39 protein-coding genes and 4 pseudogenes (1 of these 43 running past the window's edge) are annotated in these 57,671 nt (G+C 73.3%); 18 read left to right on the top strand and 25 right to left on the bottom strand.

What is annotated here, in order from left to right; all coding sequences use genetic code 11:
* Window positions 1-545, bottom strand: partial view of a membrane protein YczE gene (gene yczE, locus ACZ7N4_RS32065; protein WP_471365380.1) — the 5' portion only. The gene continues 142 nt to the left of window position 1, outside the view; the window shows 545 of its 687 coding nt (coding positions 1-545); the start codon lies at window positions 543-545; its stop codon lies off the left edge, out of view.
* Between the two features lie 102 nt (window positions 546-647).
* Here yczE and ACZ7N4_RS32060 point away from each other — a divergent pair, with 102 nt between their 5' ends.
* Entirely contained in the window at window positions 648-2,156 is a 1,509-nt protein-coding gene (locus ACZ7N4_RS32060; RefSeq protein ID WP_471365378.1) for an SCO1417 family PLP biosynthesis transcription factor, read from the top strand.
* A 204-nt stretch (window positions 2,157-2,360) separates the two neighbouring features.
* On the opposite strand, the gene ACZ7N4_RS32055 is transcribed toward ACZ7N4_RS32060, so the two are convergent.
* Window positions 2,361-3,971 (bottom strand): ATP-binding cassette domain-containing protein, encoded by a 1,611-nt coding sequence (locus ACZ7N4_RS32055; RefSeq protein WP_471365374.1) that lies wholly within the window; start codon window positions 3,969-3,971, stop codon window positions 2,361-2,363.
* 34 nt (window positions 3,972-4,005) lie between these two features.
* Entirely contained in the window at window positions 4,006-4,200 is a 195-nt protein-coding gene (locus ACZ7N4_RS32050) for a hypothetical protein (RefSeq protein ID WP_030620070.1), read from the bottom strand.
* A 283-nt stretch (window positions 4,201-4,483) separates the two neighbouring features.
* On the opposite strand from ACZ7N4_RS32050, the gene ACZ7N4_RS32045 reads away from it, so the two are divergent.
* The 4 genes and pseudogenes from ACZ7N4_RS32045 to ACZ7N4_RS32030 all read left to right on the top strand — a co-directional run.
* Window positions 4,484-4,876, top strand: coding sequence for an ankyrin repeat domain-containing protein (locus ACZ7N4_RS32045; RefSeq protein WP_471365369.1), 393 nt, complete (start codon window positions 4,484-4,486; stop codon window positions 4,874-4,876).
* Window positions 4,877-5,176: 300 nt separating this feature from the next.
* On the top strand, window positions 5,177-6,595 hold the full coding sequence (locus tag ACZ7N4_RS32040; protein WP_471365365.1) for a HEAT repeat domain-containing protein: 1,419 nt from the start codon (window positions 5,177-5,179) through the stop codon (window positions 6,593-6,595).
* A gap of 199 nt (window positions 6,596-6,794) precedes the next feature.
* A pseudogene (locus ACZ7N4_RS32035) lies at window positions 6,795-7,613 on the top strand (glycosyltransferase); the annotation flags it as partial.
* 303 nt (window positions 7,614-7,916) lie between these two features.
* Window positions 7,917-8,506 (top strand): annotated as a pseudogene (locus ACZ7N4_RS32030) (glycosyltransferase); the annotation flags it as partial.
* Between the two features lie 325 nt (window positions 8,507-8,831).
* Here ACZ7N4_RS32030 and ACZ7N4_RS32025 read toward each other — a convergent pair.
* The 5 genes and pseudogenes from ACZ7N4_RS32025 to ACZ7N4_RS32005 all read right to left on the bottom strand — a co-directional run bounded on the left by ACZ7N4_RS32025 (window position 8,832) and on the right by ACZ7N4_RS32005 (window position 13,358).
* Complete coding sequence (locus tag ACZ7N4_RS32025; protein ID WP_471365361.1) at window positions 8,832-9,701, bottom strand: 5-oxoprolinase subunit C family protein; 870 nt, start codon at window positions 9,699-9,701, stop codon at window positions 8,832-8,834.
* A gap of 61 nt (window positions 9,702-9,762) precedes the next feature.
* Complete coding sequence (locus tag ACZ7N4_RS32020) at window positions 9,763-10,380, bottom strand: 5-oxoprolinase subunit B family protein (protein WP_471365358.1); 618 nt, start codon at window positions 10,378-10,380, stop codon at window positions 9,763-9,765.
* Window positions 10,377-11,135: a LamB/YcsF family protein gene (locus ACZ7N4_RS32015; protein ID WP_471365354.1), complete on the bottom strand. Its 759-nt coding sequence runs from the start codon at window positions 11,133-11,135 to the stop codon at window positions 10,377-10,379. Before ACZ7N4_RS32015 ends, ACZ7N4_RS32020 begins: the two co-directional genes overlap by 4 nt.
* A gap of 81 nt (window positions 11,136-11,216) precedes the next feature.
* Window positions 11,217-12,039: pseudogene (locus ACZ7N4_RS32010) on the bottom strand (D-glutamate cyclase family protein).
* Window positions 12,036-13,358, bottom strand: a complete 1,323-nt coding sequence (locus tag ACZ7N4_RS32005; protein ID WP_471365351.1) for an MFS transporter — start codon at window positions 13,356-13,358, stop codon at window positions 12,036-12,038. The pseudogene ACZ7N4_RS32010 and the gene ACZ7N4_RS32005 overlap by 4 nt, the downstream one beginning before the upstream one ends.
* A 127-nt stretch (window positions 13,359-13,485) precedes the next feature.
* On the opposite strand from ACZ7N4_RS32005, the gene ACZ7N4_RS32000 reads away from it, so the two are divergent.
* The 4 genes from ACZ7N4_RS32000 (at window position 13,486) to ACZ7N4_RS31985 (ending at window position 21,605) form a co-directional block, all read left to right on the top strand.
* Window positions 13,486-14,193, top strand: a complete 708-nt coding sequence (locus tag ACZ7N4_RS32000) for a GntR family transcriptional regulator (RefSeq protein WP_471365346.1) — start codon at window positions 13,486-13,488, stop codon at window positions 14,191-14,193.
* A gap of 216 nt (window positions 14,194-14,409) precedes the next feature.
* Entirely contained in the window at window positions 14,410-15,939 is a 1,530-nt protein-coding gene (locus ACZ7N4_RS31995; protein WP_471365341.1) for a hypothetical protein, read from the top strand.
* A 67-nt stretch (window positions 15,940-16,006) separates the two neighbouring features.
* Complete coding sequence (locus ACZ7N4_RS31990; protein ID WP_471365338.1) at window positions 16,007-16,885, top strand: hypothetical protein; 879 nt, start codon at window positions 16,007-16,009, stop codon at window positions 16,883-16,885.
* A gap of 73 nt (window positions 16,886-16,958) precedes the next feature.
* Entirely contained in the window at window positions 16,959-21,605 is a 4,647-nt protein-coding gene (locus ACZ7N4_RS31985) for a hypothetical protein (protein WP_471365335.1), read from the top strand.
* Between the two features lie 65 nt (window positions 21,606-21,670).
* Here the strand turns inward: ACZ7N4_RS31985 and ACZ7N4_RS31980 are convergent, their stop codons facing one another.
* The 9 genes from ACZ7N4_RS31980 to ACZ7N4_RS31940 form a co-directional block, all read right to left on the bottom strand.
* Complete coding sequence (locus ACZ7N4_RS31980) at window positions 21,671-23,221, bottom strand: GMC family oxidoreductase (protein ID WP_471365331.1); 1,551 nt, start codon at window positions 23,219-23,221, stop codon at window positions 21,671-21,673.
* A 128-nt stretch (window positions 23,222-23,349) separates the two neighbouring features.
* The gene (locus tag ACZ7N4_RS31975) at window positions 23,350-24,918 is read right to left on the bottom strand and encodes an APC family permease (RefSeq protein ID WP_471365328.1); all 1,569 of its coding nucleotides are present in this window, start codon (window positions 24,916-24,918) and stop codon (window positions 23,350-23,352) included.
* A gap of 17 nt (window positions 24,919-24,935) precedes the next feature.
* The gene (locus ACZ7N4_RS31970; protein ID WP_471365325.1) at window positions 24,936-26,402 is read right to left on the bottom strand and encodes an aldehyde dehydrogenase family protein; all 1,467 of its coding nucleotides are present in this window, start codon (window positions 26,400-26,402) and stop codon (window positions 24,936-24,938) included.
* Complete coding sequence (locus ACZ7N4_RS31965) at window positions 26,395-27,540, bottom strand: aromatic ring-hydroxylating oxygenase subunit alpha (protein ID WP_471365322.1); 1,146 nt, start codon at window positions 27,538-27,540, stop codon at window positions 26,395-26,397. Before ACZ7N4_RS31965 ends, ACZ7N4_RS31970 begins: the two co-directional genes overlap by 8 nt.
* On the bottom strand, window positions 27,537-28,706 hold the full coding sequence (gene solA / locus ACZ7N4_RS31960) for an N-methyl-L-tryptophan oxidase (RefSeq protein WP_471365318.1): 1,170 nt from the start codon (window positions 28,704-28,706) through the stop codon (window positions 27,537-27,539). Before solA ends, ACZ7N4_RS31965 begins: the two co-directional genes overlap by 4 nt.
* A gap of 9 nt (window positions 28,707-28,715) precedes the next feature.
* Window positions 28,716-31,178: a GcvT family protein gene (locus ACZ7N4_RS31955; protein WP_471365314.1), complete on the bottom strand. Its 2,463-nt coding sequence runs from the start codon at window positions 31,176-31,178 to the stop codon at window positions 28,716-28,718.
* Window positions 31,179-31,461: 283 nt separating this feature from the next.
* On the bottom strand, window positions 31,462-32,064 hold the full coding sequence (locus tag ACZ7N4_RS31950; RefSeq protein WP_471365310.1) for an MBL fold metallo-hydrolase: 603 nt from the start codon (window positions 32,062-32,064) through the stop codon (window positions 31,462-31,464).
* Window positions 32,061-33,146, bottom strand: a complete 1,086-nt coding sequence (locus ACZ7N4_RS31945; protein ID WP_471365305.1) for an S-(hydroxymethyl)mycothiol dehydrogenase — start codon at window positions 33,144-33,146, stop codon at window positions 32,061-32,063. Before ACZ7N4_RS31945 ends, ACZ7N4_RS31950 begins: the two co-directional genes overlap by 4 nt.
* A 307-nt stretch (window positions 33,147-33,453) precedes the next feature.
* A complete protein-coding gene (locus ACZ7N4_RS31940) occupies window positions 33,454-34,293 on the bottom strand; it encodes an IclR family transcriptional regulator (RefSeq protein WP_471365302.1) in 840 nt (279 codons plus the stop codon).
* 300 nt (window positions 34,294-34,593) lie between these two features.
* Here ACZ7N4_RS31940 and ACZ7N4_RS31935 point away from each other — a divergent pair, with 300 nt between their 5' ends.
* Window positions 34,594-34,917, top strand: coding sequence for a bifunctional 3-phenylpropionate/cinnamic acid dioxygenase ferredoxin subunit (locus ACZ7N4_RS31935; RefSeq protein ID WP_471365299.1), 324 nt, complete (start codon window positions 34,594-34,596; stop codon window positions 34,915-34,917).
* A gap of 975 nt (window positions 34,918-35,892) precedes the next feature.
* Here ACZ7N4_RS31935 and ACZ7N4_RS31930 read toward each other — a convergent pair.
* Window positions 35,893-36,423: a hypothetical protein gene (locus ACZ7N4_RS31930; RefSeq protein ID WP_471365296.1), complete on the bottom strand. Its 531-nt coding sequence runs from the start codon at window positions 36,421-36,423 to the stop codon at window positions 35,893-35,895.
* A 419-nt stretch (window positions 36,424-36,842) separates the two neighbouring features.
* Here ACZ7N4_RS31930 and ACZ7N4_RS31925 point away from each other — a divergent pair, with 419 nt between their 5' ends.
* From ACZ7N4_RS31925 to ACZ7N4_RS31905, 5 genes are read left to right on the top strand one after another with little or no spacing between them, the layout of a single operon-like run.
* Window positions 36,843-39,662: a sensor histidine kinase gene (locus ACZ7N4_RS31925; RefSeq protein ID WP_471365292.1), complete on the top strand. Its 2,820-nt coding sequence runs from the start codon at window positions 36,843-36,845 to the stop codon at window positions 39,660-39,662.
* Window positions 39,659-40,093: a roadblock/LC7 domain-containing protein gene (locus tag ACZ7N4_RS31920; protein WP_471365289.1), complete on the top strand. Its 435-nt coding sequence runs from the start codon at window positions 39,659-39,661 to the stop codon at window positions 40,091-40,093. The genes ACZ7N4_RS31925 and ACZ7N4_RS31920 overlap by 4 nt, the downstream gene beginning before the upstream one ends.
* A 9-nt stretch (window positions 40,094-40,102) precedes the next feature.
* Window positions 40,103-40,498, top strand: a complete 396-nt coding sequence (locus ACZ7N4_RS31915) for a DUF742 domain-containing protein (RefSeq protein WP_471365286.1) — start codon at window positions 40,103-40,105, stop codon at window positions 40,496-40,498.
* Between the two features lie 24 nt (window positions 40,499-40,522).
* Complete coding sequence (locus ACZ7N4_RS31910; RefSeq protein ID WP_471365283.1) at window positions 40,523-44,161, top strand: hydantoinase B/oxoprolinase family protein; 3,639 nt, start codon at window positions 40,523-40,525, stop codon at window positions 44,159-44,161.
* Window positions 44,142-44,747, top strand: coding sequence for a GTP-binding protein (locus ACZ7N4_RS31905; RefSeq protein ID WP_471365280.1), 606 nt, complete (start codon window positions 44,142-44,144; stop codon window positions 44,745-44,747). The genes ACZ7N4_RS31910 and ACZ7N4_RS31905 overlap by 20 nt, the downstream gene beginning before the upstream one ends.
* Before the next feature lie 106 nt (window positions 44,748-44,853).
* Here ACZ7N4_RS31905 and ACZ7N4_RS31900 read toward each other — a convergent pair.
* The 4 genes and pseudogenes from ACZ7N4_RS31900 to ACZ7N4_RS31885 all read right to left on the bottom strand — a co-directional run.
* Window positions 44,854-45,062, bottom strand: a pseudogene (locus tag ACZ7N4_RS31900) (glycerol kinase); the annotation flags it as partial.
* A gap of 97 nt (window positions 45,063-45,159) precedes the next feature.
* The gene (locus ACZ7N4_RS31895; protein WP_471365277.1) at window positions 45,160-46,812 is read right to left on the bottom strand and encodes an EAL domain-containing protein; all 1,653 of its coding nucleotides are present in this window, start codon (window positions 46,810-46,812) and stop codon (window positions 45,160-45,162) included.
* A 134-nt stretch (window positions 46,813-46,946) separates the two neighbouring features.
* On the bottom strand, window positions 46,947-48,137 hold the full coding sequence (locus ACZ7N4_RS31890; RefSeq protein WP_471365274.1) for a lipid-transfer protein: 1,191 nt from the start codon (window positions 48,135-48,137) through the stop codon (window positions 46,947-46,949).
* Window positions 48,134-48,580 carry a Zn-ribbon domain-containing OB-fold protein gene (locus ACZ7N4_RS31885; protein WP_471365271.1) on the bottom strand — a complete coding sequence of 149 codons (447 nt, stop codon included), beginning with the start codon at window positions 48,578-48,580 and terminating at the stop codon, window positions 48,134-48,136. Before ACZ7N4_RS31885 ends, ACZ7N4_RS31890 begins: the two co-directional genes overlap by 4 nt.
* 223 nt (window positions 48,581-48,803) lie before the next feature.
* On the opposite strand from ACZ7N4_RS31885, the gene ACZ7N4_RS31880 reads away from it, so the two are divergent.
* A complete protein-coding gene (locus ACZ7N4_RS31880) occupies window positions 48,804-49,340 on the top strand; it encodes an NUDIX domain-containing protein (RefSeq protein WP_471365267.1) in 537 nt (178 codons plus the stop codon).
* Between the two features lie 10 nt (window positions 49,341-49,350).
* Here the strand turns inward: ACZ7N4_RS31880 and ACZ7N4_RS31875 are convergent, their stop codons facing one another.
* Entirely contained in the window at window positions 49,351-51,711 is a 2,361-nt protein-coding gene (locus tag ACZ7N4_RS31875) for a glycoside hydrolase family 31 protein (protein WP_471365265.1), read from the bottom strand.
* A 215-nt stretch (window positions 51,712-51,926) separates the two neighbouring features.
* Here ACZ7N4_RS31875 and ACZ7N4_RS31870 point away from each other — a divergent pair, with 215 nt between their 5' ends.
* Both ACZ7N4_RS31870 and ACZ7N4_RS31865 read left to right on the top strand, forming a co-directional pair.
* Window positions 51,927-53,903, top strand: coding sequence for an acetoacetate--CoA ligase (locus ACZ7N4_RS31870; RefSeq protein ID WP_471365262.1), 1,977 nt, complete (start codon window positions 51,927-51,929; stop codon window positions 53,901-53,903).
* A 166-nt stretch (window positions 53,904-54,069) separates the two neighbouring features.
* Window positions 54,070-54,963: a hypothetical protein gene (locus ACZ7N4_RS31865; protein WP_471365258.1), complete on the top strand. Its 894-nt coding sequence runs from the start codon at window positions 54,070-54,072 to the stop codon at window positions 54,961-54,963.
* Window positions 54,964-55,053: 90 nt separating this feature from the next.
* Here ACZ7N4_RS31865 and ptsP read toward each other — a convergent pair whose 3' ends face one another.
* A complete protein-coding gene (ptsP, locus tag ACZ7N4_RS31860) occupies window positions 55,054-56,724 on the bottom strand; it encodes a phosphoenolpyruvate--protein phosphotransferase (protein WP_471365255.1) in 1,671 nt (556 codons plus the stop codon).
* Window positions 56,725-56,802: 78 nt separating this feature from the next.
* The gene (locus ACZ7N4_RS31855) at window positions 56,803-57,252 is read right to left on the bottom strand and encodes a PTS sugar transporter subunit IIA (protein ID WP_471365252.1); all 450 of its coding nucleotides are present in this window, start codon (window positions 57,250-57,252) and stop codon (window positions 56,803-56,805) included.
* Window positions 57,253-57,671: the final 419 nt, after the last annotated feature.

The following is a 57,671-nucleotide window of genomic DNA, read 5'->3' as shown; positions in this document are numbered from 1 at the left end:
ATGGTGCCGCCCAGGAGGAACCCGGTGGCCACCACCGCCACCTCGACCGCCGTCCGCATCAGCCGGATCGACCGGCCGGTGCGCCGGTGCAGCCCCGTCATCAGCCCGTCCCGCGGACCCGGCCCGAACCGCGCCGCGATGTACAGACCCGTCGCCGCTCCGTTCAGCACGATGCCCGCCAGCAGCAGCGGGACCCGCACGGCGAGGGAACGGGCGTCCGGGAGCAGCGCGAGCGCGCCGTCCATGGCGAGACCGACCACGAAGACGTTGGAGACCGTGCCGAGCCCGGGCCGCTGGCGCAGCGGGACCCACAGCAGCAGCACCGCAGCCCCCACGATGATCGACACCACCCCGATGCTCAGCCCGGTCAGCTCCGCGAGCCCCTGGTGCAGCACGTTCCACGGCTCCAGCCCGAGCCCCGCCGCCACGAGCAGTGCGGAACTGGCGCCGTAGAGGGTGAGGCCGGCGTACAGCTGGACCAGCCGGCGGGGGAGACGGCGGCCGGGAGGGGAGGCGCCGGGGGTGGCGGGGTCGGGAGTGGACACGGGATTTCCCCCTGGGTGGTGAGGGTGGCCTGACACATGACACTCTGTGGCTTGGGATGAATCGTCATCCATGGCCAATTCGGGGAAGGTGGACTGATCTTCATGGCGCAGTGGACCTCGGCCGTGGGGGCCGCGCAGCTCGCCCGGCTCCTCAACTCCCAGCAGGACCGCCCGGCCGGCCCCGGCACCCGCCGTCCCCCCGCCTACCGCGCCCTCGCCGACGGCGTCCGGCTGCTCGTGCTGGAGGGCCGCGTCCCGGTGGCCGCGCGCCTGCCCGCGGAACGCGAGCTGGCCCTGGCCCTGTCCGTCAGCCGCACCACCGTCGCGGCGGCCTACGAGGCGCTGCGCGGCGAGGGGTTCCTGGAGTCCCGGCGCGGAGCCGGCAGCTGGACCGCCGTACCGGCCGGCAACCCGATCCCGGCACGCGGCCTGGAACCCCTGCCCCCGGAGGCCCTGGGCTCGGTGATCGACCTGGGCTGCGCCTCGCTCCCGGCGCCCGAGCCGTGGCTGACCCGGGCCGTGCAGGGCGCGCTGGAGGAACTGCCGCCGTACGCCCACACGCACGGTGACTACCCGGCCGGGCTGCCCGCCCTGCGCTCGATGATCGCCGAGCGCTACACCGCGCGCGGGATCCCCACCATGCCGGAGCAGATCATGGTGACGACCGGGGCGATGGGCGCCATCGACGCCATCTGTCACCTCTTCGCGGGTCGCGGCGAGCGGATCGCCGTGGAGTCCCCGTCCTACGCCAACATCCTCCAGCTGATGCGCGAGACGGGTGCCCGACTGATCCCGGTCGCGATGGCCGAGGGCCTGTCCGGCTGGGACATGGACCGCTGGCGCCAGGTGCTGCGCGAGGCCGCGCCGCGGCTCGCCTACGTCGTCGCCGACTTCCACAACCCCACGGGGGCGCTCGCCGGCGAGGACCAGCGGCGCCGGCTGGTGGACGCGGCCCGCTCGGCCGGGACGGTGCTCGTCGCCGACGAGACGATGACCGAGCTGTGGCTGGAGGAGGAGTTCCGGGACGGTGGCATGCCCCGGCCGGTGTGCGCCTTCGACCCGGCCGGCTCCACCGTGATCACCGTCGGCTCGGCCAGCAAGGCGTTCTGGGCCGGGATGCGGATCGGCTGGGTCCGGGCGGCGCCGGACGTCATCCGCAGCCTGGTCGCCGCGCGGGCCTACGCCGACCTGGGCACACCGGTGCTGGAGCAGCTGGCCGTGAACTGGCTCTTCAGCACCGGGGGCTGGGAGCAGGCGGTCGAGCTGCGCCGGGAGCAGGCGCTGGAGAACCGGGACGCGCTGGTGACCGCGATCCGGCGGGAGCTGCCGGACTGGGAGTTCGAGGTGCCGCAGGGGGGCCTGACCCTCTGGGTCCGCGCCGGCGGCCTCTCCGGCTCCCGCCTCGCGGAGGCGGGTGAGCGGACCGGCGTCCGCGTGCCGTCCGGCCCCCGCTTCGGCGTCGACGGTGCCTTCGAGGGCTACGTCCGCCTTCCGTTCACCGTCGGGGGAGCGGTGGCGGAGGAGGCCGCGGTACGGCTCGCCGCCGCGGCCCGGCTGGTGGAGTCGGGTGCGACGGGGGGTGCGGAGGCGCCGCGGACGTTCGTGGCGTAGGCGGGGCGGGGGCCGGGGGCTCGCGGTGTGGGCGGGGGCGTTCGTGGCCTGGGCGGGTGCGGGCTGCGGCGCGTCCGCGGCTGCGGGGTCGTCGTGGCTGGTCGCGCGGTTCCCGTGCCTCTCCGGGACGCTGGTGGCCGCGCCCACCCGTCGCGGCCTCGCGGCTGTCGGAAGAACCCCGCCCAGCCGCGGCACAGGGTGCGGTCAGCTCTCGGCCGCCATCGCCTCCGCGGCCACCGGGGTCATGTCCTGCGCCGGCTTCGTCAGGTCCGTCGGCTCCCCGGCCCCGGCGCCGGCGCGGGCCGGCAGCAGCTCCAGCACCGCCTGCCGGTCGGCGTCGCTCGTGGCGTCGTCGTAGGGGTCGGGCGTGCGCGGCACCTGCAAGCGGTGCACCGGACCGGACCCCAGCCGCGCGTACCCCCGCCCGGGCGGCACATGGGCCATCGGTGTCGTGTGCGGCGGCACCCCCAGCACCGCCTCCACCTGCTGCGGTGCCGCCGTCCCGAGGACGACACGCGCGCGCGTGTGCTGCCGTACCGCGTCGCTCAACACCTCCGCGCTGTCGAAGTGCTCGGCCACGACCACGGTCACGTTCGCCGCGCGGCCGTGCCGCAGCGGCACCTGGAGCAGCGTCTGCGGGTCCTTGCGGCCGTCCGCCGCGGCGAGGTGCGCGAAGACGCCGGGGCGGTCCATCAGGATCCACAGCGGGCGCCGGGTGTCCTCGGGCGGCGGGTCGCCCGCCTGCCGCGCCAGGTTGATCGCGATGAGCCGCCGCTCGGTCTCCTGCGCGGCCCACTCCAGGCCGGCCAACGCCCCGGCCAGGGCACACTCCACGCCCAGGACACCGGCCCGGCCGGTCAGGCAGGCGTACTCGCCGGTGCCGCCGCCGTCGACGATCAGCACGTCGCCGTACTGGAGGGTCTGCAGGGCGATGGACCGCAGCAGGGTGGACGTGCCGCTGCCGGGGTGGCCCAGGGCCAGCAGGTGCGGCTCGGTGGAGCGGATGCCGGTGCGCCAGACGACCGGCGGGACGTCGATCCGTTCCTCGCCGTAGGAGAGGGGGAGCGTGCGCGGGACCTCGCTGGGGTCGGTGAAGCCGAGCACGGTCTCGCCGGGCGCGGTGACGAAGCGCTGGGCGGGGACGTCGGCGGGCAGCGGGGGGAGGACGGTGACGGTGAGCTGGTTGCCCGCCTCGTCCCACGCGAAGTGGTACTCGCGGGTGCGCCCGGCCTTCACGGTGAGCAGCTGCTCGATCCGCGCGCGGGCCTCGGCCTCGCCGTCCGGGAAGTACGCGGGGTAGCGGATCACGAGGTGCCCGATGCGCCCGGCGTCGTCGAACTCGTGCGTGGCGAAGGCCTTGTCCCAGGCGCCACCGTGCGCGTACAGCGGCGCCGGGTCGTCGGCGCCGGAGAAGTACGGCACCAGGGCCTCGTACAGGGACTGGAGCCGTTCGGTCTGGGACTCGTCGGGCCCTTCGGGAGCCGACGGGGTGCGGTCCCGGCCCTGCCAGGCCGCTGCGGCCATCACGGTGACGACGGCGAGCAGCGGCCCGTAAGGCATCAGGGCCACGAGCAGGCACAGGGCGGCCACGAAGAACAGCAGTGGCCCGCGCCTGTCCCTGGGGGTGTCCGCCCACCTGCGCCGGCTGGCCGAGGCCAGCAGGCGCAGCCCGCGCGTGACGGTGATCAACGGGTGGAGGACGTCGGTGGCGCTGTCGGCCGCCGTCCGGGCCAGTTCCCTGCTCCGTGCGAGCTGCATCCGGGCGATCTGGGCGCTGTCCTTGCTCAGAATGCGGGGGAGAGGGCGCCGGGCCACTGCTGACTCCTGTCGGTGCGTGTGGGCGGGACGGTCAGAACTTGATGCCGCCCAGAAGGCTGGCCAGGCTCTCCCCGCCGGCTTTGATGCTCGGGGCGATGCCCGTGGTCGACAGGTAGAAGCCGAACAGGGCCGACACCGTGGCGTGCGAGCCCTTCAGGCCGTCCTTGCGGAAGAACAGGAAGACGACGATGCCGAGCAGCAGCACGCCTGAGAGGGAGAGGATCATTTCGGGCCTCCTGGTGTCGAAGGTGGGGGACAGTCACCATGAGTTCTTCCAGGATCACAGGATGTATCCATACGATTAAAGGTGCAACTGGGTGGAAATCGGCTGATTTCCCCTGTATGGAGGAGCGGGTCAAGGCCCGGTTGACCGGCTGGGGTGTCTCGGGCGGGGGTCGCTGCTGATCTTTACCTCGGGCACATCGGGTCATGTGCCACGCGAGCCAGTACGCTGGCGATTCACTCGTACGAAGCAGTTCCCGAAGCAGCATGGAGAGGCGGTCCGGCCGATGAGCGAAGCCCCCGACCCCGAGGTCGTGGAGCTGGCGACCAAGATCTTCGATCTGGCCCGGCAGGGGCAGACCGAGGCGCTCGTGGCGTATGTCGACGCGGGTGTTCCGGCCAACCTCACCAACGACCGCGGCGACTCCCTGGTGATGCTCGCCGCCTATCACGGCCACGCCGACGCGGTGCGCGCGCTGCTCGCCCGCGGCGCGGCGGCGGACCAGGTCAACGACCGGGGTCAGACCCCGCTCGCGGGTGCCGTCTTCAAGGGTGAGACGGACGTGATCAAGGCCCTCCTGGAGGGCGGAGCCGACCCTTCCGCGGGCATGCCGTCGGCCGTCGAAACGGCCCGGATGTTCGGCAAGAAGGAGCTTCTGGACCTGTTCGGCGTCCACTGACGTCGACGCGCTGACCAGGTAGGACACGGAAAACGGGGGAGGCGGTACGGGGCCGCCGGAAATACGGTCGCGGCAGCACACACCGCGGGTCATCATGACGTCGTGATTCACGGACGCGATGGCTGGGCAGGTGTTGCCGCACCGCGCGGGCCGTGATGCGGTCCGCATGGGCCACCGACGAGAGGCAGAGAGAGATGGTCTACAGCAAGCAAGAGACGGCGGGCGCTCCGACGTTGTGTCACGCGGCCAGGTAATGCGTGTTCCCCGGTTGCGTCGACGCTTGATGTGAGGCTGTTTCCCATGTTCGATCCGGTCATAGCGCCCAGCGGTACGCTGCTCGGCCTCCTGCAGAGAGGTCGCGGTGACGGCACGCTGCACGCGCTCACCGCCCCGCGCGCCGAAGCGCTCGCGGCCCTTAACCACTGTGTGCTGCGCGACCCCCGCCACGACTGGCAGGTGGAGAACCGCTCCCTGTACTACGCCCGCCTCTACCTCGACCTGAACGGCGAGCTGGACGCCGTGGAGGCACACCTCTTCGACCCCGAGGACATCCTCGACACCGACGAGTCCCGCACCGGGCTGGCCCTGGCCGTCCTCGGCCACCTCGCCTCCTACGGCCGGCGGGACGCCCTGGAAATGCTGCGCAGGTACGCCGCGCACGGCTCCAACTGGGCCTGGGCCCTGGACGAGCTGGCCCTCAGGGACGACGACGCGGGCCTGCGCGCCCTCGCCGCCCCCGTCCTGGCCCGCTTCGGCACCGACCCCGAGGGCGAGGCCGAGCTGGCCGCCGCCGTCCGTGACGCCTTCGAGCCCCGGCCCTGGCGGTTGTGGGCCGAGGATCCGCGCGCATCGATCGCCACGCGTGTGCGTGCCGCCCACGAGACCGGCTGCTTCGACCGGTGGCAGCGGCAGCTGCGGCCGACCGGACCCCGGCCGGGTTGGAGCGTGGGCGCCGTCTTCGAGTGGGCCCAGCAGGGCATGGAGCGCGGTGCCGCCCTCCATGTGCCCGCCGCCCGCTGTCTGGCCGCCGTGACCGGCCCCGAGGACCGGCCCGAGATCCTCCGGGCCGCCCGCGCCGGCACCGACGGGGCCCGCTGCACCGCCCTGCGCTACCTCGCCGACAGCAACGACCGGGACGCGCTCGACCTGATCGAGGCCGCGGTCGCCGACGGGACGGCGCCTGTCGTGGAGGCCGCCGTCGACGCCTTCGAACGGATGCGCAGCGTCGCCGCCGTCGACCGCGCGCGCGGCTGGGCCCAGCGTCCCGACGTGCTCGGCGCCGCGGCCGGCCGCATGCTCGCCTGCCGCGGCGGCACCCGGGACCGCGATCTCGTCCTCGGCGCCCTCCGCGAGGCCGTACGCGGCGAGGGCCCGGACGCCCCCACCCTGTGGACCCTCGTCGACGGCGCCGGACGCCTCGGCATCGCCTGCGCGGCCCCCGTGCTGCGCCACGTCTACCGCGAGACGGCCTCCTCCCACCTCCGCGGCCGTGCCGCCCGGGCGCTGGCCGCGACCGACCCCTCCTTCGCCACCGGCTTCGCCGTCGAGTGCCTGTGGGACTGCGAGGAGACCACCCGCGAACTCGCCGCCCGGCACGCCGAGACCGGTGACGCCCGGGTCGTGGAGCGCCTGCGCCGCCTGGCCGCCGATCCGGCCGAGGAGGACGAGGTGCAGACCGCGGTCCGCAGCCGCTTCGGGCCCGACGCCACCCTCGGCTGAGCCGCACCGGCCCACCCCTCCCGTTTCCCGGTCCCGGGTGGACGAGCGCCCGCCGGGTGAACACCGGACGACCCGCGGGTCAGGCGGCCGTGACGGCCGCCTGACCCGCTCGGGTGGGCGGCCCAACGCTCATGGGACGTTCCCCGCGCCGAAAGATCGAAGTTGACGCGGGCACGTCCGGCACGGCGACAACACCCGTATGCGTGTCGTCATCGTGACCGAATCCTTTCGCCCCGATGTGAACGGCGTGGCCCACCGCGCTCCAGACCGCCCGGCACCTCGTGGATCGCGGTCACCACCCACTCGTCGTCGCCCCCGCTCCGGCGCCCGGCACCGGCCCCGACCCGGACGCCCCGTGCCCGGTCGTGCGCACCCCCTCCCCTCCGCTCCCCGGCTACCCCAGGTCCGTGTCGCGCTGCCCAGCCGGCGCCTGGCGGCGGCCCTCCTCTCCCACCGCCCCGACGTGGTCCACCTGGCCGGCCCCTTCGTCCTCGGCGTCCGCGGCATGGCCGCCGCCGCCCGTCTCGGCATCCCCGCCGTCGCCGTCTACCAGACCGACCTGGCCGGTTACGCCCGCACCTACATGGGCGCCGGAGAGGCCGCCGCCTGGCGGCGGATACGCTCCGTGCACGCCGCCGCCGACCGCACGCTGGCCCCCTCCAGTCCCGCCCGGACCGACCTGGAGGAGCACGGCGTACCGCGGGTACGGCTGTGGCCGCGCGGCGTGGACACCGTACGTTTCCGGCCACAGCGCCGGGACGCGGAACTGCGCCGCGAACTCGCCCCGAACGGCGAACTGATCGACGGCTACGTCGGCCGGCTCGCCCCCGAGAAGCACGTCGAACTCCTCGCGGGGGTCTGCGGGCTGGCCGGTGTACGGCTCGTGGTCGTCGGCGACGGACCCAGTCAGGCGCACCCGGCCGAGGCCCTGCCCGGCGCCGTCTTCCCGGGCCGACGCACCGGCGGCGAACTGGCCCGGATCTTCGCCTCGCTGGACCTGTTCGTGCACACCGGTCCCCTCGAGACCTTCTGCCAGACCGTCCAGGAGGCCATGGCCAGCGGTGTCCCGGTCGTCGTGCCCGCCCGCCGGAGGCCCGCTCGACCTGGTCGACCACGGCCGCACCGGCCTGCTGGTCCCGCCGTACGACGCCACGGCCGTCCAGGAGGCCGTCCGCGCCCTGGCCGCCGATCCCGCGCGGCGGGCCGCGTACGGCGCCGCCGCCCGCGCGACCGTCGAGGACCGCACCTGGGCCGCCGTGGGCGACCAGCTCCTCGGTCACTGCGACGACGTCCTCGCGGCCCGGAAGACGGTGGTGGCTGCATGACCGGGCAGTCCCTGCGCATCGTCCGCCTCGCCAACTTCGTCGCCCCCGCCTCCGGCGGCCTGCGCACCGCCCTGCGGGAACTCGGCAAGGGCTTCCGGGCCGCGGGTCACGACCCGGTCCTCATCGTGCCGGGCGAACGGCACACCGACCGGGACACCGAGCAGGGCCGGGTCATCACCCCGCCCGGCCCGCCGCTGCCCGGCACCGGCGGCTACCGCGTCCTCACCGACAAGCGGCGCGTGGCCGCCCTGCTGGAGGAGCTGGCCCCGGACCGGCTGGAGGTCTCCGACCGGACCACCCTGCGCTGGACCGGCCGCTGGGCCCGACGCGCGCGCGTGCCCGCCTGATGGTCTCCCACGAGACCGCTGACGGCGTACTGCGCACCTGGGGCCTGCCCGAGCCGCTCGCCCGGCGCGCCGCCGACTCCCTCAACACCCGCACCGCGCACGTCTACGCGCGGGTGGTGTGCACGACCGAGTTCGCCGAGCGCGAGTTCGTCCGCATCGGCGCGCGCAACGTCGTACGCGCCCCCCTGGGCGTCGACCTGATGGAACGCCACCCCGCCCTGCGCGACCCAGGGCTGCGGCGGCCGTTGAGGTGCCGGGTCCTGCCGGGGGCGCGGTGGGCGGTGCCGGGGCCCTGCCGGCCGTTGAGGCGCTGTGTCCCGCTGGGGACGCGGTGGGCGGTGCCAGGGCCGTCCCGGTCGGTGAGGTGCTGGAACGTGGTGGGGGCGCGGTGGGCGGTGCCAGGGCCCCACCGGCCGTCGAGGCGTTGGCTCCCGCCGGGCCCGCGGTGGGTGGCGCCGGAGCCGTCCCGGCCTTCGAGGCAGTGGGTGCGGCCGGGGGCGGCACGGCCGACGACGTCGCCGGCGAGGCCGTGGGCCTCGCCAAGGCGGTCCCGGTCGGCGAGGCTCAGCGGCGCCGTACCGGTACGAAACGGACGGGGGTGCCCGGGAGTGCCTGTGCGGCGGCCGGCAGGTCGGCGGCGCGGACCACCGCGATCACCGGGTAGCCGCCGGTGGTCGGATGGTCCGCGAGGAAGACCACCGGTCGCCCGTCCGGCGGGACCTGCACCGCGCCGAGGACCATGCCCTCGCTGGGCAGTTCACCGGGCCGGGCCCGCTCCAGCGCGGGCCCCTCGGTGCGCAGCCCGATGCGGTTGCTCGCCGCGGACACCCGGTACGCGCGCGTGGCGAGGTCCCGCACCGCCCGCGCCGTGAACCAGTCGTCGCGCGGCCCCGGGACCACCCGGAGCACGAGCTCGGCCGGCGGACGCGGCTGCGGCGCGCAGTCCACGCGGGCGGGAGGACCGGCCGGAGCGCCCAGCGGCAGCACCGTGCCGTTCGTCAGCGGGGCAGGACCCAGGCCGGACAGCAGGTCGGTGGCGCGGCTGCCGAGGACCGGCTCGACGGCGACGCCGCCGCCGACCGCCAGGTAGCTGCGTACACCGGCCGTCGCCGCACCCACCTCCAGCAGTTCGCCCGCCCGCACCACGACCGGCGCGCCCCACGCGACCGGCCGGCCGCCCACCGACACCGGGCACGGCGCACCCGCGACCGCGACGGTCACCGTCGAACGCGGGCGCAGCGCACAGCCGTTGAGCGTGGTCTCCAGCACGGCGGCGTCCGGCGGATTGCCGACGAGCCGGTTCACCAGCGCGGCAGCGGGCGCGTCCAGCGCGCCCGACCGGGGCACGCCGAGGTGCGCGTACCCCGGCCGCCCGCGGTCCTGCACGGTGGTCAGCGCCCCGGCGCGCACCACGAGGAGCGCACGATCGGTCATGTGCCCACCCCGGCCACCGCGCTCCCGGCCGCTACGGCGCCCACGCGCGCGCGGGAGGCCCTCATGCGCCCTCCACCGGGACGAACCGGACGCGCGTCCCCGGCGCCAGCAGCGCGGCCGGCACACGCGTGTGGTCCCACAGCACCGCGTCCGTCGTACCGATCAGCTGCCAGCCGCCCGGTGAGGAGCGCGGGTACACGCCCGTGTACGGCCCGGCCAGGGCCACCGCACCGGCGGGGACGGACGTGCGCGGGGTGGCGCGGCGCGGGACGTGGCAGCGGTCCGGGAGCCCGGTGAGATAGCCGAAGCCGGGTGCGAAACCGCAGAAGGCCACCGTGAACTCGGTGCCGGCGTGGATCCGGACGGCCTCCCGTTCGGTCACCCCCCAGCGCCCGGCGACCGCCGCGAGGTCCGGGCCGTCGTACCGTACGGGCAGTTCGACCAGCTCGCGCGCGGGTGAGGGCGGCGTCGGCACCCGTGCGGTGGTCAGCTCCGTGGCCCACCGGGCCGGGTCGGCCAGCCCGTCGAGCAGGACCGTACGGGCCGCCGGGACGATCTCACGGGCCGTCAGGTCACCCTGCGCGCGGCGCCGCAGCAGCTCCGCGTGCAGGGCCTGCGCCTCCTCCCCGGTGGCCACCTCGACGAGCAGCGCGTCGTCACCGACGGGAAGCGCCCTCACGCGAACGCCTCCACCCGCACACCGGCCGCCACGAGCCGCTCGCGCACCCGACGGGCCAGGCCGACCGCGCCCGGCGTGTCGCCGTGCAGGCACAACGACCGGGCACGCACCCGGATCCGCGCGCCGGAGTGCGCGATCACCTCACCGGAGCGCGCGAGGCCCACGGAGCGCTCCACGACGGCGTCCGGGTCGGTCACGACGGCGCCGTCCCGGTCGCGCGGCACCAGCGTGCCCTCGTCGGTGTACGCGCGGTCCGCGAAGGCCTCGGTGACGGCCGGCAGGCCCGCCTCGGCGGCCAGCGCCAGCAGGCGTGAGCCGGGCAGGCCCAGCACCGGCAGCGAGGCGTCCGCCAGCCGTACGCCGTCGATCACCGCGCGGGCCTGCTCCTCGTCGTGCACGACCCGGTTGTAGAGCGCGCCGTGCGGTTTGACGTAGGCCACGCGCGCCCCGGCGGCCCGGGCGAAGACCTCCAGGGCGCCGATCTGGTAGGCCACCTCGGCCGCCAGCTCGGCGGGCGGCACGTCCATCGCGCGCCGCCCGAAACCCGCCAGGTCCCGGTAGGAGACCTGCGCGCCGATCGTCACCCCGCGCTCGGCCGCCCGTTCGCACACCCGGCGCATGGTGGCCGCGTCCCCGGCGTGGAAGCCGCAGGCCACGTTGGCACTGGTGACGACGGACAGCAGTTGTTCGTCGTCGGTCAGCCGCCAGCGGCCGAAGCCCTCGCCGAGATCGGCGTTCAGATCGATCGCGGTCATGGTGTTCTCGTCTCTCCGTTCTCGTGCGGCTTCCTCGCGCGTGCCTTCCGGTACGACGTGCTCGCGTTCCGGTGTCGGACCTCAGCCGGCGCCGGCCAGCCGGTACTGCTCGTCGCGGGCGTCGGTCGGGAACATCCGGCCCGCGTGCGTGATCGCGAACGGCGGGAGGCCGTCACGGCCGCCTGCGGGGCCGCCCCGCGCGCCCGGAACACCGGGATCTCGCCGTCGGTGACGGTCAGCGCGTCGCAGGAGTCGGGCGGGGCGAGGTCCTCGACGCCGAGGGCCGCCCGGTCCCCGCAGCGCACCGGACCGCCGTGCCCGGCCGGCAGCACGCCGCTCAGCCGGATCGCCGTCCGCAGGTGCTCCGGCGGCAGCGGCCGCACGGACACCGCCATCGGCCCGCGCAGCCGGCCCGCCGCCCGGCACTCCCGGCCGGTCAGGTACATCGGCACGTTCCGGCCCTCCTCGACGTGCCGGATCGGCACCCCCGCACGGGCCGGCGCCCACTCGAAGGTGACGCTGCATCCGAGGAGGAACACCACCAGGTCGTCGCGCCGGTACGCGCGCGCGTCCGCGGGCTCGTCCACCAGCTCACCGTCCTGCCACACCCGGTGGCGGGGCAGGGCGGTCCGCAGAACGGCGCCCTCGGCGAGGACGGTCGCCGGGGAACCGCGTCCGTGACGTCCGGCACGGGGCGGGGTCTGTTGCGCCGGCACAACGGCAGCATGTCGCAGGCCCGGTCGGCGGGTACCGCGATCAGGTTGGCCCGGGTGTGTCCCGCAGCGACTCCGGCGGCCGGTCCGGCCGCCCCCTCGCGGGAGCGGGCCCGCGCGGTTGCCGGGCTCCACGCGTGCGCGTGGACCGTGGTGACGGGACGGTCCTCGGTACGGCGCACCCGCGTCATGCCAGCTCCTTCCCGCGCGTCTCCGGCAGCCCGAGCAGCGCCAGCGCCGCGAGGCCGTAGCCGACCGCGCCGAAGACCAGCGCGCCGCCGACGCCCCAGCTGTCCGCCAGGAAGCCCACGAGGGTCGGGAACACCGCGCCCACCGCGCGGCCCGTGTTGTACGTGAAGCCCTGGCCGGTGCCGCGCACCGCCGTCGGGTACAGCTCGCTCAGGTAGGAGCCGAAGCCGCTGAAGATGGCCGACATGCAGAAACCGAGCGGGAAGCCGAGCACCAGCAGCAGGGTGTCGGCGCCGTGCGGGATGTTCGCGTACGCCAGGATGCACAGCGCCGACAGCAGGGCGAACAGCCAGATGTTGTTGCGCCGGCCGAGCCGGTCGGTCAGGTGGCCGCCGGTCAGGTAGCCGAGGAAGGCGCCGGAGATCAGGAAGGCCAGATAGCCGCCGGTGCCGACGACCGACAGACCGCGCTCGGACTTCAGGTACGTCGGAACCCAGGTCGCCAGCGTGTAGTAGCCGCCCTGCACGCCGGTGGACAGCAGGCCCGCGAAGACCGTCGTGCGCAGCAGCCCCGGGGCGCCGTCCCGGCCCGGCCGGAAGATCGCCGCGAACGAGCCGCGCGCCGGGTCCTGTTCGCGGGCCGCCGTCGCCGTGGGAGCGTCGTGCACCCGGCGGCGCAGCCACACCACGAGCAGCGCCGGCAGCGCGCCGGTCCAGAACATCACCCGCCAGGCCAGGTCGTCGCCGGCGAAGGAGAAGACCAGCGTGTAGACGATCGCCGCCAGTCCCCAGCCGACCGCCCAGGAGCTCTGGACCGCGCCGAGCGTACGGCCGCGGTGGCGCGCGCTCGCGTATTCGGCGACCAGGATCGCGCCGACCGCCCACTCGCCGCCGAAGCCGAGGCCCTGGAGGGCGCGGAAAACCAGGAGCGTCTCGTAGGTGGGCGCGAAACCGCAGGCCACGGTGAAGACGGCGTACGTGATCACCGTGATCATCAGGGCCCGGACCCGGCCCACCCGGTCCGCGACCACGCCCGCCACCGCGCCGCCGACCGCCGACACCACCAGCGTGACGGTGGTGAACAGGCCGGTCTGGCCGCTGTCGAGGCCGAAGTAGGCCGAGAGCGCCACCATGCTCAGGGGCAGGGTGAAGTAGTCGTAGGAATCCAGGGCGTACCCGCCGAAAGCGCCGGCGAACGCGCGCCGGCCGCGCGGGCCGAGGGCGTGCAGCCAGCCGAACGCGCCGTCCTCGGCGCCGCGTTCGGCCAGTGCCGGGCGTGCGCCGGCGGAGGGGGCGGAGCGGGGCGGTGGAGTCGTGCTCATGGGCACCTCGCAGGAGGGGGACGGAGGGTGCTGGGAAGTGAGCCGTGCGGAGCACCGTAGAGGATCGTTCAACGATCCTTCAATACCCGCGTTGTTTCGTCCCGGTGTCTGCGATTGAATTCCGGGCATGGCAGAGCAGCTGACGGGACTGGCCGGCGACCGGGCCCTCCTGGGTCGTACCAGCACGGCGGAACGGGTTTCGGACATCCTCAGGAGCCGCATCGCCGAGGGCTACTTCCCGCCCGGCACCCGGTTGTCGGAGGACGGCATCGGCGGGGCGCTCGGCGTCTCCCGCAACACCCTGCGCGAGGCGTTCCGGCTGCTCACCCACGAGCGTCTGCTGGTCCACGAACTCAACCGCGGTGTGTTCGTGCGGGTCCTGACCATCGAGGACGTGGAGGACATCTACCGCACACGCTCCCTCGTCGAGTGCGCCGTCGTGCGCGGCCTGGGCGCACCGCCGTACCGGCTGGGCGGACTGGTCGCGGCGGTCGAGGAAGGGCGGACGGCGGCCGCGGAGAACGACTGGAAAGGGCTGGGCACGGCCAACATCCACTTCCACCGGGAACTGGTCTCGCTCGCCGGCAGCGAGCGCACGGACGAACTGATGCGCAGCGTCTTCGCCGAGCTGCGCCTGGCCTTCCACGTCGTGGACGACCCGCGCCGCCTGCACGAGCCGTACCTCACCCGCAACGCCCGGATCCTGCGGGAACTGCAGGGCGGCAACCGGCGCGGCGCGGAACGGATGCTGGAGACCTACCTCGCGGACTCCCTGGCGCGGGTGGTCGAGGTCTACCGGCGGCGGGTGGGCGAGGAACCGGCCGGCTCCTCCTGAGCCGCCGCGGCGGCCGCTCCTCCACCTGAGCCACTGCGGCGGCCGCTCCGTCTGCGCGCTGCGTCGACGGCCGCCGCTGCCGCTTGTCCTGCCGCCGCGGCGGCCCGCTGCGGCCCCCCTCCGACCGCTGTGACGGCCGTCTCTCGAGCGTCTGTGACCGCCGTCGCTTCTGAGTCGTTTGGGACGATGTCAGACCCAGGACCTAGTCTGTGCACCGTGACTTCGCCTGCATCGACGGACCGTGTTCCGCCCCAGCTCAGCGCGGGGCCGCGCCCGGCTCCGGGTCCGGCCGCCGACGAGGGGCTGGCGCGTCGGCTGCGCGCGCTCGCCTGCACCGCGCCGCTGCACGACCTGGACGCGCGCAAGGCCAACCTGGCCGGCGAGTACTCGCTGTACGGGATGGCCGAGGTGGCGCTGGCCGCCATCGACCTGGTCACGCTGAACATGGATTTCGACACCGGCGCCGACCACGAGCAGATCGTCGCCCGGATGATCCCGCGCATCGCCGCCCAGGCCCCGCACCGGCCCGCCGCCGAGCACGAGCGCGTGGCCCGCTGGGTCCTGGAGAACCTGATCAACGTCGGCAGCGTCGACCGCGGCTTCCGCGCGGTGTACGGCACCTTCGCGCCGGACGGCACGTACGTCCGCCGGGACTACGACTTCAAGCTGATCGAGGAGGTCCCGGGCCCCGGCGGCACGGTCTACCTGCGCACCACGGACGAGGCGGTCAACGTCCTGGTCGGCGCCCTCGACACCGACGTCACCAGCGCCCAAATCGCCGCCGAGGTCAAGCTGGAGGTGCTGATCAACCGCGGCCGCCTCGCCGACGCCCAGCTCGCCGCCGAGCAGGCCCGCTACCGCACGGTGCAGTACTCCGAGACGCTCCGCCGCGCCCTGGAGGCCACCCGGCGCAACGTCCGCGCGGTCGACTGGCTCAACTCCGTGCCCGACATGATCGCCGAGGCCCTGGACCACGTGGCCGAGCGCTACCGCCACGAGAACGCCATCCTCACCAACATCCGCAAGGCCCGCGACGAGACCGAGGAGCCCGAGCACAAGCGCCGCGCCGCCGAACTGGTCGACATCGTCAAGGACTGCATCCGGCGCCACACCCAGCTCCAGTCGCGCCTGCTGGAGGCCGGCCCGCTGTTCCGCGCCGAACAGGACCGGCAGGCCTTCGCCGCACCGGCGGCCACGTCCGGCATAGACCTCTATGGCCATCTCGTCGCCCCCGTGCTCCCGCTGCCCCTGGAGCAGGCGATCCGGGTCACGGACGCGTTCTTCGCCCGCGGCACCGGACTGCGCACACCGGTGTCCGTCCGGGTCGCCGACCTGGTCGACATACTGCTGACCCCGCCCGTGGAACGGGAGCACCTGGGCGCGGAGATGCCCGAACCCGACCTGATCGCGACGCCGGACGACAGCCGGTTCAGCGAGGAGCAGCTGGCCGCCGCGACGGAACTGCTGGACCTGCCGGCCGACGCCCCGCGCCGGCTCTCCGGGCTGCTCGCCGAGGCCCGCCGGACCGGTGACCCGGACCTGGCGTACCTGGTCGCGCTGCTGGCGGTCCACGCGGCCAGCCCGGCCGTCGGCACCGCCTACCGGCAGGGCGAGGAGAAGCTGCTGTTCGCCGTGGACGACGGGACCGAACTGGACGATCCCGAGTTCGGCGGGGCGGACCTGATCGTGGGAACCGCCCTGCTGGACGCGGCCGGGATGGCCGCGGACCGGACGGAAGCGGCATGAGCGGCATGAGCGGCATGAGCGGCATGAGCAGCATGAGCGGACAACAGCACGACAAGGAGCCGAACCCGTGACCGAGCACGTCGACCGGAGTGAACCCGAGCCTGCCGCCGCGCCGGCGGGCTCCGCCGTCACCCCCGCCGACGCCGCCGACGCGGCGCGGCTCGTCGCCTTCGGGCTCCAGCCCAAGCTGGCGCCCGCGCGCGACCAGGAGTACACCGAACTGCTGCGCCGCTACCGCGAGGACCCGGCGTTCGCCCGGCTCGCGGACGCCGTCGCGGCCGGCCTGGGCCTCGTCGTACTGGAGGTGTCCCCGCGCGCGGGCATGGCCGTGACCGCCGCCGAGGACTCCGTCTTCGCCGTCCGCATGGGCGACTACGCGCGTCGCACCGCCGCCGACTCCGGCGACCGCTTCCTCCACGGACTCGCCCATCTCGCGGTCGCCGCACTGGCGTTCCCCCGCCCCGAGGACCTGTCCGACGACTCCTACATCGGCCGGGTCACCGTCAACGGCGTCGACGCCTTCGTACGGCAGGCCTGCCGCCGTCTGGAGGAGCGTGCCGAGGAACAGGGCGAGAACACCGACCCGGCGACCGGCGCACCCGGCCTGGAGGCCGCCTGGCGGATCTGGGCCAGACGGAGCGCCACCGGCGCCACCAAGGACGCCCGCCGCCCGGCCGCCTCCACCACCGGCATCGTGGCCAAGGCCCTGGCCTTCCTCACCGATTCGGGCTTCCTGCAGCGCACCGGCGACGACAGCGGCGGCACCTACCGCACCACAGCCCGCTACCAGCTCCAGGTCCGCGACATGGCCGGCAGCGCCGCCCTGGCCGAACTGCTGGAGCTGGGCGTCGTCCCGGTCACCGACGGCACGGCCACGCTGCTGCCGGCCGAGGACAGCGACGACCTGGACCTGGTGGCCGACGCCGGGCTGCCGTTCCACTCCTGACGCCCCCTGAAGCTCCCGCAGCTCCAGAGACCCCGAACCACCGCACCTTTCACCAGACTTACGAGAGTCCGCCATGTACGAGCTGTCCCGGGTCCGCCTCTACTCCATCGGTCCCGCCGGTGCGCGCTACGCCGACACCGTGCTGGACCTGCGGGGCGTCGGCGAGCCCGTGCCCGACCCGGCGCCCACGCAGGCGGAGTTCTTCGAGGAGGAGCCGTCCGGCCCGCCGCGCCGGCCCGCGCCCGCGGGCGTGCTGTTCCTGGAGAACGGCGGCGGCAAGTCCGTCCTGCTCAAGCTGATCTTCTCGGTGATGCTGCCGGGCCACCGCAACACCCTCGGCGGCGCCAGCTCCGGCGTGCTCCGCAAGTTCCTGCTCGCAGACGACTGCGGCCATGTGGCCCTGGAGTGGCAGCACGTGCTGACCGGCGAGTGCGTGGTCGTCGGCAAGGTCAGCGAGTGGCGCGGGCGGCAGGTCTCCAACGACCCGCGCAAGTTCGCCGAGGCCTGGTACTCTTTCCGGCCCGGCCCCGGCCTCAGCCTGGACAGCCTGCCCGTCGCCGAGTCCACCGCCGTACGGCCGTCCGCCGAGGGCACCTCCGGCGCCCAGGGCCGCCGCCGCACCATGAAGGGCTTCCGCGACGCCCTCATGGAGGCCGGCAAAACCTACCCGCACCTGGCGGTGCACTGGGAGGAGATCCACGACCGCTGGATCGAGCACCTGGGCGACCTCGGCCTCGACCCCGAACTCTTCCGCTACCAGCGCGAGATGAACGCCGACGAAGGCGAGGCCGCCGGTCTCTTCGCGGTCAAGAAGGACTCCGACTTCACCGACCTGCTGCTGCGCGCGGTCACCGACACCCGCGACACCGACGGCCTCGCCGACCTCGTCAGCGGCTTCGGCAACAAGCTCGGCCGGCGCGCCGAGCTGATCGCCGAACGGGACTTCACCGCCGGCTCCGTCGACCTGCTCGGCCGCATCGTGGAGGCCGCCGAGGCACGCGCACGCGCGCGTGACATCCACACGGGCGCCGAGCGCCGCACCCGCACGCTGGCCCGGCGGCTGTCCGCGCGGGCCGTACGGGAGCGGATCCGGGCCGCCGACCTCGCCCAGCGGGTCACCGCCGCCGCGTACGCCGTCACCCACTCCGAGGGCGCCCGCGAACGCAGCGCCCTGATCGCCGCCGAACTCGCCTACCGGCACGCCTCGCTGGCGCTGGCCGCCGCCGAGAAGTCCGCCGCCGCGCAGAAGCGCGAGCTGGCCGACGCCCGCACCCTGCACTCCGCCTGGCAGGCCGCCGAGGTCGTGCTGCGCCACCGCGCCGCCGCCGACCGCGTCGCGCGCGTGTCCGCCGCCATCCAGGAGGCCGAACGGGACGCGGCCCCCGCCCTCGCCGCCCGCGCCAGGGCCGCCGTCGACCTCGTACGGGCCCTGCACGCCGCCGCCGAGAGCGCCGAGTCCCTCGCCAACGAGGAGGAGGAGCGGTCCGCCGCCCTCCAGGAGGTCAGCGACTCCGCCTACCGCGACTCCACCGCCGCCGCCACCGAGGCCCAGCGTGCCCGCAGCGAGGCCGGGCACCTGCGCCAGCGGCTCACCGAGGTCGAGCAGGAGACCGCCGAGGCCGTCCGCGCGGGCTGGCTGGACGACAGCGCCCCGGACGCCGACCCGGCGCGGGCCGCGCTCGCCGCCAGCGACGCCGAGAAGACCGCCGTCGCCGCCTGGGACGCGGCCCGCGAGGCCGCCCGCAAGGCCACCGAGCACGCGCGCGAGGCGGCCTCCGCCGAGTCCCGCGCGGAACTGACCGCGGCCCGCGCCTCGGACGCGGCGACCGCCGCCGTTCGGGCCCACGAGGCCGAGCGCCGCCTCGCCGAGTCGCTGGCCGCCGAGGAGCGGCTCGCGGAGCTGCTGAGCCTGCCGGGCGCGCCGGTGGCGGCACGCGCGGCCGTGCCCGGCCCCCGCAACGGAGCGGACGACGCCGTCCCGGCCCGCCGCGCCGTCGGTGAGGGAACGCTCAGCCCGGAGGAGCTCGACCGCTTCGCCGACGAGTTGCGCGAACTCCTCGACGACGCCGTCTCGACCGCCGAACGGCACCTGTTCGACCTGCGCACGGCCGCCGCCGACGACGCCCGCATCCTCGGCGCCCTCGGTGACGGCGGCCTGCTGCCGCCCGGCCCCGACGTGCTCGCCACCGTCGAGTTCCTCGGCGAGCACGGCATCCCGGCACTGCCCGGCTGGCGCTACCTCGCGCAGGCCGTCGACCCCGCCGACCACGCGCGCGTGCTCGCCGCCCGCCCCGAACTGGTCGACGGTGTGATCATCACCGACCCCGACACGCACGCGCGTGCCCGCGAGGCGCTCGGCGACGCCGCCCTGCTGCCCCGTTCCGCCGTCGCCGTCGGTACGGCGGCCGCCCTGCTCGCCCCGGCCCCCGCCGACGACGCCGCCCCGGGCGACGTCTTCCTCGTGCCGCCGAACCCGGCCATGCACGACGAGCACGCGGCCGACGAGGAACGCCAGGCCCTGCGCGCCCGGGCCACCGAGCGCGACGACGAGATCCGCGCCCTCGCCGCCCGTCTCGGCAAGGACCGCGAACTGGCCGCACGGCTCGCCTCCTGGCGCACCGGCTGCCCCGCCGGGCGCCTCACGGAGCTGGCCCGGGCCGCCGAGGAGGCCCGCACCTTCGCCGAGGAGGCAGAGGCCGAGCTCGCCGAGGCACGCACCGCGCGCGCGGAGGCCGAGGAGACCGCCGCCGAGGCCGTGCGGATGCGCGACGAACGGCAGGAGACCGCGCAGAAGGCCCGGCGCGCCGCCGACGCCCTCGCCGGCCTGGCCTTCCGGCTCCGCGAGCGCGCCGGCTGGCAGGCGAAACTCCGCGAACTCGCCGACGAGGCAGCGGAGTCCGAGGCCCGCGCCCAGACCTGCCTGGAGCGCGCCCGCGCCGCCGACGAGGACCGCCGCGCCGCCCAGCGCGCCGCCGACGACGCCCGCCGCACCGCGCGCGCCCTGCGCGCCGAGCGCTCCGAGATCGCCGGCGCCCCCGACGACGTACCCGACGCCGACGAGGACGCTCCCAACGCCTCCCTGCCCGCGCTCCGCGAGGCCTACCGGGCCGCCTCCCAGGTGTACGAGAAGGTCGGCGTCGGCGCCGACCTGCGCGCCGAGCAGGCCCGCGCGGAGAGCGACGAGAGCGCCGCCCGCGCCGAACTGGACCGGCTCAGCAACAAGGTCCGCACCCGCGCCGAGCAGCTGCTCCAGTCGCCCGACGGCTCCGACGGGCCCTCCCGCCAGGCCGCCGCCGCGCGCGCGGAGGAGCTGGTACAGCTGCTGGAGACCCGGATGTCGACCGCGAGCGAGCAACTCGGCCGACTGCGCGGCGAGGCCGAACGGCACGCGCCGGAGGACGGCGAGGCGCACACCGAGCTGCCCGAGGAACTCGTCCCGCGCGACGCCGAGCACGCCCAGTCGCTGCTGCGTACCGCCACGGCCGAACTGGCCGCCCGCACCGAGGCGCTGGCCGAGGCCCGCGAGGCGCACGCGGAACTGCTGGACGCCCACCGCGCCGCCGAGGACGCGGCCGGCGGCTTCGACGAGATCGCGGCGATGCTCCGCGACCTGCTGCGCGAACACACCGCCGAGGAGGAGCAGGAGGAGCCGGAGCCGTACCCGGGCACCCTGGAGGAGGCCCGGCACTCCGCCGCCGAGGCCCGCCGCTCGCTGCGGGGCTGCGCCGCCGACCTGTCCGCCGCCGAGACCGCCGTCCGCGAGGCGAGCGACGTCCTGGTCCGGCACGCCAACTCCACGCGCTACGAGCAGGTGCGCACCCCGGCCCGGCAGCAGATCCGCGAACTGCCCGCCTCCGCGCTGCCCGAGCACGCCCAGAAGTGGGCGGACGCGTTCGCGCCCCGGCTGCGCGTCCTGACCGACGAGCTGGCCCAGCTGGAACGCAACCGCGACTCGATCGTGGACCGGCTGCGCGGTCTCGTGGAGTCGGCCCTCGCGACGCTGCGGTCCGCCCAGCGGCTGTCCCGGCTGCCCGAGGGGCTCGGCGAATGGTCCGGGCAGGAGTTCCTGCGCATCCGCTTCGAGGAGCCCGACCAGGCCACGCTCACCGAACGCCTGGGCGAGGTCATCGACGAGGCCACGCGCGCGGCCGTCAAGAAGAACTCCGACCTGCGCCGTGACGGCATGTCGCTGTTGCTGCGGGGCGTCGCGGCGGCCCTCCAGCCGAAGGGCGTGGCCGTCGAGATCCTCAAGCCCGACGCCGTACTGCGTGCCGAGCGCGTCCCCGTCGGCCAGATGGGCGACGTGTTCTCGGGCGGCCAGCTGCTCACCGCGGCCATCGCCCTGTACTGCACGATGGCCGCGCTGCGCTCCAACGACCGGGGGCGGGACAAGCACCGGCACGCCGGCACCCTGTTCCTGGACAACCCGATCGGCCGTGCGAACGCCACCTACCTGCTGGAGCTCCAGCGGGCCGTCTCCGACGCGCTGGGCGTCCAGCTGCTGTACACCACCGGTCTGTTCGACACCACCGCCCTCGCCGAGTTCCCGCTGGTCATCCGCCTGCGCAACGACGCCGACCTCAGGGCGGGCCTGAAGTACATCAGCGTGGAGGAACACCTCCGGCCGGGGCTGCCCCAGCCTCCCCAGGCCGGAGAGGCGGTGCACAGCGAGATCACGGCGACGCGGATGTTCAAGAAGCCGGCGCCGAGCGCCTCGTAGGACCGGGGCCGTGGGGGACCGCGGGCCGTCCGCCGGCCGCGCGGTCCCCCGCGTCCTCGGCCGGTTCAGGCGTCCTCCTTCAGGAGGTCCGCACACTTCTCCCCGATCACCATCGTCGTGATGCACGGGTTGACCGCGATCAGCTCCGGCATCACCGAACCGTCGGCGACCCGCAGCCCCTCGACCCCCTTGACCCGCAGCCGTGCGTCGAGCGGGGCCGAGGGGTCGTCGTCGGCGCCCATCTTCACGGTGCAGGACGGGTGGTAGACGGTGTTGTGCGTCTTGTGGACGTAGTCCAGCAACTCGTCGTCCGTCCGCACGTCCGCGCCCGGCGCCAGCTCGGCGCCGGCCCAGCCGCTCAGCGCCGGCCGGGCGGCGATCCGGCGGGCCAGCCTCAGCCCGTACGTCATCACCCGCACATCGTGCTCGTGCGTGAAGTACCGCGGGTCCACCCTCGGCTTGTCCCGGTGGTCCCGCGTCCGCAGCCGTACCGTGCCGCGCGACTTCGCCTTCGTCACGTTGGGGGTCAGGCAGAAGGCGTTCTCCGAGGTCGGATAGCCCCAGCGTGCGGTGTTCATGTCGAACGGCACCGAGCCGTAGTGGAACATCAGGTCGGGCCGGTCCAGTCCGGGCTCGGTGTCGTAGAAGACGCCCGCCTCCCACCACTGGCTGGACGTGGTGGTCATCGGCTGCCGGGCCTCCCACATGATCACGCCCTCGGGATGGTCCTGGAGGTTCTCGCCGACGCCGGGGGAGTCCACCAGCACCTCGACGCCGACCTCGCGCAGGTGCCCGGCCGGGCCGATGCCGGAGAGCATCAGCAGCTTCGGCGAGTCGATCGAGCCGCACGAGACGATCACCTCGCGGCGGGCCCGTACCGTGCGCGTGTGCACCAGGCCGGGGTCCAGGTACCGGGCCCCCACGCACCGCCGCCCCTCCAGCACCAGCTTCTTGGCCCGCACCCCGGTCCGCACGTCGAGATTGGGGCGTCTGCCCAGGACCGGGTGGAGATAGGCCACGGACGAGGACTGACGGATGTTGTTCTCGTCGGAGTTGATCTGGAACCAGTTGGCCCCGCGCACCACCGTCCTCCCGGTGTTGAACGGGACCGTCGGTATGCCGGCCTGCGCACACGCCTCCAGCAGGGCGGCGCCGCACGGGTCCCCGCCTTTCAGCGTGCGCAGTCTCACCGGGCCGGTGCGACCGTGGTGGTCGCCGGGTGCGTCGTTGTTCTCCAGCCGCCGGAAGAGCGGGAACAGGTCGGCCGCGCTCCAGCCCGTGCAGCCCTGGGCCGCCCAGTCGTCCAGGTCCTCCGCAGGCGCCCAGAAGGCGATACAGGAGTTGTGCGACGAACAGCCGCCCAGCACCTTCGCGCGCGCGTGCCGCATGAAGCTGTTGCCGCTGGCCTGCGGCTCGACCGGGTAGTCCCAGTCGTAGCCGGACTCCAGGAGCCCCATCCAGCGCTCCAGCTTCAGGACGTCCTCGTCGCCGACGTCGCTGGGGCCCGCCTCCAGCACGCACACCGTCACCGAGGGGTCCTCGGAGAGCCGTGCGGCCACGACGTTGCCCGCGGTGCCGCCGCCGACCACGACGTAGTCGAACTCATCGAAGCTCATGCGACCTCCTGGCCAGTCGGGTTGCGGTCGGAATCAGTCGGGATCAGTGGGGCGGCTCGGTCGGAGGTTCGGCCGAGGCGGAGCGGATTCGAGAGGATCCTGTCGGGTTCGGCCGTGGTCGGGCGACGTCACTCGACAGCCGGGGTGGCGACGGGAGCGGCCGGGGTGGTGGCCGCGGCGTCCAGACGGTGTTCGGCGAGCACGCCGGTGCGGTGCCGCTGGACCCACCAGTAGTAGGCGAAGCCGCCGCCTGCGATGACCGCGACGAAGAGGACCGCGCCCCAGCGCAGGTACCAGTGGTACGGCGCGGACGCGTTGTACACCGAGGCGCGCGGCCAGATCAGGTTGACCGTCATCGTCGCGCCCCACACCACCGCGACGAGGTTGACGGGAAGCCCCCAGCGGCCCAGCGAGAACCTGCCCTCGCCGGCGGGCTGCCACCTCCCGCGCAGCCGGGCCACCAGCATCGGCACGGTGACACCCAGGTAGGCGAGGTAGATCATGATGATGCCGATGCTGGTGACGACCGTGAAGATCTGCGGCCGGCGGATGTTGACCACGAGGATCGCCAGCGCCAGCACACCGATGATGACGGCCGGCAGGACCGGGGTCCGGAACCGGGGGCTGACCCGGGCCAGCAGCGAGGACGCCGGCAGGTTGTTGTCCCGGGCCATCGCGAACGCCAGCCGGATCGCCGCCGTGTGCACCGCGAGCGCGCACACCGTGACCGCGATCAGCACGCACCACAGCATCGCCTTGCCGGCCGTCGGACCGAGCACGTCGAGCACGACGTACTGCAGGCCGTCGGTGGACAGCTTGTCGCCCTTGAGGCTGGAGACGCTCATGAGCGCCAGCAGCAGCACCAGGCCGCCCAGGACGAACGAGGCGACGATCGCGCGGAGGATCGCGCGCGGGGCGTTCCGGGACGGGTCCAGGCACTCCTCGCCGAGGGAGGAGGCGGTGTCGAAGCCGTACATGACGTACGCCGACGCCAGCGAGGCCACCAGGAAGGCGCCGAGGTAACCCGTCGAGTACCCCGATCCCGTGTGGTTCGTCTGCATGACGACGTGAGGGCCCCGGGTGATGTGGACGGCGAAGAGAGCGATCAACACCACGGTCGCGATCAACTCGATGAAGACTCCCGCCGTGTTGATCATGGCCATCAACCTGACGCCGAACGCATTGATCAACGTGGTGAAGAGGATCAACACGGCTGCCAGGACGACCGCGTTGGTCGCCACGTCGTACGTGCCGGTGCCGTCCCCCACGAACTGGAACACCGGCGAGATCTGCGGCAGCGTCAGCTGATAGGCCAGCGCGACCGCCGAGATGGACACGACGGACGCGATCAGCATCAGCCACCCGGTGAGCCAGCCGACATGCGGATTGCCGACCTTCTTCGACCAGTTGTAGACCGAGCCGGCCACCGGGTGGCGGGCGGCCAGTTCGGCGAAGCACAGGGCCACCGTGAACTGGCCGGCGAACACCATCGGCCACGACCACCAGTAGGCGGGGCCGCCGCTGCCGTAGCCGAAGTAGAAGAGCTGGAAGGTGCCGGTCAGGATCGAGATGTAGCTGATCCCGGCCGCGAAGGTGTGGAAACCGCCCAGGGTGCGCCTGAGTTCGGGCCGGTAGCCGAACTCGGCGAGTTCGGCGTCGTCGTGGTGGGGACCCGGCGGTTGCCCGGTGGACGTCATGAGCGCTCCTCTGGCGGTCAGTCGAACCAGCCCTGTGGTGCCGGCGCGGTGTTGCGCCAGACGTGCTTGGTCTCGCGGTACTCGGCGAGCCCGCCCGGGCCGAGTTCGCGCCCGGCCCCGGACTGCTTGTAACCACCCCACTCGGCCTGCGGCACGTACGGGTGGTAGTCGTTGATCCAGACCGTGCCGAGCCGCAGCCGCGCGGCGACCCGCGCGGCCCTGGCCTCGTCGCCGGTCCAGACGGCACCCGCGAGGCCGTAGACCGTGTCGTTGGCGAGCCGGACGGCCTCCTCCTCGGTGGTGAACCGCTCGACGGTCAGCACCGGCCCGAAGGACTCCTCCCGGACGACGGACATGCCGCTCGCGCATTCGTCCAGGACGGTCGGCAGATAGTAGAAGCCCGTGTCGTGGCCGGGCCCGGACGGCCGGGCGCCGCCGCAGCGCAGCACCGCGCCCTCCGCGAGCCCCCGCGCCACGTACGCCTCGACCTCGGCCCGGTGCGCCGCCGAGATCAGCGGCCCGGCCTGCGCCCGCTCGTCGAACGGCCCGCCGAGCCGGATCCGCCGGGCCCGCCGGACGACCTCGTCCACGAACCGGTCGTGCAGCGCGTCCTCGACCAGCAACCGGGCCCCGGCCGAGCAGACCTGCCCGGAGTGCAGGAAGACGGCGGTCAGCGCCATGTCGACGGCCGCCTCGAAGCAGGCGTCCGCGAAGACGATGTCGGGGTTCTTGCCGCCCAGTTCCAGCGCCACCTTCTTCACCGTGCCGGCCGCCGCGGCCATCAGCCGGCGACCGGTGCGCAGACCGCCGGTGAAGGAGACCAGGTCGACGTCCGGGTGGTCGGCGAGCGGGGCGCCCGCCTCCGGCCCGGCGCCCAGCACGAGGTTGGCCACGCCCGGCGGCAGCCCCGCCTCCGTCAGCAGCCGGACCAGGTGGATCGCGGTGTGCGGGGTCAGTTCACTGGGTTTCAGGACGAAGGTGTTGCCGGCCGCGAGCGCCGGGGCGACCTTCCAGGCGGTCTGCAGCAGAGGGTAGTTCCAGGGTGTGATCAGCGCGCAGACGCCGACCGGCTCGTACACCACCCGGCTGTCGACGCCCGCCCGCCCGGTGTCGATCACCCGGCCGGTCTCGCTCGCGGCCAGCCGCCCGAAGTAGCGGAAGCAGTCGACGACGTCATCGATGTCGTACGCGCTCTCCACCAGCCGCTTGCCCGTGTCCAGGGACTCGGCGCGGGCCAGGGCGTCCTTGTCCCGGGCGAGGAGGCCGGCGACCCGCAGCAGCAGGTCACCGCGCTCGGCGGCCGGTGTGCCCGGCCAGGGGCCGGTGTCGAAGGCGCGCCGGGCCGCCGCGACGGCCTCCACGGTGTCCTTCCCGCCGGCCTCGTCCACGACCCCGACCAGGGAGCCGTCGGCGGGGCAGCGGATCTCGCGGGTGCGCTCGTCCAGGGCGCCCCGCCACTCGCCGCCGATGAACAGGTCAGGCATGGGCGTCCCCCAGCCGGTCCAGCAGCCAGTCGTGGAAGACGCCGATGTGGTGCTCGTTGGGCACCAGCACCCCGCCGCGGCGGTACGCGCGCGAGGACATCGCCGGCTGGGTGCGCTCGCACGCCTCGAAGTCCTGGACGTTGACGCGGTGGAACAGCTCGACCGACTTCGACACGTCCGCGCCCGAGGCCACCACCTCCGGGGCGTACAGCCAGTCGCACTCCACCATCGTGCGGTCCTCGGCCAGCGGGAACATGCGGTGCAGGATCACGTGATCGGGGACGAGGTTGACGAACACGGTGGGCCTGACCGTGATGGCGTAGTAGCGGCGGTCCTGGTCGGCCGTCACCTCCGGGAGCCTGCCGAAGCCCGCGCTGCCGTCCACCGTGAAACCCTCGATGTCCGCGCCGAACTCCGCACCGTGGCCGACGTAGTACTGGGCCGCGTAGCCGTCCGCGAACTCCGGTAGCACTTCGGTGAGTTCGGGGTGGATCGTCGCGCAGTGGTAGCACTCCATGAAGTTCTCGACGATCAGCTTCCAGTTGGCCCGCACCTCGTAGGCGACCCGCTTGCCGAGCGTCAGCCGCTCGGTGCCGTAGTGCTCGATGGCGGCTGCGTTCCCGAGCCGTTCCACGGCCGCGTGCACCACCGTGTCCTCGAAGGAGGGCGGTTCGTCGGCGAGGCACACCCAGGCGTAACCGAGCCACTCGCGCAGAGCCACCTTGATCAACCCGTACTCGACGCGGTCGACGTCGGGCATCTTGATCAAGTTGGGCGCGGCGATCAATGTGCCGTCAAGGTCGTACGTCCATGCGTGGTACGGGCACTGGAGGGTGCGCCGTACCTCGCCGGCCTGCTCGGTGCACAGCCGCGCTCCCCGGTGCCGGCACACGTTGAGGAAGGCGCGCAGTTCTCCGGCGCGGTTCCGGGTGACGACGACGCTCTCGCGGCCCACCTGGACCGTGCGGAAGGCACCCGGCCCGTCCAGGTCGGCGCCGCGCACGGCGCAGAACCACAGGGACTCGAAGACCCTCTCCTGCTCCCGCCGGAACACCTCCGGGTCGGTGTAGTAGCGGCCCGGGAGGGTCGCGACGAGGCTCGGGGAGACCGGTGCCCGGGAGCTCGGTGTCGTCGTCACGGGCGGACTCCTCGGGCGGGCGGGGCGGCGAGGCGGGCGGGGTCGAACAGGCCGATCGGGTGCGGGGTGGAACCGGTCATCGCCAGGTCGGCCAGGATCTCGCCGACGACCGGCACGAACTTGAACCCGTGCCCGGAGAATCCGCACGCCACGGTCACCGACTCCGGGTGCGCGGGGTGCCGGGCGATCACGAAGTGCTCGTCCGGGGTGTTGGAGTACATGCAGGTGGCGGCCTTGAGGAAGGTGCCGGGCAGGTCCGGGACGCAGCGGGACACGTGGTCGGCCATGGCCCGGACCTCGTCCTCGTGCACCGTCCGGTCGATGGTCTCCGGAGTCGTCACCTGCCCCTTGCGGAAGAAGGCGACCTTGGCGCCCCTCTCCGGCCCGTCGATGGCCGGGAAGCCGTAGACCTGGACGCCGGCCGCGTCCTCCCAGACGTAGACCGGATGGTTCTCCGGCCGGAACGGCCCGGTGCCGCCCTTCGGCTGGAACCAGTACATGACCTGCCGCTCGATGGTGAACGGCACCCCCAGGTCGGTGAGCAGCCGCGGCGCCCAGGCGCCCGGGCAGACCACCAGCCGGCCGGCCGTGTAGGTGTTCTCCGCCGTATGGACGCGCACCCCGTCCCGGTACGGCTCCCAGCGCAGCATCGGCTCCTCGAAGTGCAGGTCGGCGCCCTGCCGGGTGGCCAGCTGGAGGTGCGCGGCGACCATGTTCTCGGGCCGGACCAGGCCGGCTTTCGCCTCGTACAGGGCGACCTCGTCGTCACGGGGGGCGAGGGTCGGGAAACGGCGGCGGATCTCCTTCGCGTCCAGCATCTCGTGCGGCAGGTCCCACGCGGTGGCCGAGCGCAGCGCGCCGGAGACGGTCCGCGACCCCGGGGGGCCGACCATCACACCGCCCGACAGGAGCGCGATGCCCCGCCCGGTGGCCCGTTCCAGGTCCGCGTACAGCTCGTAGGCGCGCAGCAGCAGCGGTACGTACGCCGGGTCCTCGAAGTACGACTGCCGGGTGACGCGTGAACCGCCGTGGCTGGAGCCGTGGCTGTGGACCGGGCCGAACCTCTCCAGGCCGAGGACGCGGGCGCCGCGCGCGGACAGGTGGTGGGCGGCGGCACTGCCCATGCCGCCGAGTCCGATGACGACGACGTCGTAAGACGGTGACACGGGCGCCTCCTAGCGGCGGATACGGGTCATCTCCGGGTCGAACAGCGGCTCGTCGGCGACGGTCGCCGGAACCTTCTCGCCGAGGTACTCGATGTGCACGCCGGTACCGGTGGCGAGGCCGGCCGGCAGCCAGGCGTAGGCGACACAGCGGCCCAGCGTGTAGCCGTACGACGCGCTGGTCACGTAACCGGCCGGCGTGCCGTCGACGTACACGGGCTCCTTGCCGAGGACCACGGCGGCGGGGTCGTTCAGGAGCAGCGGGGTGAGCCGGCGTGTGGGCTCCCCGGCCCGCCGGAGCGCCTCCTTGCCGACGAAGTCCTCCTTGTCCATGCGGACGGCGAAACCGAGGCCCGCCTCGAACGGGCTGTGCTCGTCGGTCATGTCCGTGCCCCAGGCCCGGTAGCCCTTCTCCAGCCGCAGGGAGGTGAAGGCGGACCGGCCCGCGGCGACCACGCCCAGTTCCTGCCCGGCCTCCCACAGCGTGTCCCACAGCCTGAGGCCCAGGTCGGCCGTGGTGTACAGCTCCCAGCCCAGTTCGCCGACGTAGCTCAGGCGCAGCGCCGTCACCGGCACATGACCGAGGTACGTCTGCTTGGCTCGGAAGTAGCCGAAACCCTCATGGGAGAAGTCGTCGCCGGTCAGGGGCTGGACGAGGGCACGGGCGAGGGGGCCCCAGACGCCGATGCAGCAGGTACCGGAGGTGATGTCGCGGATCCGGACGCCCTCGGGCGCGTGGCGGAGGAGCCGGTCGAGGTCGGCGGGGGAGTTGGCGCCGACCTGGAAGCGGTCGGGGGCGAGGCGGGCGACGGTGAGGTCGGAACGGATGCCCCCGGTCTCGTCCAGGAGCAGGGTGTAGGTGACCGCGCCGGGCTTCCTGCGGAGGTTGTTGCTGGTCATGCGGTCGAGGAAGGCGAGGGCGCCGGGGCCGGTCACCTCCAGGCGGCGCAGCGGGGTCATGTCGTACAGGGCGACCTTCTCGCGGGTGGCCCGGGCCTCGGCGGCGGCGACGGGGGACCAGTAGCGGGCCGACCAGGCGTCGCGTCCGGGGAGGTCGCCGAGGGCGTCCACGAGCGGGGCGTTCGCCTCGTACCAGTGCGGGCGCTCCCAGCCGGTGCCCTCCAGGAAGAAGGCGCCGAGCTGCTGCTGGCGGGCGTAGAAGGGGCTCACGCGCAGGGGGCGGGGCCGCTCCATCGGCTGGAGCGGGTGGAGGACGTCGTACACCTCCACGAACTGCTGTGAACCCCGTTCACGGACGTACGACGGTGAACGCTGTGCTTCCTCGAACCGCGTGACGTCGCACTCGTGCACGTCGACGGACGGCCGTCCGTGCACCATCCACTCCGCCACCGCCCTGGCGACACCCGCGGAATGGGTCACCCAGACCGCCTCCGCCAGCCAGAAGCCCCGCGGCCGCCGTGCCTCCCCGAGCACCGGCATACCGTCCGGCGTGAAGGAGAAGACCCCGTTGAACCCGGTCTCGATCCCGGACGCGCGCAGCGCGGGCAGCAGCCGCCGGCAGTCCTCCCAGCTCGGCTCCCAGTCCTCGGCGGTGAAGGGGTACGAGGACGGCATCTCCATGTCCCGGGCGCGTGCCTGGTCGTACGCCGGCACCGCGAACGGGTCCACCGGCATCGGCCGGTGCGCGTACGAGCCGATCCCGATGCGGTCGGCGTGCTCACGGAAGTACAGGTCGCGGTCCTGGAAGCGGAGGACGGGCCGCGTGGCCTCCGCCGTGGCACCGCTCAGCTCGGGCAGCGGCCCGGTCTTCGCGTACTGGTGCGCGAGGGGCTGCAGCGGTACGTCGACGCCCGCCATGCGGCCGATCACCGGACCCCAGAACCCGGCCGCCGAGACGACGTGGTCGGCCGGGAAGGCCCCCCGGTCGGTGACGACCGCGGTGACCCGGCCGTTGTGCTGCTCGATGCCGGTGACCGTGTGCCGGTCGAGGAAACGGGCCCCGCGCGCGGTGGCGCGGTCCGTCTGGGCGCGGGCCGCGAGGAGGGCCCGGGCCAGCCCGTCGTCCGGGGTGTGGAAGCCGCCGAGGACCACCGACTCGTCCAGCAGGGGCCACAGTTCCTTGCACCGGGCCGTGCTCACGACCTCGCCGCGGACGCCCCAGGAGGCGGCGTAAGCGGCCCGGCGGTGCAGGTCCGCCAGGCGTTCGGGGGTCGTGGCCAGTTCGAGGCCGCCGACCCGGTGGAAGCAGGAGACGCCGTCGACCTCGAGGGCGCGGAACTTCTCGACGGTGTACCGGGCGAACTCGGTGAGCGTCTTGGACGGGTTGGTCTGGAAGACGAGCCCGGGGGCGTGCGAGGTGGAGCCGCCCGGGGCGGGCAGGGGGCCCTGTTCCAGGACGGTGACGTCCGTCCAGCCGCGGGCGGTCAGCTCGTCGGCGAGTGAGCAGCCGACGATGCCGGCGCCGACGATGACGACACGGGGCCCCTGGAACGGTTCTTCGGATGTGCTGGACATGCCCCTCCTTGTGGTGGCGGGGATGGCGGTTGCGCTTGGGGTGGTGAGGATGGCGGTGGGCTTGGGGTGGTGGTGATCGCCGGTGCGCTTGGCGTGGCGGGGAGGGCGCTGGGCTCGGGGCGGTGAGGATCGCCGGTGTGTTTGTGGTGGTGGTGATGGCGGGCGCGGGGGAGTCGCGCGGGCGGGGGACCGCGGCGCTCAGGCGGCGGGGGCTTCGGCCGCTCGGCGGCGATCGTCGTGTGGGGACCGTGGCCGGTGTGGACGACGGTGACACCCGGCAGCGTCAGCAGCCGGGCGTGGCGCGGAGCAAGGGCTTGATGGCCGGGCGGCCGATGGAGGAGCGGCCGGGGACGGCGAGGCCGCCGGGGAAGATGGTGTCGCCGGTGAAGACGGCGTTCAGGAGGGGCGCGTGGAGCGAGCAGCTGTCCCCGGTATGGCCCGGGATGCGGGTTGCGTGCGGCTCGGTGCCGGCCACCGTGAGGACGCGGCCGTCGGTCGGCTCGCCGTCCGGCTCACGGCGTGGGCGGGTGAGCGACCGCGGCTCGGTGTCGTCGGGGTGCAGGAGTACGGGGGCGCTGGTCGGGGCGGAGCGCGTGGGCGCCGCGTCGATGTGGTCGCCGTGGGTGTGGGGGTGGTCGTCGCGGGCGTGGGAGTGGTCGGGGGTGCCGGCGATGGCGAGGGCGGTGACACGCTGGCGTGCGGTGGTCCGGCGGCCGGCGGTGGCCCGGTGTATCGCCTCGGCGTCGTGCGCGGCGCCGACCACCAGCACCTCCGCGTCGTCGCCGGCCGGCCGGACTTTGTCGCCTACGTCGCACGTCCCACCGTCCAGGCCGAACATCCCCGAGGCCAGCCCCCACTCCACGCGTACGGCGCCGGGCACGCTCACATGACCACCACCGAGCGCAGCACCTCACCCCGGTGCATCCTGGCGAACGCCTCCTCCACCCCGTCCAGGGCGATGGTCTCGGACACGAACGCGTTGAGGTCGAGCAGGCCGTAGAGGTACTGGTCGATGAGGAACGGGAAATCCCGGCTCGGCAGACAGTCGCCGTACCAGGAGGACTTGACGGCGCCGCCGCGCGAGAAGACGTCGATCAACGGGAGTTCGACCTTCATTTCGGGTGCGGGGACACCCACCTGGACCAGCAGACCGGCGTGGTCGCGCATGTAGAAGGCCTGCAGGAACGTTTCGGGGCGGCCGACCGCGTCGATCGCGATGTCCACGCCGTGACCGTCAGTCAGCTCCCGGACCGCCTCGACGGGGTCGGTGCCCCGGGAGTTGACGGTGTGCGTGGCGCCGAACCTCTCCGCCTGGTCAAGCTTCTTGTCGTCGATGTCGACGGCGATCACCTTCATGGCGCCGTTCAGGCAGGCGCCCGCGATGGCCGCGTTACCGACGCCGCCGCAGCCGATCACGGCGACCGAGTCGCCGCGGCCGACGTTGCCGGTGTTGACCGCCGCGCCGTAACCGGCCATCACCCCGCAGCCGATGAGACCGGCCGCCTCGGGCCGAGCGGCCGGGTCGATCCTCACCGCCTGGCCGGCCGCGACCAGCGTCTTCTCGGCGAAGGCGCCGATGCCGAGGGCGTTGGTGAGCGGGGTGCCGTCCGGCAGTGTCATGGGTTGCGCGGCGTTGCGGGAGGCGAAGCAGTACCAGGGTCGGCCGCGTCGGCAGGAACGGCAGCTGCCGCACGGCGCCCGCCAGGCCAGTACGACGTAGTCGCCGGGCTTCAGATCGGTGACCCCCGGACCGACCGCCTCCACCGTGCCGGCGGCCTCGTGGCCCAGCAGGAACGGGAAGTCGTCGGTGATCGCGCCCTCGCGGTAGTGGAGATCCGTGTGGCACACCCCGCAGGCCTGCACCTGGACGAGCACCTCACCCGGGCCCGGGTCGGGGACGACGATCCCCCGCACCTCCACGGGTGCGCCCTTCTTCACAGCGACTACGGCACGGACCTCGTGTGGCACGACAGGCTCCTCTGCTGTTGCGCATTGCACGATCGGTTGCGCGATGAGGAACATATTGAGAACGGCGTCACGGGGCCGTCAAGGGGCGCGCGTTAACCCTCGGCAAAAGGAGCCCGCGCGGCGAAAGGTGTCGGACACACGGCGGCGCGGGGCCGGGAAGTCCCCGGTCCCGCGCCGCTGTTCCGCACCGTGTCCCGTGCCTGCCGTGTTCCACGCCGATGTTTTCGCGCCGTGCGAACGATGGGATCTCCTGCGGGGCGACGGTGGCGCGGACAACTGGCCCGATCCGTCCGGCCGGGCCCCTCGGTCAGAAGCCGTACCCCATCCGCCGGGACAGCTCGGCGCCCGCCGCGACCGTGCGCTTGGCCACCTCCGGAAGCCGGTCCGCGTTGAGCCGGTACACCGGTCCGGAGACGCTGATCGCCGCGATCACCTTGCCGTCGTGCGCGCGCACCGGCGCCGCGACGCCCGCGAGCCCCAGCTCAAGCTCCTCCATCGTGACGCCGTAGCCCTGCCCGACCACGGCCTCCAGCTCGGCGCGCAGCATCGTCGCGCCGGTGATCGTACGGTCCGTGAACCGTGGCAACGGTCGCGCCAGGAGACCCTCGCGCAGGGTCGGCGGCATGTGCGCGAAGAGCACCTTGCCGCTGGAGGTGGCGTGCAGCGGGGTGCGTCTGCCCAGCCAGTTCTGCGCGGTCACGGACGCGGTGCCGCGGGCCTGCATGATGTTGACCGCCGCGTCGTCGTCGAGCACGGCGATGTTCACCGTCTCGCCCAGCTCGTCGGCGACTTCCCGGCAGATCGGGACGCCCTCCTGGGAGATGTCCAGACGCACTGCCGCCGCCCCCGCCAGGCGCAGTACGCCGGCCCCCAGGTAGTACTTCCCGCGGTCCTTGGCCTGGGCCACCAGGCCGCGGTTCTCCAGGACGCCGAGCAGCCGGAACGCCGTGGACTTGTGCACGTCCAGCTCCTCGGCGATCTCGGTGACGCCCGCCTCGCCGTGCCGGGCGAGGATCTCCAGCACGCTCACGGCGCGGTCCACCGACTGCACCGCACTCGCCGTTCCGCGGCCGCTCTGTCTCTCCGGGGCCCCTGGGTTCGCCGTGGTCTCCTCGCCGCGGTCAGCCTGCTTGTGCGTGCGGGTCATGGCTCAACTCCCACCACCTGACGGCCGCGTTCGGGCCGCATCTGCGGGAAGCCCTTGACGCGACGGTCGTCCCGCACGGATTCTGTTGCGCATAGCGCTGGATTGTGCGCCATGCGAAACATCATGTTACCGAAGCGTCCGGATCCCGGAAGGGCGCCGGACCACCCGGACCGATGACGGTCCGTCACTCCCTTGCCGCTTCCCCGGGCCGGCCCGACGTCGGGCGGGCTCCCGGCGGCATCCCTGACGCCTGCACCGAGCAGGTCCCGGACCGAGTGTCCCGGACCGAGAGGGGGGACCGTGATTCCCGTCTGCCGCCTCGAAGACCTCCCCGAAGGCGAGTCCGTCCGCGTCGCGACCACGCCGCCGATCGCCGTGTTCCGCACCGAGGACGACGAGTTCTACGCCATCGACGACACCTGCACCCACCAGGACGCCTCCCTCTCGGAGGGCTGGCTGGAGGGCTGCCTGATCGAGTGCCCGCTGCACGCGGCCTCCTTCGACCTGCGCACCGGCGAACCGACCTGTCTGCCGGCCCGGCGCCCCGTGCGCACCCACCGCGTCACCGTGGAGGACGGTGTCGTCCACGTCCACCTCGGCGCCGAGGAGGGCACGGCCGCCTGACCACCACCGGCACCGCCGCCCCGCCCCAGTCGGCACCGGCCGTCCACCCGGTGCGCCACCGGCCCGTCACCGCCACCGCCCGGCGCCCGACACCACCGACGTCTCAGAGGCCTCCTCCGTCCCGGACGCCGCTGCTGTCACCGCCGGACGAACGCGTGCCCGCCGACGTGGTGATCGTCGGCATCGGTGCCGTCCCCGACACGGCCTGGCCGGCCGGCCCGGCACTCTCACCGCATGACGGCGTGCTGTGCGACGAGAGGCGAGTCACCGCCTGACGCGGGTCGTCGCGGTCGGCGACGGAGCCCGCGACGGAGGCACCCGGACCGAGCACTGGTCCTCCGCCACCGAGCAACCCCGCGTCGCGTCGACCAACCTGCTCGCCGCCCACACCCTGCCATCGCCCGCACGGTGCCGTACTTCCGGTCCGACCAGTACGGCTTCCGGATCCAGTTCGCCGGCCGGTACCGCGAGGGGCGATGCCGTCCACGTCACCGAGGGCGAGAACACCGACGGCGGCCTGCCCGGTCCCTCCGGATGCCTCACCCGTTGTGAACGGGACGGCCGCACCGTCGCCGTACTCGGAGTGAACCGGCCCCGCGCGATCACGCGGGCCCGTCGTGAACTCCAGCGGGCGGAAAGACAGCGGGACAACGGGCGGACAGCGGTGCCGACGGATGCGGTGACGCAGGCGGGTCCAGTGGCGTGGACAGACCTCGTCGCTTCGCGGGACCGGGTGACATCGGCGCATACGGTCGCTGCACCGGATCCCGTCGCGCCGGCGGATCCGATCGCGCCGGCTGCACTGCGCCACGCCCCAGGATCGGCCGACGGAGGCTTGAACGGGCCGTCCGGAGCACGAGCCCCGGCTGTGCGGGACCCGAGCCCCGGCCGACGGCGGTTCGAGAACCGGCCGTCAGCCTAGGCTGCCGGCAGCACGATCCCGGCCGTAGGAGCCCCGAGCCCCTGCCGAAAGGATCAGGGGTGCGACAGCTGTCCTGCGCCGGCCCTGCGGCGTATCCGCTCCTGCTCCCGCAGGCTCACCCGCTCCTGGCGCCGGCGGGCCCGGCGCTCCCGTCGGAGGGACCGAGCCGTGCTGCTCGGTTCGGAGACCACGCCGTACCGCTGGCTCCACACCTGGCGGGTCACCCACACGTCGACCACGGCCCAGGTGGCCGCCACCGTGCTCGCCACGCTGCTGATCACCATGGGGAAGGCCAGCCAGGATCCCGCCAGCGTGCACAGGAACGCCACCATCGCCTGGACCAGCGTCACCGCTGTGACGAGGACCGCCCGCACCGCCGCCGTACGCACCGGATCGGGCATCGGGTGCCGACGTGCGGGCTCCTCCACCCACAACGCCCGGTGCCCCTGCGATCGTTCGCCGTCGGAGTCTTCGGCGCGCACTCGCGCCGGTATGCCGCGATCCGGGGCCCCCTGGCCCCGCCCCGCCTGCGAGCGTTCCGCCACGCTCTCCTCGGGCGCCCTGCGCCGCTCCGCCGTGCCCATCACCGTGTCACTCCCCACCGCCGGCAGACCGCTCGCCCCGGCATCCGAAGACCCCGACTCCCCAGTGGCTGCCCGGCTTGCGCTGCTTTACGCCGCCGGAGTGCGGGATACGGCTCCTGTGGCCCATTCCGCCCCCATCTCCCATAGAGAAGGACGAACGAGACCCCGCAAAGATTCCCGGCCGACGAAGAATTCCGGCCAACCACCTGTCCGTGAGCCCGCCGTCGGGCCGGGGACGGGTGCGGGATCGCGGTGACAATCTCCCCCAATGCCCGGACAACTCGTCATCTCCCGCCTCAGTTGCGGAACTTCATCCTCCGGACATGTCTTCGAGTTAACCGTGAGGCGGTAGTAGGCTCGCGCCGTTTGTAGACGGACATGAGCACCCCCGGCCGGCGGGGGTCGAGCTGGGGGAGGCCATGCGCTTTCGCGGGAAGTCGATCCGCCGGAAGATCGTGGCGCTGCTTCTCGTGCCGCTGGTGTCCCTGACCGCCATCTGGGGCTTCGCCACGGTGCTCACGGGGCGCGAAGTCGCCCGGCTGTTCCATGTGACCGACGTCGTCGAGCGGATCGGCTACCCCGCCGAGGACACCGCCCGCGTCCTGGAGCAGGAGCGTCGTCAGACCCTCGTCTACCTCGCCGACGCGCGTGCCTCGGACGCGCTGTCGGGACTGCACCGCACCCGCGCGGCCACCGACCGGACGATCGGCACCTTCCGCGGGAACGCCCAGGACCATGACCTCAGGGACGGCCTGGACACGGACGACGGCGAGCGGCTCACCGCCGTCCTGGACGCTCTCAAGGGCCTCGACTCGTTGCGCCGCGGCGTCGAGGACGGAACCGTCACCCGCGCCCAGGCGCTCACGCTCTACAACCGCCTGGTGGATCCCTGTTACGCGCTCCTCGCGTCCCTCGACGGCATCGACGACGTCGAGGTCGACAAGCAGGCCCGCGCCCTGGTCAACATCACCCGCGCCCGCGAGCTGCTCTCCCGCGAGGACGCCCTGCTCGGCTCGTCCCTGGTCGTCGGCCGGCTCACCCGCGCCGAGTCCCGTGAGATCTCCGACCTCGTCGCCCAGCGCACCCTTCTGTACGACATCAGCCTGCCGCTGCTGCCCGCCGCCGAGCGCGAACGTTACGAACGCTTCTGGAGCAACGCCACCACAGCCCCGCTGCGCGCGGCCGAGCGGACCGTCATCGGCATGGACTCCGGCACCACCCCCGGCAGTGTCACGGCGAAGAGCTGGGACTCCGCCGCGGCCACCGTCCTGAAAGAACTGGGCACCCTGGACGACGGGGTGGGAGACCGCTTCCAGGACCGTATGCGTCCCGTCGCCGTGGAGGTCATCGCGGAGGCGGCCATCGCGGGCGTCCTCGGACTCGTCGCCCTCCTGTTCTCCGTCTTCCTGTCCATACGGGTCGGCCGCGCCCTCGTCCGGGACCTGCGCCAGCTGCGCCTGGAGGCGCACGAGGCGTCCGGTGTCCGGCTGCCCAGCGTGATGCGCCGGCTGTCCGCGGGGGAACAGGTCGACGTCGAGACCGAGGTGCCCCGCCTGGAGTACGACAAGACCGAGATCGGCGAGGTCGGGCAGGCCCTCAACACCCTGCAGCGCGCGGCGGTCGAGGCCGCCGTCAAACAGGCCGAGCTGCGCGCCGGTGTCTCCGAGGTCTTCGTCAATCTCGCCCGCCGCAGCCAGGTGCTGCTGCACAAGCAGCTGACGCTCCTCGACAGCATGGAGCGCCGCACCGAGGACACCGACGAACTCGCCGACCTGTTCCGTCTGGACCACCTCACCACCCGGATGCGCCGGCACGCCGAGGGCCTGGTGATCCTCTCCGGTGCGGCGCCCTCCCGTCAGTGGCGCCGGCCCGTGCAGCTGATGGACGTCGTCCGCGCCGCGGTCGCCGAGGTCGAGGACTACGAGCGCATCGAGGTCCGGCGCCTGCCGCGGGTCGCCGTCACCGGCCCCGCCGTCGCCGACCTCACCCACCTCGTGGCCGAACTGCTGGAGAACGCCACCGTCTTCTCACCCCCGCACACCGCCGTCCAGGTCGTCGGCGAGCGGGTCGCCAACGGCTTCACCCTGGAGATCCACGACCGGGGTCTCGGTATGACGGCCGAGGCCCTTCTGGACGCCAATCTGCGTCTCGCCGAGACCCCCGAGTTCGAACTCTCCGACACCGACCGGCTCGGCCTGTTCGTGGTCAGCCGCCTCGCCCAGCGCCAGAACGTCCGGGTCTCCCTGCAGCCGTCGCCGTACGGCGGCACCACCGCGGTGGTGTTCATCCCCGACGCCCTGCTGAGCGACGACGTCCCGGACACCAACGGCATCGGTTTCCGGCTCGACCGGGACCGTCCGGCGAAGGACACCGAGCAGGCGCTGAGCCGTACCGCCGGGCGGTCCCCGGCGCCGCTGCAACTGCCCGGCCTGCCGACCTCCCTGCTGGACGGACCGGTCGAGCTGGAGGCACCTGTCGATCTCGACGCGCTGGACGGCTTCCCCGGTGCCATCCCGGACGAGGACAGCGAGCGCGGCGGCCTGTTCCGCCCCCGCCGGTCCCGCCCGGGCGGCGACGAGCAGCAGGCCGACCCCTCCCTCGACGCCACCGGCGACCACGGACCCATACCCCTGCCGCGACGGCAGACCCCCAAGCTCGTCAGCTCGCACGGCAAACCCGTCGGCGATCAGCGGCCCCGCCGCGGTGACCCGGACCCCGGGCCCTCCGCCGGTGCGCGCCGCTCCGACACGGGCGGCCTGGCCCCGCTGCCCGCCCGTCGCCGCGGTACCGCCTCACGGCGCCCCGCCGTTCCCACCGACCGGCCGGAGGGCCGCTCCGCGACCCCGGCCGAGGGCACGGGCACGACGTCCGAGGCTCCGGCACTGCCCCGGCGCACCCGGACCGGGACGCCCGGCACCGGCGACCCGGCGGACACGGCACCGCCCCGCAGGGGCTCGGCCGCACCCGCCGGCGACACGGGCCGCGAACCGGGCGCCGAACCCGGCGTCGGAGCGCTGCCCCGCCGCGTACGCCAGGCGAGCCTGGCCCCCCAGCTCAAGCGCGACACCGAACGGCGCGCCGAGAACGCGGCGCCGCCCGCCGACCGCGACGCCGACGAGGTCCGCAGCCGGATGGCCTCGCTCCAGCGGGGCTGGCAGCGCGGCCGGGAGGAGAACGCCACGGGCGACGGGGCCCGGAACGGCACAGCACAAGGAACGACTAAGGGGGACGGTCGATGACCGCACCGAAGGCGACCGGCCACACGGCAACCGGCAAGGGGGAGCTGAACTGGCTCCTGGACGACCTGGTCGACCGGGTCGCCAGCATCCGCAAGGCCGTCATTCTGTCCGGCGACGGACTGCCGACCGGGGTCTCCAAGGACCTGACCAGGGAGGACAGCGAGCATCTGGCCGCCGTGGCGTCCGGCTTCCACAGCCTGGCCAAGGGCGTGGGCCGCCACTTCGAGGCGGGCAGCGTCCGGCAGACGGTGGTCGAGCTGGACGACGCCTTCCTCTTCGTCACCGCCGCCGGGGACGGCAGCTGCCTCGCCGTCCTCTCGGACGCGGACTCGGACATCGGACAGGTCGCCTACGAGATGACGCTCCTGGTCAAGCGGGTCGGCGTGCATCTGGGTACGGCCCCGCGCACCGACCTGTCCGCAGGCGGGTAGTGGGATGGCATGAGCGCAGACGGTCAGGGAAGAAACCACTGGTTCGACGACGAGGCCGGGCCGGTCGTCCGTCCGTACGCCATGACGCGCGGCCGCACCACCAGTGCGGCCCAGCACCGCCTCGACCTGATCGCCGTGGTGGTCGCGGAGCCCGACACCGGCGATCCGGAGTCGGACCCGACGCTGTCCCCCGAACACGTGGAGATCGTCGGACTCTGCCGGGACACACCGCAGTCGGTCGCCGAACTCGCCGCGGAACTCGATCTGCCCATCGGTGTCGTCCGCGTCCTCATCGGGGACCTGGTGCACGCGGAACTCGTCCATGTGAACCGCCCGGTCCCCCCGGCCGAGCTGCCGGACGAGAGTATTCTGCGCGACGTGATCAACGGCCTCCGGGCGCTGTGACCGGCGCGGAAGCGGGGTAGCGACGTGACTGGCTGGCAGTTCTGGGTCGACCGAGGCGGCACCTTCACCGACATCGTCGCGCGCCGCCCGGACGGCCGCCTGCTCACGCACAAACTGCTGTCCGACAACCCGGCCCGGTACGCCGACGCGGCCGTGGCCGGCGTGCGGGCGCTCCTCGGCGATGCCCCGGAGCCGGTCGAAACCGTCCGCATGGGCACCACGGTCGCCACCAACGCCCTGCTGGAACGCAAGGGCGAACGCACCCTCCTCGTCGTCACCCGAGGCTTCCGCGACGCCCTGCGCATCGCCTACCAGAACCGCCCCCGCATCTTCGCCCGCCGCATCGAGCTGCCCGAGCTGCTCCACGAACGGGTCGTGGAGGTCGACGAGCGCGTCGCCGCCGACGGCGCCGTCCTGCGCGCCCCCGATCTGGACGCACTGGCCGGCCCGCTCCGCGAGGCCTACGCCGACGGGATCCGCGCGATCGCCGTCGTCTGCCTGCACAGCCACCTCCACCCCGGCCACGAACGCGCCGTCGGTGAACTCGCCGCCCGCGTCGGTTTCCCGCAGATCTCGCTGTCCAGCGAGGTCAGCCCGCTGATGAAGCTCGTCCCACGCGGGGACACCGCCGTCGTGGACGCCTACCTCTCGCCCGTGCTGCGCCGCTACGTGCGACACATCGCCGACGAACTGCGTGGCGTACGGCTGATGTTCATGCAGTCCAACGGCGGACTGACGGAGGCCGGGCAGTTCCGCGGCAAGGACGCCGTCCTCTCCGGACCGGCCGGCGGCATCGTCGGCATGGCCCGCATGTCGCAGCGGGCCGGTTTCGACCGCGTCATCGGCTTCGACATGGGCGGCACCTCCACCGACGTCTCGCACTTCGCCGGCGAGTACGAGCGGGTCTTCACCACCCAGATCGCGGGCGTCCGGCTGCGCGCCCCCATGCTCGACATCCACACCGTCGCCGCGGGCGGCGGCTCCGTCCTGCACTTCGACGGCTCCCGCTACCGGGTGGGCCCCGACTCGGCCGGCGCCGACCCCGGCCCCGCCTGCTACCGCGCGGGCGGCCCGCTCACCGTCACCGACGCCAACCTGATGCTCGGCCGCATCCAGCCCGCCCACTTTCCCGCCGTGTTCGGGCCCGACGGCGACCAGCCGCTGGACGCCGTCCTCGTCCGTGACCGCTTCACCGCCCTCGCGCGCCAGATCCACGAACGCACCGGTGACGACCGCACCCCGGAGCAGGTGGCCGAGGGCTACCTGCGGATCGCCGTCGCCAACATCGCCAACGCCGTGAAACGGATCTCCGTCCAGAAGGGCCACGACGTCACCCGCTACGCCCTGACCACCTTCGGCGGCGCCGGGGGCCAGCACGCGTGCCGGGTCGCCGAGTCGCTCGGGATCCGCACCGTCCTCGTACCCCCCATGGCCGGTCTGCTCTCCGCACTCGGTATCGGCCTCGCCGACACCACGGCCATGCGCGAACAGTCCGTGGAAGCGCACCTGGAAGCCGCCGCCATGCCCGGTATCCGTAAGACGGCCGACGACCTGGAGGCCGCCGCACGCGCCGAACTCGTCACCGAGGACGTCCCGGAGGACCGCATCCAGGTCACGCGCCGCGCCCAGCTCCGCTACGACGGCACCGACACCACCCTCACCGTCGAGCTGGCCGACCCCGACGCCATGAGGCACGCCTTCGAGGAACGTCATCGCGCCACGTACTCCTTCACCCTCGACCGCCCGGTCGTCGTGGAAGCCCTCTCCGTCGAAGCCACCGGCCTCACCGCACCCCCCGATCTCTCCGCCCTCGCCCCGTACGAGGGCCGCTCCCGAGCGCCCGGCACCGTCCGTCTCCACACCGGCGGCGCCTGGCGCGACGTGCCCCTCCACCGCCGGGAGGCCCTCCCTCCCGGCGAGACCGTCACCGGACCCGCGATCATCGCGGAGTCCGGCGCCACGACCGTCGTGGACGACGGCTGGCGGGCCGCCGCGACCGATGACGGGCATCTGCTCATGGAACGCACGGTGGTCACGGAGCGTTCCGATCTCGACACGGAATCCGATCCGGTTCTCCTTGAGGTCTTCAACAACCTCTTCATGTCGATCGCCGAGCAGATGGGCGCCCGGCTGGAGTCCACGGCCCAGTCCGTCAACATCAAGGAGCGGCTGGACTTCTCCTGCGCCCTGTTCGACCCGGACGGGAACCTGGTGGCCAACGCCCCCCACATCCCCGTCCACCTGGGCTCCATGGGCACCAGCGTCAAAGAGGTGATCCGCCGCCGCGGCTCCGCCATGCGCCCAGGCGACGCCTACGCCGTCAACGACCCGTACCACGGCGGCACGCATCTGCCGGACGTCACCGTGATCACCCCCGTCTTCGACACCGACCGGGCCTCGCAGACGCAGAGTGAGCCGCGGATCCTCTTCTACGTCGCCTCACGCGGCCACCACGCGGAGATCGGCGGTATCGCCCCGGGCTCCATGCCGGCCCACAGCCGCACCATCGAGGAGGAGGGCGTCCTCTTCGACGACTGGCTCCTCGCCGAGAACGGCCGCTTCCGTGAGGAGGAGACCCACCGCCTGCTCACAGAGGCGCCGTACCCGTCCCGCAACCCGCGCACCAACCTGGCCGACCTGCGCGCGCAGATCGCCGCCAACCAGAAGGGCGTCGACGAGGTCCGCCGCATGATCGGGGAGTTCGGCCTCGACGTCGTCCAGGCCTACATGCGGCACGTCCAGGACAACGCCGAGGAGGCCGTGCGCCGCGTCATCGACGCCCTCGACGACGGCGAGTACGCCTACGAGACCGACTCCGGCGCCGTCATCCGGGTCCGGGTCCGCGTCGACCGCGCCGAACGCCGGGCGACCATCGACTTCACCGGCACCTCCGCACAGCTCGCCACCAACTTCAACGCGCCCCTCGCGGTCGTCGACGCGGCCGTCCTGTACGTCTTCCGCACCCTGGTCGCCGACGACATCCCGCTCAACGACGGATGCCTGCGCCCCCTGGACATCGTCGTGCCGCCCGGCTCCCTGCTCGCTCCGGAACCGCCCGCCGCCGTCGTGGCGGGCAACGTGGAGACCTCGCAGGCCATCACGGGCGCCCTCTACGCCGCGCTCCGCGTCCAGGCCGAGGGCTCCGGCACCATGAACAACGTCACCTTCGGCAACGACCGGCACCAGTACTACGAAACCGTCGCCTCCGGGTCCGGCGCCGGAGACGGTTTCCCCGGCGCCGACGTGGTCCAGACCCACATGACCAACTCCCGCCTCACCGACCCGGAGGTCCTGGAGTGGCGGTTGCCGGTCCGCCTGGAGGAGTTCGCCGTCCGCCGCGGCAGCGGCGGCGCCGGACGGTGGCGCGGCGGCGACGGTGCCGTCCGCCGCATCCGGTTCCTCGAACCGATGACCGTCTCCACGCTCTCCCAGCACCGCCGCGTCCCCCCGTACGGCATGGCCGGCGGCGCCCCCGGAACGCTCGGCGCCAGCCGGGTGGAGCGAGCCGACGGCACGGTCACCGACCTCGGCGGCAGCGGTTCGGCCGACGTAGGCCCCGGCGACGTACTCGTCATCGAAACCCCTGGTGGCGGCGGCTACGGCCGACCGTCGCCCGACCCCCGTCAAGCAGGAGAAGAAACCGATGATCCTCGGGCGCTCTGAACGCGGCAAGCCCCCGGTCGAGCCCGTCACCCTCAAGATCCTCGTGGCCGGTGGTTTCGGCGTGGGCAAGACCACCCTCGTCGGCGCGGTCAGTGAGATCAGGCCGCTGCGTACCGAGGAACTGCTCACCGAGGCCGGGCGGCCCGTCGACGACATCAGCGGTGTGGAGGGCAAGCACACCACCACGGTGGCCATGGACTTCGGCCGCATCACCGTCCGCGAGGACCTGGTGCTCTACCTCTTCGGGACGCCCGGGCAGGAGCGGTTCTGGTTCATGTGGGACGAACTGTCCGAGGGCGCGCTCGGTGCCGTCGTCCTCGCCGACACCCGGCGCCTGGAGGACTGCTTCGCCGCCGTCGACTACTTCGAGCGCCGGTCCATACCCTTCCTCGTCGCCGTCAACTGCTTCGAGGGAGCGGCCCGGTACCCCGCCGAGTCCATTCGCCAGGCGCTCGACCTGGACGACGACGCGCCCGTCCTGCTGTGCGACGCGCGCGACCGGGAGTCGGTCAAGGAGGTGCTCATCGGACTCGTCCGGCACGCGATGGAGTACGCGGCCGACCACCGCCAGGCCGTGCCCGGCTGATCGGCACGCACGGCCCGTACCCCGCCGACCGGGGTGTACGGGCCGTCGTGGTCCTGTGCGAAGCGCCCACGCGCGCGTGGGCGGACTTCCACGCCTCCGCGTGCCCGTCCTCCGTCGGCCACCCCACGCTCTTGTCCACCGCCCTGCGCCAGTCGCGGTACTCGCGGTCGTGGACCGACTCCTCCATCGCGGGCGGCTACTCGGCGTCCTGACGCCGGTCCGACGTCAGCCGACCAGGCCGTTCCACACACCCGTGGCCAGACCGGCCCGGTACGCGGCGCCCGGGCAGGTCGTCTCCGACACGCGGGGCCGGATCCGGGCGGCAAGGTCGCCGGCAGCGACGCTGACACGGAGGCTCTCCGGGGCTCGGCCGTGCCGGTTCGCGGCAACGGACGCGTACGGAACGGCCGTTTCACCAGCCCGGCTCGGCGGCCGCGTAACCGGCCGGCGTCGGCGCCGGCCCCGGGCCGCCGCGCCGGACCTCGTGGCCGGGGAGCCCGGCGCGCCCGAGCACCCAGCTGGCGCCGTTCAGCGCCTTGGCGGCCTTCTTCAGCGGGGCGAGACGGGCGGCGGCCTGGTGATGGTCGCCGACGCTGCCTGGGCCGCAGACGACGGTCGCCAGGGAGAGGGTGACCGGCCGTCCGCCCGCCGCCCAGGGGGCGTCCAGCACGGCCTTCACCAGCGGATCGAGCGCCTCCTCGTCGGCCAGCACCAGGAAGTCGTCCCCGCCGATGTGCCCCACGCGCGCGTGCCCTCCGATCGCCTGCTGGAGCGCGCGGCCCACCGCGCGGATCAGCTCGTCGCCCGCGGCGAACCCGGCACCGTCGTTGACCTGCTTGAAGTGGTCGATGTCCAGCCAGCTGAGCGCGAACGCGCACCCGTCGGAGATCCGCCGGTCCACCTCGCTCACGATCGCGTCCGAACCGGGCAGCCGGGTCAGTGGGTTGAGTCCGGCGGCCTCCTCGACCCGGCTCTCGGCCAGCGCCCGCACCAGGTCCGCCAGCCGTACGACCCCCACGCACCGGCCGCGTGCGTCGACCACCGCCACGTCGTCGGAGGTCCGGTCCCGGCCGCCGACCGCCACCACGTCCAGCACCTCCCACGCCGTCGCGTCGACGCCGACCGTGCGGGGCGCGTCACCCAGCTTGAAGGCCGGCCGGTCGGCGTACAGGGCGTGTCCGTAGCGGCCGGACATCGACAGCAGGAAGCGCGAGCGGTGCACCGAGCGGACGGGCCGGCCGGCCGGGTCCACCAGCAGCACCCCCGAGACGTCCGGGGAGCCGGTCAGAAGCGCTCGCACCTGCCCCGCCGAGGCCGTCGGCGGCAGTACGGCGGCGGGCCGCACGAACTCCCGCACCGACGGCCCGGAGCGGGGCGCGTCCACGGCACCGGGGGGCAGCTGCGGAACGTATACGTCCGCTGCGGGAATCCGGGCCGGCGGTGCGAACAGCTCGCCCTGGGCCAACTGGGCACCGGCCGACAGGGCGGCCGCACACTGGAGTTCGGTCTCCACGCCCTCCACCGCCACCAGAGCGCCCAGTTCCTCGCACAGCGTCCGCATCGCCCGGACCGCGGCCGGCCGGGCCAGCAGCGAGGCATCGAGTTTGACCAGGTCGGGGGAGAGGTCCGTGAGCAGTCTGAGCGGTACGTCGCCGTCGCCGATGCCGTCCGCGCTGATCCGGAACCCCTGTTCGCGCAGCGCGGCCACCGCCTCCAGCAGGGCCCGCTGAGGCACGTGCGTGTAGGGCGGGACGATGTCGAGCGTCACCTCCCAGGTCATGCGTCCCGCCGCGCGCACGGCGTCGCGCAGCGGTGTGAGACCGCCGAGGTCGGCGAGCGTGGCCGCGAACACGTTCAGGTGCAGCGGCAGCAGCGTCTCTTTGCGGGCCGCCGCGCGGAGGGCCAGCACGGTCAGCCTGCCGTCCAGTTCCGGATTCCGGCGGGCCTCGGCCAGGACGTCGCCGGTCTCCGGGCGGGCGAGTGTCTCCAGTGCGGCGACCGCGCCCGTCCTCAGGTTCACCACCGGCTGGAAGGCGAAGCGGAGATTATCCGTCCAGGAGTGCACGGGAGCATGATGGCGCTGCCCGCGTGCGCCCAGGCGCAGTTCATGAGACGTTCACGCAGGATTCCGGGCTGATCACACAGCGTGGGCGCCGCCCAGGGGGCTCCCGCGCGTATGAGACACCGACCCGGCCCCGCTCACCGCACGGCGACCACCGACGAGCCGTGCCCGAACAGCCCCTGGTTGGCGGTGATCCCCACCCGTGCCCCGGCGACCTGACGGTCCCCCGCCGTGCCTCTCAACTGCCAGGTCAGCTCGCAGACCTGGGCGATGGCCTGCGCCGGAACCGCCTCACCGAAGGAGGCCAGCCCGCCGCTGGTGTTCACGGGGATCCGGCCGCCCGGGGCGGTCACGCCCTCCCGGAGCAGCTTCGCGCCCTCGCCCTCGCCGCAGAGCCCCAGGTCCTCGTACCACTGCAACTCCAGCGCGGTGGACAGGTCGTACACCTCCGCCAGGGACAGGTCCTCGGGACCGATGCCCGCCTCCTCGTAGGCGGCCCCGGCGATGGACACGCGGAAGGCCTCCGCCGCGGGCGCCACCGCGACCGCGGAGTCCGTGGCGATGTCCGGCAGGTCCAGCACCGTGTTCGGGAAGCGGGGCGTCACCGTCGACACCGCCCGGATCCGCACCGGCCGGACGGCACCGTGCCGGTGTGCGAAGTCCAGGCTGGACAGCACCAGGGCGGCCCCGCCGTCGGACGTGGCGCAGATGTCCAGCAGCCGCAGCGGATCCGCGACCACCGCGGAGGCGGCCACCTCCTCTGCGGTGACCCGCTTGCGGTACCGGGCGTACGGATTGAGCGCTCCGAGCGCGGCGTTCTTCACCTTGACCAGCGCGAAGTCCTCCGGGGTGTCCCCGTGCACCGCCATCCGCCGCCGTGCGTACAGCCCGAAGTAGGCCGGATTCGTCGCGCCCAGCAGACGGAAGCGCAGCCAGTCCGGATCGTCGGGACGGTCCCCGCCCGCGGGTCGGAAGAAGCCCTTCGGCGCGGCGTCCGCGCCCACCACGAGGACGACGTCCGTGAGGCCGGCGAGGATCTGGGACCGCGCGGCGGCGATGGCCTGGGCCCCGGACGCGCACGCCGCGTACACACTGCTCACCCTGGCTCCCTGCCAGCCCAGGGCCCTGGCGAACGTGGCCCCCGCGACATGTCCCGGATATCCGCCGCGCACCGTCTCCGCGCCCACCACGGAGCCGATGTCGCGCCAGTCGAGACCGGCGTCCGCGAGCGCCGCGCGGGCCGCCGCCGTCCCGTATTCCGCGAAGCCCCGGCCCCACTTGCCCCACGGGTGCATACCCGCACCGAGGACCGCCACGTCGTGAGTCATGCCGTCACCTCCGTCGGCCGCCAGTGCCAGATCGTCCAGGTCGTCTCCGCGTCCCGATGAAGCACCCCGGGGACGACCTCCACCTCCATGCCCACCGTCAGATCGGCCACGGTGACGCCGGGAGCCGCCTGCCCCAGCACCACGATCCGCTCGGCGCCCAGCTCCACCGCGATCAACGAGTACGGCTCCCACGGAAGTTCCGGATCGCTCACATAGGGTGACGGCGGACGGTACCGGCTGTCGGTGTACGACCAGATTCGCCCCTTCCGTGACAGCGGGACCTCTTCCAGGCGGCCGCCCGCGCAGTGCGGGTTGCGGCAGTGGACGTCCTCGCGCGGGAAGAAGACCGAGGTGCAGGCCGTGCAGCGGGTGCCCAGGAGCCGGAAGCCGTCACCCTCACCGGTGAACCAGCCGACGACCGCGGGCTTGCGTGTGTGCGGCAACGTTCCTCCCTGTGACAGATCTGACGAAGCGTCAGGAGTGTGTCACGGGCGACCGGAAATGGGCAGGCCGTTTCCGTGAACCGAACGGCACCCCACTGCGTCGTGGTACACGAGGGGCGGCCGGGACCGACGGGGGTGATTCCGGCCGCCCCTTCCCGTTGCGCCCGTTCATGGCGCGTCGCTGCCGGAACGCGTCCCTCCCCTGATCGGATACAGTCCGCGCGTGTCCGAAACTCAGCACTCAATTGCCAATTCCGCGCCGAACTCCCACTGTTCGAGCTGCGGCGCGCCCTTTGGAGAGGGCGTTAGCGGCTGGCCCCGCACCTGCCCGTCCTGCGGAACCGTCGCCTACCGCAACCCGCTGCCGGTCGCGGTCGCACTTCAGCCCGTGTACGACACCAAGGGAACGGCACTGGTCGTCATCACCCGTACCGTCGCCCCCGCGCGCGGAGGCACGGCCCTGCCCGGTGGTTACGTCGACGACCGCGAGGACTGGAAGCAGGCCGTCGTACGCGAACTCAAGGAAGAGACCGGCATCGACGCGGCCGCCCGCGACGTGCGCCTCGTGGACGCCATGAGTTCACCCGACGGGCACCTGCTGCTGTTCGGACTGCTGCCGGAACGCTCGGCCGACGGGCTGCCGCCTTCCGCACCCACGGACGAGACCGAGGGCTGGCACCTGCTGCGCAGGCCCGAGGAACTCGCCTTCCCGCTGCACACGGTGGCCGTCAGGGCGTGGTTCGAGGGCCGCTACGTGTGAGCCCGGCCGTTCAGCCGAGCCCCCGCAGACGTACCGGGTAGGGCGGTCCGGCCACGCCGTCCTCCCGGTCCCGGGTGACCACCACCCGGCCGCCCTGCCGGCGGGCGACGTAGCGTTCGATCTCCGGCTCGTCCCAGCCGTCGCCCGCGTCCGGCACCACCAGCCCGGACCCGGTACGTCCCCGGGCGGGTGCCCACACCTCCAGCTCCAGCGCGCCGTCGGCGCCGCGCACGGGCAGGACCGCTCCCGCGCGCGCGAGCACCGGTATCCGGGACAGCGGTGCCTCCACCGTGACCTGTCCCGGGCCCTCGTAGACCTCCTCCGTCACCGTGTCGTACCAACGGCCCCGCGGCAGTTGCACCGCACGCCTGACGACACCGGGTTCCAGCACCGGGGCCACCAGGAGGCCGTCGCCCAGCAGAAACGCGTCCTCGCAGTCGCGCAGCGCCCGGTCCTCCGGCGCCCCCCACCACAGCGGCCGGACGTAGGGCGCGCCCGTCCGCCGGGCCAGATGCGCGAGCGTCACGAAGTACGGCAGCAGCCTCCGGCGCTCCAGCAGCGCCACGCGCGCGTGCTCCAGCACCTCGGCACCGAACTCCCACGGCTCCCTGCGCCCGGCCCGCAGGCTCGCGTGGGTGCGGAACAGCGGCAGACGGGCGCCCAGCTGGAACCACCGCAGGTACAGCTCCGGAGACGGACTCCCGTCGAAACCGCCCACGTCCGGACCCGAGTACGGCACCCCGCACAGCCCCAGGCCCAGCACCAGCGACAGCGACGCCCGCAGCCCCGGCCAGCCCGTCGCCACGTCCCCGGACCACGTACCGCCGTACCGCTGCAGCCCCGCCCACCCCGATCGCGAGAACAGGAAGGGCCGCTCCCCGGGCACCAGCTCGCGCAGCCCCTCGTAGGCGGCCCGGGCCATGCACAGCGCGTACACGTTGTGCGCTTCCCGGTGGTCGCCGCCGCGCCCCTCCAGAGCGTGCCGCGCCGAACGCGGCAGGGTCGACTCACCGAAGGCGCTGAACGACGTCGGTTCGTTCACGTCGTGCCAGAACCCCGCGAAGCCCTGCCCCAGCCGCTCCTCGTAGAGTCCGCCCCACCACGCACGCACGCGCGCGTGCGTGAAATCCGGGAACACCGACTCGCCCGCCCACCCGACCGCCCGCACCGGCCGGTCCTGCCCGTCCCGCACGAACGCGTCCACCGCCGAACCGCTCTCGTACACCGCGTTGCCCGGCTCCGCCCGCACCGCCGGATCGACGGTCGACACCAGCCGGACACCGTCCCGGCGCAGCTCGTCCGCCAGCACCGGCAGCTTCGGGAAGCGCTCCTGGTCGACTGTGAACACCCGGCGCTCGTCGAAGTGGTCGATGTCGAGGTGCACGGCGTCCAGCGGCAGTCCGCGCTCCTGGTAGCCCGCGACGATCCGGCGCACCTCCTGCTCGCTGCCGAAACCCCAGCGCGCGTGGTGATGGCCCAGCGCCCACGCGGGCGGCAGCGCCGGCGCCCCGGTCAGCGCGGCCCACGTGTGCAGCACGCGCGCGGGAGTCCCCACCGCCACCCAGCAGCGCAGCGGACCGCCGTCCATCCGCACCTCGCAGTGACCCGGCCGGTCGTGCCCGGACCCGGCGCCCTCCTCGCCCTCCCGCAGGACCACCGTGCCGTCCCAGGTGGTGTCATGGAACACCACATGCGTACCGGCGTCCGCCACCACCAACTGCACCGGCATCGTCAGATACAGCGGATCGTCACCGGGCCCGAACGCACGGCCGGGATCGGTGTTCCACAGCCGGTACCTGCCGTTGCGCAGCCGGGGCCCCGACGCGCGCCCGCCCAGGCCGAAGAACCGGGCGTCCGCCGCCACCTCCGACCGCTGCATCCACCGGCCCGCGCCCCCGTCGACCGGCTCCCACCAGCGCGGCGGCAGGTCCCGCCGCAGCATCACCCCGCCCGGCGTGCACACCTGCACCGCGCCGTGCCGCGACACGGCGACCGTCATCCGCTCGGCCACCACCCGCCAGCCGCCGTCCTTGTCCGGCTCCAGCACCGCCCGTGGATCCGGCTCGGGACCGCTTCCCGCCAGCGCGTACGACGGCTGCGGACCCGCCCCGTCCCACCCCCAGAAGACCGCACCGTTCGCGGCCACGACGATCCGCAGCTCCGAGCGGGCGAACCGGATCACACCACCTCCCGGACCCGGCTCCGTCTCCTGCACCTGCCCCGGCACGCGAGCCCGCTCGGGCCCCCGCCTCGGCAGCCCGGCGGCGTCGAGACGCCTCCTGCGCCACGAGGCACGCACGGTACGCAACCCCAGAGCCGCCCTCCCCGAACCGACCACACTCACCGAACGCACCAGGTCACGACCGTCCATGCTGCTCACCCTGCCACTGAGCGCCCCACGCGCGCGTGTCGTTCAACTGCCGTTCACCCGTGCCCGGGCCACATCTTCATGACAAGGACTATGTGGGGCGCACCCTGGTGCAGAAGTCGATCACATGGCATCGTCCCTGTCAGCCGCGTCACGCGCACACCCCAGCCCGTGCGCGGACCGACGCACACGACGCGCACAGCCCGGGAGCCGCTTCAATGTCGACCGCGAACCCCCAGCCGCTCTGGCAGCCCGATCCCCAGCGGATCGCCCAGGCCCGCATCACCCGGTTCCAGGCATGGGCCGCCGAACACCACGGCGCGCCGGCCGAAGGCGGGTACCCGGCCCTGCACCAGTGGTCCATCGACGAGCTGGACACCTTCTGGAAGGCCGTCACGGAGTGGTTCGACGTACGGTTCTCGACCCCCTACACGCGCGTGCTCGGCGACCGCGCGATGCCCGGCGCCGAGTGGTTCCGGGGAGCCACCCTCAACTACGCCGAACACGCCCTGCGCGCCGCGGCCGACCGAGCTGACGAACCCGCCCTCCTGTACGTGGACGAGACACACGAACCGCGCCCGGTGACCTGGTCCGAGCTGCGCCGCCAGGTGGGCTCCCTCGCCGCCGGACTCCGCGCCCTCGGCGTGCGCCCCGGCGACCGCGTCAGCGGCTACCTCCCCAACATCCCCCAGGCCGTCGTCGCCCTCCTGGCCACGGCCGCCGTGGGCGCCGTCTGGACCTCCTGCGCCCCCGACTTCGGCGCCCGCAGCGTCCTCGACCGCTTCCAGCAGGTCGAACCCGTCGTCCTGTTCACCGTCGACGGCTACCGTTACGGCGGCAAGCAGCACGACCGCCGCGAGACCGTCGCCGAGCTGCGCCGCGAGCTGCCCACCCTGCGCGCCGTCGTCCACGTCCCCCTGCTGGGCACCGAGGCCCCCGAGGGCGCCCTGGAGTGGTCGGCGTTGACGGCGGGGGACACCGAGCCGGTGTTCGAACAGGTCCCGTTCGACCATCCGCTGTGGGTGCTGTACTCCTCCGGCACGACCGGCCTGCCCAAGGCCATCGTCCAGTCCCAGGGCGGCATCCTGGTCGAGCACCTGAAGCAGCTCGGCCTGCACTGCGACCTCGGCCCCGAGGACCGTTTCTTCTGGTACACCTCGACCGGCTGGATGATGTGGAACTTCCTCGTCTCCGGCCTGCTCACGGGCACCACGATCGTCCTCTACGACGGCAGCCCCGGCCACCCGGACACCGGAGCCCAGTGGCGGGTCGCCGAACGCACCGCAGCCACCCTCTACGGCACCTCCGCCGCCTACGTCATGGCCTGCCGCAAGGCCGGCGTCCACCCCGCCCGCGACCACGACCTGTCCCAGGTGAAGTGCGTCGCCACCACCGGCTCCCCGCTGCCCCCCGACGGCTTCCGCTGGCTGCACGACGAGTTCGCCGAGAGCGGGGCCGACCTGTGGATCGCGTCCGTCAGCGGCGGCACGGACGTCTGCTCCTGCTTCGCCGGCGCCGTACCCACCCTCCCGGTCCACACCGGCGAGCTCCAGGCCCCCGGCCTCGGCACCGACCTGCAGTCCTGGGACCCGAGCGGCAAGCCCCTCGTGGACGAGGTCGGCGAACTCGTCGTCACCCAGCCCATGCCCTCCATGCCGATCCACTTCTGGAACGACCCCGACGGCAGCCGCTACCACGAAAGCTACTTCGACACCTATCCCGGAGTCTGGCGCCACGGCGACTGGATCACCGTCACCTCCCGCGGCAGTGTGATCATCCACGGCCGCTCCGACTCCACCCTCAACCGGCAGGGCGTGCGCATGGGCTCGGCCGACATCTACGAGGTCGTCGAGCGCCTGCCCGAGATCAGGGAATCCCTCGTCATCGGCATCGAACAGCCCGACGGCGGCTACTGGATGCCCCTGTTCGTGCACCTCGCGCCGGGTGCCGTCCTGGACGAGGCACTCCTCGACCGCGTCAAGCGGGCCATCCGGGAACAGCTCTCACCCCGCCACGTCCCCGACGAGATCATCGAGGTCCCCGGCATCCCGCACACCCTCACCGGCAAACGCATCGAGGTCCCCGTCAAGCGCCTGCTCCAGGGCACCCCCCTGGACAAGGCGGTCAACCCCGGCTCCATCGACAACCTCGCCCTGCTCGGCTTCTACGAGGAACTCGCCCGCAAGCGCACCTGACCCCAGCGGAGCATCACCCTCCGCATCCGCCTTCCTGCTCGGTCATGCCCCCGTGACCTGCGCGGACGCCCCCGTCGACCGATCCGCAGCCGCCGGCGGCACTGCCATTGTCAGTGCCGCCGGTTACGGTGAGTGAGCATTGATCGACTGCGCATTGGGGGAAATCATGGCGCACACCGACCACCAGACCATGCGACGCGTCCTGCGCCGCGAGATCGCCGGCACCATCGGCGTACTCACCGACGACCACGACTTCCGCGCCATGCGGCGCTACCGGAGCTTCACCTTCGACGACCACGCGACCTACCTCCGGCAACTGGAGGCCGTACTCAGGGCCCGTGCCGCACAGGGCACCCACACCACACTCGCCCTGTTCGACCCCGAGGACTACGCCGCCTACTGCGCGGACACCGGCCTCGACCCGGAAGCCCAGGCCAGCCGGACCCGGTACACCGCGGAACTCGCGGCCACCGGCCCCACCGTCCCCTACGACGGCCGCCCGCTCGCCGACCTCCTGCCCGCACTCGTCGACGAAGCCGTCCGCCAGGCCACCTGGGAGTACTCCACCACCCTCCTCACCCGCCTCGGCCCCTGCCCGACCTGCGGCGAGGACATCGGCAGGGCGGCCTTCACCCGCGCCTCCGGAATCCTGGTCCGCATCCTCGACACCGCCCCGCCCGGCGACCGGCACCTCGTCTGCAGCGTCTCCGGACCACCGGACACCCTGGTGTCCGTCCTGCACGCCGACCAGGACCCCCAGGGCGCGACCCGTCTGGACGAGGCCGAGGCCCTGGAATTCACCAGCGTCCTCGCCCTGGGCCTGGCGACCCGCAGCCCCGGCGGACTCGTCATGCGCACCAGCACCCCCGGCACGGCCGACCGCGTCTACGGCTGGCGACTGCGCGGCGGCGCCATGGAACCACTGACGGCCTCGGAGGTCTTCGACGCCTACTGCACCGACGTCGAGTCCGGCGACCTCATTCCTCCGGAGTCCGGCGTCGACTACCGCGAGCCCCCGGCCCTCGGAGAGGAGAGCACTGCCCCGGACCACCGTCACTGAGCGGCAGAACGAGTACAGGAAAACAGCAGGGGCGCCCCGCCCGAAGGCAGGACGCCCCTGAACCCGGCATCCCGCAGGCGCCGGTACGGCCTACTCGCCGGACAGCACCGCCTGCGCCGCGCTGCGTGCCTCCTCGGCGCTGTCCGCCGCACGCGCCGCGGCCGCGGCCCGCTCGCACTGCGCCAGCGTGTACTTCGCCAGCGTCGCGCGGACGTACGGAATCGACGCCGAACCCATGGAGAGGGAGGTGACACCAAGACCCGTCAGCACACAGGCCAGCAGCGGATCGGACGCGGCCTCACCGCACACCCCGCAGCTCTTCCCCTCGGCCTTGGCCGCCTCGGCGGACAGCGCCACCAGGTCGAGCAGCGCCGGCTGCCACGGGTCCTGCAGGCGCGACACCGCGCCCACCTGCCGGTCCGCGGCGAAGGTGTACTGCGCGAGGTCGTTGGTCCCCAGCGACAGGAACTCCACCTCCTGCAGGATCGAGCGCGCCCGCAGCGCGGCCGACGGGATCTCCACCATCGCGCCGAACTTGGCCCGCAGACCCGCCTCACGGCAGGCATCGGCGAAGGCCTTCGCGTCCCTGCGGTCCGCCACCATCGGCGCCATGACCTCAAGGTAGACGGGCAGGCCCTCGGCGGCCTTCGCCAGCGCCGTCAGCTGGGTGCGCAGAACCTCGGGGTGGTCGAGCAGCGTCCGCAGCCCCCGCACGCCCAGCGCCGGGTTCGGCTCGTCCGCCGGCGTCAGGAAGTCCAGCGGCTTGTCGGCGCCCGCGTCCAGCACCCGCACGACCACACGACCCTCGGGGAACGCCTCCAGCACCTGCCGGTAGGCCTCCACCTGCTTCTCCTCGGAAGGAGCGTTCTTGCTGTCGTCCAGGAACAGGAACTCGGTACGGAACAGACCGACGCCCTCGGCCCCGGCCTCCAGGGCCGCCGGCACATCCGCGGGCCCGCCCACGTTGGCCAGCAGCGGCACCTTGTGCCCGTCCGCGGTCGCACCGGGACCCGTCGAAGCGGCGAGCGCGGCTTTGCGCTCGGCGGCCGCGGCCTCCAGCTCCGCCTTCTTCTCCCGGCTGGGATTCACGAAGACATCACCGGTGCTGCCGTCGACAGCGATCATCGTGCCCTCGGCCAGCTCACCGGCACCCGGCAGAGCCACCACGGCCGGCACCCCCAGCGCCCGCGCCAGGATGGCGCTGTGGCTGGTCGGACCCCCCTCCTCGGTCACGAAACCGAGCACCAGAGACGGGTCCAGCAAAGCCGTGTCGGCCGGAGCCAGATCCCGGGCCACCAGGACATAGGGCTCGTCGCTGTCCGGCACACCCGGCATCGGAACGCCCAGCAGCCGGGCGACGATACGGTTCCGCACGTCATCGAGGTCGGCCACGCGCCCGGCGAGGTACTCCCCGGCACCGGCCAGCAACTCCCGGTACGCCGCGAAGGCGTCGTACACGGCACGCTCGGCGGTGCTGCCGACGGCGATCCGCCGGTCCACGTCCGCCATCAGCTCGGGGTCCTGGGCCATCATGGCCTGCGCCTCGAGCACCGCCTGGGCCTCGCCCCCGGCCAGGTTGCCGCGCGCCATCAGGTCGGCGGCCACCGCATCCACCGCCTGGCGGGCGCGCCCCTGCTCCCGTTCCGCGTCCTCGGCGGGAATCTGCTTCGCCGGCGGCTCCAGCACCGCCGTGCCCATGTGCCGGACCTCGCCGATCGCCACACCATGGCTCACGCCGACGCCTCGCAGGGTTGTCTCCATCTCACCCGTCTCCGATAGTGCGGCGGGTCCCGCCGCCGCGATGGTTGTCCTGTTCGCCGCCCTACGGCAGCCCCGCTGTCAGTTCCAGGAGAAGAGGCTGTCGCCGGTCTTCACATCACCGCTGTCACGGAGATCGGAGAGGGACTCGGCCGAGGCTTCCAGCGCGACGATCGGACACACCGGGGACTTGCCGGCGGCCTCGACGGCGGCGGGGTCCCAGCGCACGACCGCCTGGCCCCGGGTCACGGTGTCGCCCTTGTTGACGAGCAGCTCGAAGCCCTCGCCGTTGAGCTGGACGGTGTCGATGCCGAGGTGGGTGAGCACACCGTGACCACTGTCGTCGACCACGACGAACGCGTGCGGGTGCAGGGAGACGATGACGCCGTCCACGGGCGCCACGGCCTGGGAGGGCTCACGCACGGGGTCGATGGCGGTACCCGGGCCGACCATGGCCCCGGAGAAGACCGGATCCGGCACAGCGGCCAATCCGATGGCACGCCCGGCAACAGGGGACGTCACGGTGGTCATGGGAAGCCTCCCAGGGAGTGGAGCTGTTCAGGGGCCGTCACTGGCAGTCCCGGACGGCGCACTGAGCAGCAGCGTATGTCATGTGAAGTGGCGGTTCCGGATGGAAGCTACCAGGTAGTGGTCTAGACCACCAGCTCGACGGATTTGCACCGCCTTCACGGCTGCGTGTACTGTCGTACTCCTGCCGGGGGCAGTGAGGCATGCGAAAGTATCCTGGCTCCTCGCAGCACCCAAACTCATCGGATCCTATCTCTGGATCTCCTTCTGCATGCTCGCAGGGGAGTGGTCAGGGAGACGGAAAAACCCTGATAGAGTTTGAAACATCGAAGGGAAGCGCCCGGAGGAAAGCCCGAGAGGGTGAGTACAAAGGAAGCGACCGTTCCTTGAGAACTCAACAGCGTGCCAAAAATCAACGCCAG

The sequence above is a fragment of the Streptomyces sp. NPDC107654 genome (assembly GCF_055639035.1).
Note: the sequence above shows the minus strand (reverse complement) of the source record. Positions and strands in the feature narration are given on the sequence as shown.

Coding starts and splice junctions, on each gene's coding strand:
- ACZ7N4_RS31875 (WP_471365265.1), bottom strand. CDS start 51,711: ATGGACGGTCGTGACCTGGTGCGTTCGGTGAGTGTGGTCGGTTCGGGG.
- ACZ7N4_RS31905 (WP_471365280.1), top strand. CDS start 44,142: ATGATCCTCGGGCGCTCTGAACGCGGCAAGCCCCCGGTCGAGCCCGTC.
- ACZ7N4_RS32050 (WP_030620070.1), bottom strand. CDS start 4,200: ATGATCCTCTCCCTCTCAGGCGTGCTGCTGCTCGGCATCGTCGTCTTC.
- ACZ7N4_RS32045 (WP_471365369.1), top strand. CDS start 4,484: ATGAGCGAAGCCCCCGACCCCGAGGTCGTGGAGCTGGCGACCAAGATC.
- ACZ7N4_RS31985 (WP_471365335.1), top strand. CDS start 16,959: ATGTACGAGCTGTCCCGGGTCCGCCTCTACTCCATCGGTCCCGCCGGT.
- ACZ7N4_RS31920 (WP_471365289.1), top strand. CDS start 39,659: ATGACCGCACCGAAGGCGACCGGCCACACGGCAACCGGCAAGGGGGAG.
- ACZ7N4_RS31970 (WP_471365325.1), bottom strand. CDS start 26,402: ATGCCTGACCTGTTCATCGGCGGCGAGTGGCGGGGCGCCCTGGACGAG.
- ACZ7N4_RS31855 (WP_471365252.1), bottom strand. CDS start 57,252: ATGACCACCGTGACGTCCCCTGTTGCCGGGCGTGCCATCGGATTGGCC.
- ACZ7N4_RS31870 (WP_471365262.1), top strand. CDS start 51,927: ATGTCGACCGCGAACCCCCAGCCGCTCTGGCAGCCCGATCCCCAGCGG.
- ACZ7N4_RS32060 (WP_471365378.1), top strand. CDS start 648: ATGGCGCAGTGGACCTCGGCCGTGGGGGCCGCGCAGCTCGCCCGGCTC.
- ACZ7N4_RS31930 (WP_471365296.1), bottom strand. CDS start 36,423: ATGGGCACGGCGGAGCGGCGCAGGGCGCCCGAGGAGAGCGTGGCGGAA.
- ACZ7N4_RS31890 (WP_471365274.1), bottom strand. CDS start 48,137: ATGACTCACGACGTGGCGGTCCTCGGTGCGGGTATGCACCCGTGGGGC.
- ACZ7N4_RS31940 (WP_471365302.1), bottom strand. CDS start 34,293: ATGACCCGCACGCACAAGCAGGCTGACCGCGGCGAGGAGACCACGGCG.
- ACZ7N4_RS31925 (WP_471365292.1), top strand. CDS start 36,843: ATGCGCTTTCGCGGGAAGTCGATCCGCCGGAAGATCGTGGCGCTGCTT.
- ACZ7N4_RS31865 (WP_471365258.1), top strand. CDS start 54,070: ATGGCGCACACCGACCACCAGACCATGCGACGCGTCCTGCGCCGCGAG.
- ACZ7N4_RS31955 (WP_471365314.1), bottom strand. CDS start 31,178: ATGTCCAGCACATCCGAAGAACCGTTCCAGGGGCCCCGTGTCGTCATC.
- ACZ7N4_RS31975 (WP_471365328.1), bottom strand. CDS start 24,918: ATGACGTCCACCGGGCAACCGCCGGGTCCCCACCACGACGACGCCGAA.
- ACZ7N4_RS31915 (WP_471365286.1), top strand. CDS start 40,103: ATGAGCGCAGACGGTCAGGGAAGAAACCACTGGTTCGACGACGAGGCC.
- ACZ7N4_RS32040 (WP_471365365.1), top strand. CDS start 5,177: ATGTTCGATCCGGTCATAGCGCCCAGCGGTACGCTGCTCGGCCTCCTG.
- ACZ7N4_RS32005 (WP_471365351.1), bottom strand. CDS start 13,358: ATGAGCACGACTCCACCGCCCCGCTCCGCCCCCTCCGCCGGCGCACGC.
- ACZ7N4_RS32025 (WP_471365361.1), bottom strand. CDS start 9,701: ATGACCGATCGTGCGCTCCTCGTGGTGCGCGCCGGGGCGCTGACCACC.
- ACZ7N4_RS32015 (WP_471365354.1), bottom strand. CDS start 11,135: ATGACCGCGATCGATCTGAACGCCGATCTCGGCGAGGGCTTCGGCCGC.
- ptsP (WP_471365255.1), bottom strand. CDS start 56,724: ATGGAGACAACCCTGCGAGGCGTCGGCGTGAGCCATGGTGTGGCGATC.
- ACZ7N4_RS31980 (WP_471365331.1), bottom strand. CDS start 23,221: ATGAGCTTCGATGAGTTCGACTACGTCGTGGTCGGCGGCGGCACCGCG.
- ACZ7N4_RS32000 (WP_471365346.1), top strand. CDS start 13,486: ATGGCAGAGCAGCTGACGGGACTGGCCGGCGACCGGGCCCTCCTGGGT.